This window comes from Brevibacterium samyangense (assembly GCF_039529845.1).
In the GTDB taxonomy this organism is placed as follows: Bacteria; Actinomycetota; Actinomycetes; order Actinomycetales; family Brevibacteriaceae; genus Brevibacterium; species Brevibacterium samyangense.
The window spans coordinates 231,956-285,554 of sequence record NZ_BAAANO010000005.1 but is presented as its reverse complement, the minus strand read 5'-3'; the positions used below and the strand labels follow the sequence as shown (position 1 = coordinate 285,554).

The window sequence follows — 53,599 nt, the reverse complement described above, 5'->3', positions numbered from 1 at the left end:
CTCGGCGGCGGGAGGGGGAAGGAGGAGTGCGCGTCAGCGCAGCTCGTCCTTGTACGTCTCCTTCATGAAGAGGATGACGAGGAAGGTGACGATGCCGGCGACCGTCGGCAGGAGCGCGGTGAGGACCGGGACGCCGGTGGCGTTCACGATCGCGGTGCCGACCATGGGGGCGGTGCCGCCGAAGGCCATGACGGCGAAGTTGTAGCCGATGCCGAGGGCCGAGTAGCGGACGTTCGTCGGGAACTGCTCGGACAGGGCCGCGATACCGGCGCCGGAGAACGCCGCGAGGATGAGGGCGATGATCACCTGGCCGAGGACGATGAGGACCGCGTTGTTCGTCGTGAGCATGAAGAGGACGGGGAAGCTGAGGAACACGAACCCGCCGGACCCGATGAGGAGGAGAGGTTTACGGCCGATCCGGTCGGAGAGCCAGCCCATCGGCGCGATGAGGATCGTGAAGAACACGAGGACAGCGAGGTTCGAGCTGCGGGTGAAGCGTTCGTCGGCACCGACGACCTCGACGAGGAAGGTCGGCAGGTAGGTGAGGAAGAAGAAGTAGGCGACGGTCCACACGACGGTGAAGCCGAATCCGCGGAGCATCGCGCGCCACTGCTGGGTGAAGGCGACGACGAGCGGGGCCTTGACGGTGTGGCCGGCCTCCTCCTCCGCGCGGTAGGCGGGGGTGTCCTCCATGCCCCAGCGGAGCACGATCGCGGCGAGGCCGGTGAGGGCACCGATGAGGAACGGGATGCGCCATCCGAAGGCGGCCATCTGATCGGCGTCGAAGACGAAGGTGACGGTGGTGACGACGCCGGAGGCGAGGACGTAGCCGCCGGCGGTGGACACCTGGTTCCACGAGCCGAAGAAGCCGCGCTTGCTCTTGGGTGCGTACTCGACGAGGAGGGAGGCGGAGCCCGCCCATTCGCCGGCCATCGCCGCACCCTGGCACAGCCGCAGGAAGACGAGGAGGACGGCGGCGAGCATGCCGATCGAGTGGTACGTCGGGAGCAGACCGATCAACGTGGTGACGATCGCCATGCCGACGACGGAGATGAGGAGCGCGGCCTTGCGTCCGTACCGGTCGCCGATGTGGCCGAAGATCATCGTGCCGATCGGGCGGGCGATGAAGCCGACCGCGAAGGTCGCGAAGGAGGCGAGGAGGGACGTCGCCGGGTCGTCCGAGGGGTAGAAGTTCAGACCGATGTAGACGGCGAGGTAACCGTAGGCGAGGTTGTCGTACGCCTCCATGAGGTTGCCGAAGGCGCTCGCGAAGACGGCCTTGACGGCGCCCTTGGGCATTTCCTCGGTGTCGATGATGCGGGTGCCCGGGCTGCTGCCGTCCGGCACGTGGCCGGCCGAGGGTGCGGTCTGGGTCATGGTGGGGATCTCCTTGGACGGCGTGGGGTGCGCCGGGTACTCGGGCGGTTCGTCGAGGGGAGTCCTGGTGATTCTGGCGACATCGTGTGACCTGAAATTGCGTGCTCTCACCCAATGTTTGCGCCGGTCGTATAACGAAATGGTGACGTACGGACGTGAGCCTGGGTCTTCTGCCGAATCCCGGATGGTTTCCACGCGACAGCAACGCACCGAAGTGGGTGAAAACCCGCAGGCTCGCGCACCCTCGGCGCCCGTTCGACGATCAGTCACACAAATCGAACCGGTCCGCACACTCGGTCACGAAACGGACACGGTTGCCCGCAGTTGTCCACAATTTTCTAATTCCATCTGTGTCACACATCACGTGAAGGCTACTTTGGGACCACGTTTCACCCGAGGTTTTCGCAGGTTTTCACAGGATCGACAGGAGTTCTCCGTGGACGCAGCCACGATCGTCACCACCGAGGTCAAGGACGCTATTCGTACACGGGGCATCGATCCGCGCACCGAACCCGCCGTCACCCGCGATCTCATCGCCGAGGTGATCGCGGCCTACGACGAGCGCACCCTCTCCGGGTCCCTCCCCCTCCTCGCCGATCCCGATGGTCTTCTTCATCGGATCCTCGACGAGGTCTCCGGATTCGGTGCGCTGCAGCGGTACCTCGACGATCCCGATGTCGAGGAGATCTGGCTCAACGGTCCGCACGAGGTGTTCATCAGCCGCCGGGGCGTCAGTGAACTCACGACGACGGCGTTCACCGAGGCCGAGGTGGCCGATCTCATCGAGCGGATGCTCCGGTCGTCCGGCAGGAGGGTCGATCTGTCGTCCCCCTTCGTCGACGCGATGCTGCCGGACGGATCCCGGCTCCACGTCGTCCTGCCCGACATCACGCGCCGGCATCCGTCCGTGAACATCCGGAAGTTCATCACCCGCACCCGCGGCCTGCGGGACCTCGTCGCGAACGGAACGCTGCCGCCGACGGCCGCGCACTTCCTCCACGCCGCCGTGATCGCCGGCGCCAACGTCCTCGTGAGCGGTGCGACGCAGGCGGGAAAGACGACGATGCTCGGAGCGCTCACCGGTGAACTGCCGGCCCGGGAACGGGTCATCACGTGCGAGGAGGTGTTCGAGCTCTCCGTGAGCAGCCGCGACTGGGTGGCGATGCAGTGCCGTCAGCCCTCCCTCGAGGGCACCGGGCAGGTGACGCTGCGCCAGCTCGTGAAGGAGGCGCTCCGGATGCGCCCGGACCGCCTCATCATCGGCGAGGTCCGGGAAGCCGAGTGCTTCGATCTCCTCGTCGCGATGAATTCCGGCCTGCCCTCGATGGGCAGCATCCATGCGAACTCCGCCCGCGCCGCCGTGACGAAACTCTGTACCCTCCCCCTCCTCGCCGGCCCGAACATCGGTTCGGCGTTCGTCACCCCGACCGTCGCCGGTTGCGTCGACCTCGTCGTCCACATGCGCCGCGACTCCGGGGGCGCCCGGCGGGTGGAGGAGATCGTCGCCGTGCCCGGCGGCATCGAGGCCGGAGTGGTGGAACTCGAGACCGTCTTCCACTCGAACGCCGAGGGGCGCCTCGTGCGCGGGACCGGTTTCAGTCACCTCGCCGACCGGTTCGCCGCGGCCGGGCACGACATCCACGCGATCCTCGAGGCCGCATGAGCACCTCGCTCGCCGGTGCCCTGTGCGGGCTCGGCATCGGACTCGGCCTGTTCCTCGTATGGTGGTCGGCGTGGAACGACCCACCCCGCCGCAGGCAACCGGCGCGCTGGGTCGTCGACACGGCGGACATGCTCACGACCGCGGGCCTGCCGCGGATGCGCCCGCACCACCTCGTCCTCGTGTCCCTCGGAGTCGGGGCGCTCGTCCTCCTCCTCGGGTACTTCTTCACCTCGAGTCCCGTCATCAGCGCGTGTTTCGCACTCATCGCCGCCACTGCACCTCCGGTGTACGTCCGGCACCGGGCCCTGTCCCGGCAGGTCGAACGGCGGGCGCTGTGGCCGGAGGCGATCGACCACCTCGGTTCGGGGGTGCGTGCCGGTATGTCCCTGCCCGAGGCGATCGGCGGTCTCGCCGTCCGCGGCCCGGAGACCCTGCGACCGCTGTTCGCCGTCTTCGCCGCCGAGTACCGCGCCACCGGCAGCTTCCGGATGTCCCTCGAACGGTTCAAGGCCGCCTGTGCCGACCCCGTCGCCGACCGGATCGTCGCCGCGCTCGTCGTCACCCGGGAGGTCGGCGGCACGGACCTCGGGACGATGCTCGGCACCCTCAGCACGTTCCTGCGGGAGGACGCACGGACCCGGTCGGAGCTCCGGGCGCGGCAGAGCTGGACGGTGACGGGAGCGCGACTCGCGGTCGCGGCACCGTGGATCGTGCTCGCACTGCTGTCGACCCGTCCGGAGACCGCGGCCGCGTACAACACCGCGCAGGGAGCCTCGCTCCTCCTCGTGGGTCTTGTCGTCTCCGTCGTCGCGTATGCGGTGATGAAACGCATCGGCCGGCTTCCCGCCGAACCACGGGTGCTGCGATGAATCCGGCGCTCGTCGTGCTCCTCGGTCTGTCCATCGGGCTCTCGCTCGCCTTCACCGTCTCCCGCCTGCCCGTGTTCCGGCGGCCGACGCTCGCCGACCGGATCGCTCCGTACCTGCGCGACCAACCGCAGATCGCCGCGCGGTTCGTTCCGGCGGAACCGACCGACGGCGGTGTGCGGGGAATCCTCGCTTCCACGCTCGGCACCTGGGGATCGTGGCTGGCTGCCCGCCTCACGACGGATGCCGGGCTCGTCGGTCGGATCGCCCGCTCGGGCGGGGCGGAGACCGTCGAACGGTTCCGCGCCGGTCAGATCCTGTGGATCTCGTGCGGCGTCGTCGCGGGGGCGCTGTTCGGGACCGCGTCCGGGATCTCCCGGGGATTCAACCCGGTCCTGCTGGTCCTCCTCATCGTTCTCGGTGGCGTGAGCGGGCACCTGTACAACGACTGGGCGTTGTCGGCCCGGATCCGCCGCCGGGAGGAACGGATCCTCGCGGAGTTCCCGACCGTCGCCGAACTGCTCGCGCTCTCCATCACCGCGGGTGAGGGCACCGTCGACGCGCTCGAACGGGTCTGCCGCACGACGTCGGGAGCGCTCAGCGACGAACTCGGGATCGCGCTCGCCGAGGCGCGGACCGGGGTCCCTCTCGTCGAGGCACTCGACAACGTCGGCCGCCGGACCGGGATCCGCAGCATCGTGCAGTTCGTCGACGGGGTCGCGGTCGCGATCTCCCGTGGCACGCCGCTCGCCGAGGTCCTCCGTGCCCAGGCCTCCGACGTCCGGGACGACAGCAAACGGCGGCTCATGGAGATGAGCGGTCGCAAGGAGGTCGGGATGCTCGTCCCCGTCGTCGCCTTCGTCCTCCCCATCACGGTGCTCTTCGCGGTGTACCCGTCCCTCACCGTCCTCGAGATCTCGCCCTGACCGTTCCTGTTGCCGACGTCCACCCGTCCGACTCTTCAGCATCCGACTGCACATCACCGAGAGGAATCCCGTCATGTTCACCCGTTTCGCCTCGAAGTTCCGCCTCGCTCTCGCCCTCGTCCCGCTCCTCCTCGTGTCCCCGTTCTCCCGCGCCGCATCGTTCGCGAAGCCCCGCCGAGGCGCCCGGACCCTGCGTTCGGACCGCGGCGATGTGCCCGGGTGGGTGCTCATCACGATGATGTCCGCCGGCCTCGTCGTGGTCCTCTGGACCCTCGCCGGGGACGCGCTCACGGATATGTTCTCGGACTCGATGAACAGCGTCCGCGCGAAGCAATGAGTGCGCAGGTGCGCCGGCGGGGATTCCGCACCCGGCTCCCGGACCGGCACAGGCGGCGTGACCGTGGTTCGACGGTCGCGGAGTTCGCGCTCATCGCCGGCCTGCTCTCGCTCGTGTTCGCGGGCGTGCTGCAGTTCGGACTCGCCCTCCACGTGCGGAACACCGTCATCGATGCGGCGATCGCCGGCGCGCGCCTGGGCGGAACTCTCGACCGCTCCCCCGCCGACGGAGTCGACCACACGCGCGAGGTCATCACCGCGGCGATCGGCGAGTCCTACGCCCGTGACGTGAGCGCAGTGGAGTCACGGATGGACGGTGTCCGGGTCGTCACCGTGTCCGTCGACGCACCGATCCCCGTGCTCGGCCTGCTCGGCTCCGTGGGCACATGGGAACTCCGGGGGCGGGTCGTCGCCGAGGACGTGTCGGGATGAGCGTGCTCGCGTCGTACCGACGGGCCCTCGCACGGTTCCTGTCCGCGCCCGACCGCGGATCCGGCACGGTCGAGTTCGTGTTCGTCACGGTCGTCCTCCTCGTGCCCGTCGTGTACCTCGTCGTCGCACTCGCCCAGATCCAGGGCGGGTCCTTCGCCACACACGCGGCGGCGGTGAACGCCGCCCGCGCCGCGGCCCGCTACCCGGATTCCGCCGAGGTGCGGGCGGATCTCATGACCCGCATGCACTTCGAGGACTTCGGGCTCGAGGAGGTCCACTGGTCGATCGACCTCGACTGTTCTGCGGACTGTCGCGCCGCCGGCACCTACGTGACGGCGACCGTCGAGGCCCGGATCCCCGTTCCGGGCACACCCCTGTTGTTCGGTGCGGACTCGGCACCCCATGTCACGGTGCGCGGCTCCCACAGCGATGTCGTGTCCCCGCACGTCGGGAGGGCACAGAGATGAGGAGGGCGATCATTGCAGCGCGGCGCCCGTCCCGCAGCGACGAGGGATCCGTCCTGCCCCTCGGGATCGGCTTCACGACGATCGCGCTCATGCTCGTGTTCCTCGCGGTGACGATCACGGACATCGCTCTCGCACAGAACCGCCTGAGATCACTCGCCGACTCCGCGGCACTCGCGGCGACGAACTCCTTCGTCCCCGCGGACAGCCCGATCCCCGGCATCCTCCTCACCGATGAGATCGTCGAGGACGGCGCCGGGGCCTACCTCGACGCGGTGGACGCCGCGGAGTCCTTCACCGATCTCGACCTCCGCACGAGGACCGACGACGGTATGAGCGTCTCCGTCGAGCTGCGTGCACGCCACTCCCCGGTGTTGTTGTCCCCGTTCGTGCCCTACGAGATGGAGATCGCCGCGACGGGTGAGGCCCGTGGTGCGCTCCGGTACGGGTGAAGGCGGCTCGTCACACCTCACAGGAACCACGAGAGCACGAACACGAGCCCCAGGCCGATGAGGCTGCCGACGCTCGTCGTGATGCTCACGGACTTCACGGCGCCCTTCGTCGTCTGTCCGAGCATCGTCTTCGTCATCCAGAAGAAGTTGCTGTGCACCGTCATGAAGAAGAGCGATCCGGCAGCGGCGGAGAGCGCGATGAGCACGGGGTCCACGCCCGTGGACGCGGCGACCGGGGCGAGGAAGCCGGCGGCGGTGATCGAGGCGACGGACACGGAGCCGATCGCGATGTGGAGGACGACCGCGAGCACCCACGCGAGAAGGATGGGTGAGGCCGCGTCCTCGGAGAACATCCCGCCGAGGATGTCCCCGAGGCCGATCGACTTCACCATCTCCGCGAGCGATCCGCCGAGGCCGGTGAGCGCGAGGATCTCCCCGCTCGCGGTGAACCCGCTCTTCATCGACTGTTTCACGCAGTCCTGGTCCCGGGAGATCCGCAGGAGCACGAAGGCGAGGAACGTGGCGAGGAACATCGCCACCGTCGGACTGCCGAGGAACGACATGACGGGGATGTCGACCCCGATGTTCGTGAGCACCGACTCCCCCGCGATGAGGACGAGCGCGAGGAACACGGGCGTGATCGTGAGCCACAACGGCAGCCGGCGCACCCCCTCGTCGTCCGGTGCCGGCTCGTCGAGCGCATCCGCGGTGTGGTCCTCGTCCGTCGCGGTGTCCCACATCCCGAACCGCAGGAAGAGGAGTTTCATCACGAGGATCGTGAGGACGATCCCGACGACGGCGACCGCAGTGCCGAAGAGGAGGAACCGTGGGATCGGTACCCCGACGAGCGAGCTGAGGGCGAGCGATCCGACACTCGGGATCATCATCGTGAGCCCGAAGAGGATGCCGGCGCTCAGCGACGCCGACACGATGCCGATCCCCGCTTTCCCGAGGCGCCGCGCCACCGACCGGCCGACCGGCGCCGTGATGACGAAGATGACGTCGGAGAAGATCGACTGGAGAACGGTCCCGGTCGTCGCGCCGAGGGCGTAGGGGGCGAAGCATCTCCCGGAGACCTTCATGAGCACCTCGACGAGTCCGTCGATCGCCCCGAGCCGGAAGAGGATCGCCCCGAGGAGTACCCCGAGCACGATGAGCAGGCCGATCTCCGCCATGATCGACCCGAACCCGGTCGTGATGATCTCGACCGTCCCCTCGGCCCCCTGACCGGTGGCGAGGCCGAGGTAGACGGTGCCGATGACGAGCGCGAAGAGCGGGTCGAGTTTCACCCCGACGATGAGCACGATGACACCCACCACCGTGATGAGGGTGTGCAGAACGGTGAGCCAATCGGCCATGGGGAACTCCTGATTCGTCGTTGAATCCGGTTCGTCGTCGAACCGCGGGTACCCACGTGCGGGCGGTCAGTCCTCCCGGGGTGTGAGGGACTCCAACCACCGCGTCGCCGCCGGCGTACTGCCGGGCAGCGCGTGGATGAGGGGGAAAGCGAAGCTGTCGTGTCCGTGCGCATCGAACGCGGCGTGCGCCCGGGCCACGTCGCCCGAGAGCACCTCGTCGCGCAGCAGTCGATGCCGTGCGACGTTGTCCGCGGGGGTCTCGATCGACTCCCGCTGCCGGAGGTTCATCGTCATGCACACCTTCACCTGGGTCGTGAGACCCGCATAACTGCCGATGAGGCGACTGTTGCCGCAGAGCGCGACGAGTGCGGTGTGGAACCGGTGACTGGCCTCGAGACGTTCGAAGTCGTCCTCCGTCCCGAACGCCTCGCCGAGTCCGGCGAGCGCCGCATCGAGTTCGGTCGTGTCCGCGTTCCCGACACCGACCCAGCGGTACAGGTGGTCGACCGCCATGTGCTCGAGGCTCGCGCGGAACGTGAGGATCTCGAACACGTCGTTCTGGTCGAGCAGCGCCACCGTGACCCCGGCGCGCGGACGGCGCACGACGAGGCCGTTCGCCTCGAGCAGGCGCAGTGCCTCCCGGACGGGTGCCCGGGAAACGCCGAGGCGCCTGCACAGGTCCTCCTCGACGAGCCGGGAGCCCGGGGCGAGATCGCCCCGGTACACGAGTGCGGAGATCCGGTCGGCTGCGAGTTCGGCGAGACTCCTGCTCTCGATGAGCATCGGGTCCTTCTCCCCTGCTGCCTCCCCTGCCACCACGTTCACTCCTCACTCGGTCGGTGTGCGTGGAATTTCTGCGTGCACACGCACCGCACATCGCATACTGTAGACAATCGACAGTGAAGTGCAACACAACGACCTGCAACACAACGAGGTGAAGCGTGTCCCCGGAGTCCTCTCAGTCCCCACAGAAAACCCGTCCACCCCTCCACGGCGTCACCGTCCTCGAGATCGGCGTCTTCATCGCCGGTCCCTTCGCGACGACGCAACTGGCCGACCTCGGCGCCCGCGTCATCAAGATCGAGACCCCCGGCGTCGGCGACACCGTCCGCTCCTCCGCACCGTTCATCGCCGGCGAGTCGAGCACGTTCATGCGGATGAACCGCAACAAGGAATCGATCGAGCTCGATCTCAAGTCCCCCGCGGGCCGCGCCGCGTTCCTCACCCTCCTGAAGTCCGCCGACGTCCTCGTCGAGAACCTCCGCCCGGGTTCCCTGCGGAAGATGGGCCTCGGGTACGAGGACCTCCGGGAGGAATTTCCAGCACTCGTGTACGCCTCGGTCTCCGGTTGGGGCCAGGACGGTCCCCTGGCCCCGCAGCCCGGGCTCGACATCATGGCACAGGCCCGCTCGGGCCTCATGAGCATCACCGGGTTCCCGGACGCGCCCCCGGCGAAGGTCGGCGTCCCCATCTGCGACCTCACGACCGCGCTCTACACCGCGATGGCGATCCTCGCCGCGCTCTACGAACGTCGCGACTCCGGCCTCGGCCAGTACCTCGACGTCTCCCTCTTCGAATCCGCGGTGTCGCTCGGCGTGTGGGAGGTCGGCAGCTGGTTCGCCACCGGCGCCGTCGGCAGGCCGAACGGGTCCGCCCACCAGGCCCTCGCGCCCTACCAGGCGGTCCGCGCCGCAGACGGGTACGTCACCATCGGCGCGAACACCGACTCCACGTGGAAACGCTTCTGCAGCGCGTTCGACCTCGCCGACCTCGCGGGCGACCCCCGGTTCGCGACCTCGCCTCTCCGCATGGAGAACCGGCCGGAACTCATCGCCCTCATCGAGGAGCGCTTCGCCGCACACACGATCGCGGACGTCGTCGCCGAACTCGAACGCGTCGGTGTGCCCGTCGCCCCCATCAACGACTACTCCCAGGTCTTCACCGACGAGCACCTCCACGCCCGCGGGTTCTTCTGGAACTCCGAGCACCCGACGGCCGGCACCGTCGAACAGGTCGGCAACCCCATGCGCTTCTCCCGGTCCGAGGTCGTCCGCAGCCACCCGGCTCCCCCGCTGGGCGCGGACACGGAGCGAGTGCTCGCGGAGGTATCAGGCGCCCGGGTGGACGGCGACACACAGGAAGGACAGCAGTCATGACGGATCCTCACGCCACCGAGGCGCCCCTCCTCGTCGAGCGCCACGGGCCGGCGCTCCATGTCACCTTCAACCGGCCCGAGGCCCGGAACGCAATGACCTTCGAGATGTACGCGGGCCTCGCCGAGGCGGTCCGGACTCTCGATGCCGACCCGGCTCTCCGGGTCCTCGTCCTCCGCGGAGCCGGCGGCCGGGCGTTCATCGCCGGGACCGACATCGCGCAGTTCCGGGGGTTCACCGGGGAGGACGGGGTCGCCTACGAGGCCCGGATCGACGAGGTCCTCGGGGTCGTCGAGAACGCGCAGAAGCCCGTCCTCGCCATCATCGACGGTCACTGCGTGGGCGGCGGACTCGGGATCGCTGCGTGTGCGGACGTGCGGATCGCCGCACCGAACGCCTCCTTCTCCGTGCCGATCGCCCGGACGCTCGGGAACACGCTGTCCGCGAGCACTCTCGCGCGCCTCGTCGGCGTCCTCGGCCGGGCCCGGGTCGCCTCGATGCTCCTCACCGCCCGTGCGGTGAAGGCCGAGGAGGCGCTCACGAGCGGATTCCTCACCGAGGTCGCGGAATCCGCCGAGGCCCTCGACGAGCGGGCCGCGTACTGGACCGACCGCCTCGCCTCGGGGGCGCCGCTCACGCAGTGGTCGATCAAGGAGAACCTGCGCCGGATCGCCGCCCGTGCCGCGGGCGACCCGGTCGACGACTCCGATGTCGTGTCCCGGGTCTACGGCAGCGCGGACTTCGCGGGTGCCGTCGAGGCGTTCCTCGGCAAGACGGACATGACCTGGACGGGGAAGTAGGCAGGACTCGCGGCTACTCCCCGCCGTCACACCCCGTCGGTGCTCACGAGGACGACCGTCGCGTCCGCGTCGAGGCCGAGGACCTCGCGGCCGCCGGGCACCTCGAGCGCGGCCGTCACCGCCGCCGCGGTCGCCGACCCGCACGGTCCCGCTGGCACTCCTGCGTCCTGCAGGATCTGCTGGGCGGCAGCGGATTCCGCGTCGGTGACCGCGATCGCGGCGTCGAGCCCGGCCCGGATCACCGGCCAGGCGGCGGCGGAGATCGTGCCGCAGTTGAGCCCTGCCATCGTCGTCGCCTCCGTCGCCGAGGCGCTCACCGGCTCCCCCGCCGCGACCGAGGCGACGACACACGCCGCACCGACAGGCTCGGCGGACAGGAGGACCGGCAGATCGGACCGCTGCGCGGACCGGAAGTGCTGCACCCCGGCCTGGAGGAGCGAGCCGACACCGGCGGGCACGACGACGAGCGAGCGCCCTCGTTCTGCAGTCGCATCATCACCCTTCGCGTCCTGTCCGTCCTCCCCGCGTTGCTCGTCGATCTCCGCGAAGAGCGTCGAGTACCCCTCGACGATCGCCCGCGGCACGTCCTCGTACCCGTCCCACGACATGTCCTGGACGAGGAGATCGTCGGGACCGGTGCAACTCGCCGCGGCCTGCGCGACGGCGTCGTCGTAGGTGGACTCCGAATCGGTGACGGTCGCACCCTCGCCGGCGATCGCCTCGGCGACGGAGGCCGGCAGGCCCCCGGCGAGCACGATGCGCGCCCGCACCCCGAGGAGCTTCGCCATCCGGGCGAGCGCCCGGCCGTGGTTGCCGTCCGTCGCGGTGACGAGGGTGATCTCCCGGCCCGAGGCGCCCAGCCCCTCCGCGAGGGCCCGCAACTCCGCGAGCGAGGACACCGGCGGCACCCCGGCGGCGGCACTGAGCGCACACGCGGCACCCCAGGACGCTCCGAGGATCTTGAACGCCGGGAGCCCCATGCGGTTCGACTCGTCCTTGACGAGCACCTGCCGCACACCCCAGGCGTCCACGAGGGCGGGCACCGGAGTGAGAGCGCTGCGGGCGTAGCCGGGCATCGTGCGGTGGAAGGCGAGCGCGGGCGGGGCGTCGGTCGGTTCTCCGGAGGGGCCGGGCTCCGCGGTTCCCGCAGGCGCGGCCGAGCGCCAGGTCCGGTCCCGGTCGTTGACGGCCCACGGGCGAGCTGTGCCGGGAGAGATTCCTGCGCCGCTCATGGTGTTCATGCCACTCATGCTGTTCATGCCGCTCATTCTGCAAGTCCCAGGATCGTCTCGGCGAGGACGCGGACGCCGGCGGCGCAGTCCTCGGGCGTCGAGTACTCGCGCGGATTGTGGCTGATCCCGTCGTACTGTCCGCGCACGAAGACCATGGCGGACGGCGCGATCGCCGCCATCTCCTGCGCGTCGTGTCCGGCACCCGACATGAGCCGCATCGTCGTGAACCCGAGTTCGTACGCGGACTTCTCGATGTGGTTCTGCACGTCCTCGTCGAAGGGGACGACGGGGGTCTTCGCGGTCTGTTCGGTCTCGATGCGCAGCCCCGGGGTCTCCGTCTGCAGTTGTGCGAGGAACGCGGCGAGGTCCGCCTCGGCCCGGGCCATGAGCCCGTCGTCGGGATTTCGGAGGTCGACGGTGATCTCGGCGAGCTCGGGGACGACGTTCGGCAGGCTCGGTTCGGTGCGGAAGTGCCCGACGGTCGCCCGCAACTGCCCGTACTCCCCCGAGTCGACCATCTGCCGCACGTGGACGACGATGCGGGCTGCGGCGAGGCCGGCATCGACCCGCAGTTCCGTCGGGGTGGTCCCGGCGTGGGCGGCGCGGCCGTGGACGGTGATGCGCTGCCAGGAGATCGCCTGGACGCCGGTGACGACGCCGACGGGGTGCCCTTCGGCGGCGAGGATCGGGCCCTGTTCGATGTGGCACTCGACGTAGGCGTGCGGCGCCTCGATGTGCGCGGAGGCGTCCCCGCGGAAGCCGATGCGTGCGAGTTCGTCGCCGAACCGCAGCCCGGCCCCGTCGCGCAGGTCGTACGCCTGCTCGAGCGGGATGCGCCCGGTCGCGACGGCGGACCCGAGCATGTCGGTGCCGAACCGGACACCTTCCTCCTCGGTCCACGAGGCGACGATCACCGGGCGGCGTGTCGTCACGCCGGCGTCATTCATCGCCCGGACGACCTCGAGCGCGCCGAGGACTCCGAGGCATCCGTCGAACGCTCCGGCCGTCCCCACCGAGTCGATGTGCGAGCCGGCGACGACCGGCAGTGCGTCCGGGTCGGTGCCCTCGCGTCGGCCGAACACGTTGCCCATCGCGTCGATCGTCACCGTGAGCCCGGCGTCCTCCATCCAGCCGATGAGGAGCCGGCGCCCGGCCGCGTCCTCGTCGGTGAGTGCCTGCCGGTTCACGCCCATGAGCCCGGTGGCCGCGTCCGGGTACTCCCCGATCCGGGCGAGCGCCATGAGCGAGGACCACAGACGATCGGAGTCGACGGGGAGGGTGGCAGGTGGCGCAGAAACGGTCATGGAGGCTCCTGGGTTTCGGGCGGGTGGGGGGCAGGGGAACGGAGGACGGGAACGGCCCGGACCGGGTGGATCGGGGATCGGCCCGGGCCGTGGGCGGAGCCGGGGATGCTCCGTCGGTGACACCGAGGGGTGCTCCTGCCACGGTATGCGCACGGATTCACGGCATCCATAGCATCATTGCCATGTGTACTCATGAACTTCGGACATGAGAAGGAGTTTCCACCGTGTACGACCTCACCCGTCTGCGCATCCTCCGCGAGGTCCACCTGCGCGGCACCCTCGCCGCCGCAGCCGAGGCGCTCGCCCTCGACCCCTCGACCGTCTCCCACCAGCTGCGCCGCCTCGAACGGGAGACCGGCGTCCGGCTCACGGAACCCGTCGGCCGCGGGGTCCGCCTCACGCCGGAGTCCCTCGTCCTCGTCCGGCACACCGAGTCGATCCTCGAGCACCTCGCCCGCGCCGAGGCGGAGATCGCCGCCGGCCGCGACACCGTCCGCGGGCACGTGAGGCTTGCGACCTTCCAGACCGCCGCCCACACGATCGTCCCCGAAGCGCTCGCCGCGCTCCGGACCGCACACCCGGACCTCACGGTGTCGTTCCGCCACCTCGAGGTCGAGGAGGCCCTTCCGGCCCTCCTCGCCCACGACTTCGACCTCGTCCTCCAGGAGGAGTACCCCGACCGCCCGAGGCGCCGCGCCACGGGCGCCGTCATCTCACCGATCGGCGCGGACCGTCTGTGGCTGGTGGGACCGGTGACGGACGAGGAGGACGGCAGGACCCGGCCGGCCGATCTCGCCGCACTCGACGACCACGACTGGGTCATGGAACCCCTCGGCACCCACGCCCGCGCCTGGGCGCGCGCCGAGTGCCACCGCGCAGGATTCGAACCCCGCGTCACCTTCGAGACCTCGGACATGCTGCTCCACCTCCGCCTCGCGAGCAGTGCCGCACGGACGGTCGCCTTCGTCCCGGCGCTCGCGCTCGAGGCCGGGGAGAACGCAACCGGGAACAACGTCGCAGGCGGCGGAGCGTCCGGCGGCGACACTGCCGGAAGCCCGTGGCGCCTCGGGCGTCTTCCCGGTGATCCGCACCGGACGGTGTCCGTCGCGTTCCGGCGCGGCAGCGACGACTCCCCCGCACTGACCGCGGTCCGGGAGGCGCTCACCGCGGCGATGGTGCGCCGAGGGCTCGGGTGAACACTGCGTCTGGTGAGGACCACCTCGGGACAGCACTGAAAACTTCCCGAACGATCGTTCACATTCGAGACTGTCCCATGCGAGACTGCCGAGTGTGGCCACCACGACGAGGTGGAGGCCGGAACGATCACGAGGAGCGCACGTGAACTACGACGATGTGGTGGTGGGACGCCGGAGCATCCGCGGATACCAGGACCGCCCGGTCCCCCGCGAGGTCATCGAGGAGGTCGTATCGCTCGCGATGCGCGCGCCCTCGTCGATGAACACCCAGCCCTGGCACCTGTACGTCATCACCGGTGAGGTACTCGATCGGATCCGCGCCGGGAACACCGAACGCAACCTCGCGGGCGTCCCGCACTCCCGCGAATTCCGCACGCACGACGCCTACGAGGGCGAGCACCGCATGCGTCAGGTCGGGATCGCGAAACAGCTCTTCGGGGCGATGGGCATCGCACGCGAGGACAAGGAGGGGCGCCTCGACTGGGTGCTGCGCGGATTCCGGCAGTTCGACGCGCCGGTGTCGGTGATCATCACGTACGACAAGGAGCTCGCCGGCAACGACATCGCGCCGTTCGACTGCGGGGCGATCGCGAACGCCCTCGTGAATGCCGCGTGGTCACGCGGTCTCGGGTGCGTCATCAACTCGCAGGGCATCATGCAGTCACCGGTCGTCCGGGAACACGCGGGCATCGCCGACGACGAGGTCATCCAGATGGCGGTCGCCATGGGATACCCCGACGAGACCTTCCCCGCGAACGCCGTCGTCTCCGAGCGCAAACCGCTCGAGGAGGCTGTCGTGTGGGTGGGGTTCGAGGACTGAACGGTTCGGGGACTGACCGGTTCGACGGGTGCGGGTTCAGTCGAGTGCGAGCGTCACGTACTCGTACAGCACCGAGGCCTGACCGGACTCGAGCAGACCGTCGACGAGTTCGGTGACGACCGGCATCTCGCTCGTGACCTCGACGACGACGGGCGTCTCGAGGGACAGCGAGGCGAGGAGAACGGCGGCGTCACCGAGGGCCTTCTGGAACTCCGGGGACTCACGGTCGATCGCGCCGGCCCCGGCGGCGCCTGGGCGGCGGGCGTCGAAGAGCGAGGCGAGGGTGAGTTCGGTGGCCGGGTACTCGTCCTCCTCGGACGGAGCGCTCTCCTCGTCCACCGTGTACGGCTCGGCGTAGGAGACCGCGAAGCCGGCGGGTACCCCGTCGCGGCGCAGGATCGCCGCTCCGTGCGCGCCGGTCTGTTCGGAGAGGAAGCGGCGGTTCACGGCACCGACGGACATCTCCGCCGCCGGGTCGACCCGGTTCACGCCCGCGTACCACTCGCCGAAGAGCTGGGTGAGGACGACCGAGCCGGTCGCGGTGACGGTGAAATCGGCCTCGCGACCGGCGCCGAGGCCGGCGAGTGTGCCGGGCTCCACCCGGACCACACGGGTGCGGAAGAGGTCGTGGAATCCGGCCGCACGGGCAGCCGCTTGGCCGTCCGAGCCGGGGCTCACCCGGGCCCGCAGCGGAAGCCCCTCGAGCGAGGTGCCGGCCACGCGCTCACGGACGGCGTCGAGGAGGGCCCGGCCCACGCCTCGGCGGCGGTCCTCCGTGGCGACCTCGACATGGACCCAGGCACGGTGCGGATGCGCCGGGGACTCGGCGATCGCGGCGGCTCCGACGACGACCTCCGTGTTGTCGATCGTCGCGACGACGGCGCGGGTGAGCGGCTGTTCGCCGTCGGGCCGGAAGAGGTTGCGGGCGACGTGTTCGGCGGGCGTCGCCGCGTCGTGGAGGATCTCACCGAGCGCCAGATCGTCTCCCTCGGAAAAAGGCCGGATCGACAAACTCGGCATACGGTGCCCACCTCCACGGGTTTGGATTACTGTCGGGATCATGACGACTTCGGAACTCCCCGATCCTATCGCCCTGGCGTCCGACGCGGCCACGGTTCTCAACACTGCCGCGGGTGTCGAACGCCACGACATCGCCCTCGTCCTCGGCTCCGGGTGGGGCGGGGCCGCCGACCTCATCGGTGAGACGGTGAATGAGATTCCGGCAAGCGAGGTTCCCGGATTCCATGCCTCCGCCGTCGCAGGTCACCCCGGCACGCTCCGCACGATCCGGATCACGGGGACCGACAGGCACGCCCTCGTGCTCGGCGCCCGCACCCACTTCTACGAGGGGAAGGGCGTGCGGGCCGTCGCGCACGGCGTCCGCACCGCTGCCGAGGCGGGCTGCACGTCCGTCGTCCTCACGAACGGGTGCGGCGGACTGAATCCGGAGTGGGGGCCGGGCACTCCCGTCCTCATCTCCGACCACATCAATCTCACCGCGGCCTCACCGCTCGAGGGCGCGACCTTCGTCGACCTCACGGACCTGTACTCGGCCCGCCTCCGCGGGCTCGCGAAGGAGATCGATCCCACACTCGCCGAAGGCGTGTACGCCCAGTTCCGCGGGCCGCACTACGAGACCCCGGCCGAGGTGCGGATGGCGGGGGTCCTCGGCGCCGACCTCGTCGGCATGTCCACAGCCCTCGAGGCCATCGCCGCCCGCCATATGGGGATGGAGATCCTCGGGATCTCGCTCGTCACCAACCTCGCCGCCGGAGTGTCCGCCGAACCCCTCGACCACGCCGAGGTGCTCGAGGCCGGCCGCGCCGCCGGCCCCCGGATCTCCGAACTCCTCGCTCGGATCGTCGCGCGGATGGCGGAGGGCGCCCGATGACCGTCCCGAGCAGGCGGGGCCTCGACGTCCAGGCCGTTCTCGACTGGATCGCGGACGATCCGGACCCGCTCACACGGGCGGAACTGCAGGAGCTCCTGGAGCGCGCGGAGACCGGGGACACGCTCGCCCGGGACGAACTCGAGGACCGGTTCTCCGGGCAACTCGAGTTCGGCACCGCCGGGCTGCGCGGGGCGATCGCCGCAGGCCCGAACCGGATGAACCGCGCGGTCGTCATCCGTGCCGCGGCGGGACTCTCGGCGTTCCTCGACGAGGCGGTCGGCCGGGGGTTCTCCGTCGTCATCGGGTGCGATGCGCGCTACGGTTCCGTCGACTTCGCGAAGGACACGGCAGCGGTCGTCACGGCGGCCGGTGGTCGCGCGATGCTCCTGCCGCCCCACCTTCCGACGCCGGTCACCGCGTTCGCGCTCCTCGCCTTCGGTGCCGACGCCGCGGTCATGGTGACCGCGAGCCACAACCCTCCGCAGGACAACGGCTACAAGGTCTACCTCGGAGAGGCACCGCAGCGGGCGGTCCTCGAACGGCTCGGTGAGGACCCTGCACGGGCGGCCGAGGGCGCCGGCGCCCAGATCGTGCCGCCCTTCGACGCGATGATCGCCGAGCGGATCGCCGCCGTCCCGTCCGTCGCCGCGACTCCGCGCGCCGACGAGGGATGGGAGACTCTCGGGCCCGAGGTCGTGGAGTCCTATCTCCAGTCCCTCGAGGCGCTCGGCGACCGCCTCGGTGCGCGCGCCTCGGGTGACCTGCGGATCGTCCTCACGTCCCTCCACGGCGTCGGTGGCCCCACCGCAGTCGCTGCGCTCGAACGCGCCGGGTTCTCCGATGTCCACGTCGTCGACTCCCAGGCGCAACCGGACCCCGATTTCCCCACGGTCGCCTTCCCGAACCCCGAGGAACACGGCGCGCTCGACGCCGCATACGCCCTCGCGCGGGAGATCGACGCCGATCTCGTCGTGGCGAACGACCCCGATGCCGACCGGTTCTCGGCGGCGATCCCGGTCGCGCGGGGCGGTGCCGGGCCGGAGCGCGGTGCCGGGCCGGAGCGCGGTGCCGGGCCGGAGGGTGAGTGGTACCAGCTCACTGGCGACGAGGTCGGGCTGCTGCTGGGAGAGGCGATCGCCTCGGCGGTGGCCGGTGGAGTGGTGGCCGGTGGAGTGGTGGCCGGTGGAGCGGTCGCCGGTGCCGCGGCGCCCGCCGCCGGAGTCCTCGCGTCGTCGATCGTGTCCTCGCGGTCTCTTGCGGCGGTGGCACGGGCGTACGGTCTTTCGCACACCCCGACGCTCACCGGTTTCAAGTGGATCACCCGTGCTCCGGGGATCGTGTTCGGGTACGAGGAGGCACTCGGGTACAGCGTCGACCCGGCCGTCGTCCGGGACAAGGACGGCATCAGTGCGGCGGTGCTCTTCTGCGCTCTCGCGAGCCGACTCGCCTCGGAGGGCCGCACGATCGCCGACGAGCTCACGCGGATCCGCGCCCGGGACGGGGTGTACGCCACGGCGCCGCTCACGTTCCGACTCGAGGACCTCACGCTCATCCCGGCGACGATGAACCTGTTGCGGACGACTCCCCCGGCCGAGCTCGGTGGGGCCGCGGTCACGCGCGTCGTCGACCTCGCCCGCGGCACGGACCTGCTCCCGCCGACCGAGGGCATTGCGCTGTTCACCGAGACCGGTGACCGCGTCGTCGTCCGACCCTCCGGCACCGAACCCAAGCTCAAGTGCTATCTCGAGGCCGTCGAAGGCGTGAGCGTTCTCGGTGACATGGTTGCGGAGGCCGGCGTCGGCCCCGGGGATGCCGGATTTGCGGATGCCGAGGAGGTTGCCGCAGCGCTCTCGGCGGCCGGGCGCCGCCTCGGACGGATGCGCGAGGACCTGGCGGCGCACCTCGGGTTGTAATTCCCGCGGGTGGTAACTCCCTCGGGTTGTCGTTCCCTCGGGTTGTCGTCCCTCTGCTCCGGAGCCGCCGTCGCGTGAGCCGCCGCCGCGTGCGGGACCTGCGGGTCGTCCCGGGTCCTCACCGGCGATTCCCATCCTGTTCACGATCCGGCCCGGAAGAATCTGTTCGAGGCACGTCACCGTCGAGGAAGACCTCACTGGCGAAGGAGCAGCGCATGCAGATCACGGTTCTCGGGGCGACAGGGTTGTTCGGCGGGCACCTCGTGCCCGAGCTGCGCGCCCGTGGGCACGTCGTCGTCCCCGCGTCGCGGGCGACCGGTGTCAACGCGTACACGGGCGAGGGGCTCCACGAGGCGATCGCGGGTTCGGACGTCGTCGTCGACTGCCTCAACAAGGAAACGCTCAGCAAGGGCGCGTCGATCGACTTCTTCGCGACGGCGGCGGAGCACGTGGCCCGGGAGGTTCTCGAGGTGCCGAACGTCCGCCTCGTGTGCGTGTCGATCGTGGGGGCCGCGGATCCGGCGACGCATCGACGCATCGGGTACTACGCGGGGAAAGCCGTGCAGGAGAGGATCTACGAGGAGCAGATTGCGCCGGGACGGCTCCTCATGTTCCGCAGTACGCAGTGGTTCGAGCTCGCGCGGTCGATGACGGCACGAATGTCGCTCGGTCCGCTGGGCGCCGTACCGCATTTCCGTTCGCAACCACTCGCGGCCGTGGACGCCGCACGGTTGCTCGCGGACACGATCGACGCCGGCGAGTCCGGTGCCGTCGAGGTCGCGGGGCTCGACGTCCTCGACCTGGCGCAGGTCGCGAGGATCGTCCACGACGCCTCGGGCGCACGCGGCAGAGTGTTCACACTGCCGTTCTCGATGGGCACGGACGCACTCCTGCCGGGGCCGCACGCACGCATCGGGAAGCGGGACCTCGCGGCCTGGATCCGTGAGAATGTCCAGCGGGAAGGGACCTGAGCGCCGCTAGGTGCGTTGCCAGGACCGCCTCGGGCCGCCCGGAGCGAACCGATCGAGCTGGTCCCTTTCCTCATGCCTGTGTGGCTTCCGCGCGTCATTCGTCCCGGAGCGGGTCATTCTTTCCGGAGCGCAGCGATGAGTGAGTCTTCCCGGTCCGAGCTCAAACCATAGCGTGGCGCTGCGTTCAGGCGCTCCGCGTCGGCCCATTCCAGTAGTGCTCGAATGGTGTCCGCCGGCGTCCGCGTCACGAGCCCGCGCGCTCTCGCCGCACCGGCATCGATATCGAAGAAGGCTCGTTTCGTCGTGTCCGACGGCGGAAGCCACATGGGGATCTGTACCCAGTGCGTGACCCCGTGATTCTTCATGGCCGATTCCGATAGTGGAATGCGCTCCACCGAACTCCCGCTGACCCGCTCGATCTCGGTGAGGAACTCGGACAGTGTTGTGCGTGGTGCGACAGCGTTGTAGGTTCCGCTGACCGGATCCGAGCCCAACGCGACGAGCCACTCGGCCAGATCCCTCACGTCGATGAACTGGAGAGAAGCGCTCTGCGGCTCCGGCACGATATGAGGACCGGACTGCGCGAACCGGGTGGCCCAGTACGTCACCCGATCGCTCGGGTCGCCCGGTCCGCAGATCACTCCGGGTCGCACGACGTGGTGCTGCGGGAAATGCGCTCTGACCGCCGCTTCGGCCAGCGCCTTCAGCTTCCCGTAGGCGTCCATCGACTCGGGGTCGACTTCGTCGACAGGGGTGGTGAAGGCAGAGGATTCCTCGGTGATCGGATCAGGGCCGGAGGTGTCCGCGTACACGTTGATCGTCGAGACGAAGACGTATCTCGCATCGTCGTTGACGTGGTGCGCCACCTTTTCGACGTGCTTCGGCTCATGGCCGGACAGGTCGTAGACGAGGTCCCATGTCGTTCCTGCGAGGCACGCCATGTCGGAGTCCCGGTCGCCCACGAGCGTCTTCAGATACGGAAACGCTCCGGGGTCGGTCACCCCGCGATTGCTGAGCGTGACGTCGTATCCGGCATCGAGGAGTCGTTCGACGACGTGGACTCCGAGGAATTGCGTGCCACCCATAGTGCTCTTCGCATGTCTTCACCTCATCATGACTCGCCACACATTCAGTGGGCTCGTCACACATGTGTTGGGAGTGCCCCCGGTTTGCCGGCGGCAGGGTCTGACGGGTCTGACGGATCTGAAGGGCCTGGAGAGTCTGCAGGGTCTGCAGGGTCTCAAGAGGCTGTACGACGAGGGGCACCGATCTCAGAAAGGTGGCGGGTCGTCGTCGAATTCGCCGGAGTGCCACACGGGTGCTGACTTCCCGGCTCGGTCGACGTACGTTCCCGCGACACCCACACCGGGCCCGACGATCGGACCACCGTCACCGGGGCCAGGACCGCCATCGCCACCGTCGTATCCCGAACCGTCCTCTCCCCCATCCTCATCACCGTCCCCCTCGGCGATCCTTCGGAACTGCTCCGCGTGCATCACTTCCACCGGATCCCCCGGAGGAAACACCGTCACCTCGTTCCCGTAGGGCAGCACCCACCGCACACCCCCATCAGGGGTCTTGAATACGCGGAGTCTCCTGTCGGTCTTCGCCTGATGATGACGTTTACACAGCGGGTGCAGGTTCTCGAGCACGGTCAACCCACCCGCATCAGGGTTCTCGTGGTTGTACTCCCGTATGTGGTCCATCTCCGATTTCGCAGCCTGCCTCGTGCATCCCGGCGCGGTGCAGTACCTCCACTGCTGGATGAGCGTGGCTCTCACATCCGGTGGAATCGCGTACCGTTTCGCTCTCGCATCGATCGGGGTACCGGTTGCCGGGTCCGTGAGCACCCGGACCAGGGTTCTCGAGTGACCGGCGAGGGTCCTGGCGACTTCCGCGGGGACCGGGGACCCGTCGGGGAAAGTTCCCGGCAGGTGTCCGCCGCCGGTACCGTATTGGGCGCCGTTCCCGCGACCGGTGCCGTCGCCGTGCCCGGCACCGTGCTCGTCGCCATTGCCATTCGCGTTGCCGTTGAGGTTTCCGAACACGGACAGGTACGGCACCGTCACCACCACCTGCGCCTGATTCCGCAGATAATCCCCCGCATCCGGAAGCTCGAGGACGAGTTCCTCCGCCCCCTCACCCGTAGCCAGGTCCGTCGTCTCGGACCCGTACCGAGTGGCCGGCATCCGCCGCGTCGTCACCTGCGGACGCGACAAGGACAGGATGTCGAACATGAGCTGCGCGATGTTCCGATGCTCGATCAGCTCGAGCCGCTCACCCGCAACCCCACCAACCCCGGCGCCGTCTGCTCCACCAGCCCCGGCACCCTGACCCGGCAGAGGCTTACGGTAGAACACACTCCGCGCGAGCGCTTCGACTCGCCGATAGCACGCCTCGATCAACAAAGCCGGCCCGGTGAGGATCAACGCTGCGGTGCCATTGCCGTAATGCTCCACATCCACCCGACGTTCCTCGAACGCACGAGCGTCCCGCACCGCCGGTGGCACCAAGGCCCGAACAAGCTTGCCCAGCGTGTTCCGGAACGTCTCCGGAGTGACATCAGCCCGCCGGGTCGACAAATACCGGTCGACCTTCGACAACAACGCCACCGGGACCCGGCCTGCGATCCGGGCGGCCGTGCGGACGTGATCGATCCCGAACTCCCCTGCTCTGGCCCGCGCGAAGAACCCGGGCAGTCCGTGGACGACGGTGAGGGCGTCCTTGCAGAACCCGAACGCCTGTGCCGCCGACTTCCGCAACAGTGCCGAGAGATTCACGAGGTGCTCCGGGGTGAGGTGCTCACTCACCCAGTCCCCGAGCGCCTTCGTCGGTTTAAGCGCAGGCAACGGCACCAGCACCCGCCCCTCGATCCCCTCCGCCTTACCGGGCTCCTCGCGCCGACGCACCTCGCCGCGATGCTCCGCGTCGGTGCCCGCTCCAGCCGCGTCGGCGGACGCATCCGCGTCCGGTTCACTGCCCGGGTCCCGGCCCCACGCAAGAGCTGCCTCCAGCGCTGCTCGTTCGGCAGCGATCTCGGCCTCCCGCTGCCGAACCTCCACACCCCACCGGCGCACCGTCGCTGCGATCGACTCGTACTCGCCGTGCAGGAACTCCGGCAACGACGCCGGCGGGACAGCGTTCGCCAGCGCGTCCTCGTCGTGGGCGGTGGTCTCGATGATGACCTCGGACACCACGTACCCGGTGACGGCCTCGAGCATGGTGTAGAACGCGTGTGCTTCGGCCTGCTGGGCCTGGGCGACCGCGGCCAGACGTGCCGGACCGGAGGCATCGAATGCCTCGAGCCGACCGTCAGCGGTGTCGGGGAACCCGGTGAACGGCGCCGGAGTCGGCACCGACGAGGATGCGGGCGAAGGTGCAGTGCCGCCGGAGCTGCCTGCGTCACCGGCACGGCTCACGTCACCGGGCGGGTGCGGCGCGTCGCGGTCGGGCTCCTGCGGGGTGTCCTCGGATTCGGTGGCCATGACCGATACCTCCCTCGGAACAGGTCATGAGAGCAGAACGAAACGAAACGAAGGGGAGGGAAGAAGTGAGAGGGAATCCGTGAAGACCGTGGGGGCACTGCCCGGCGATCGGCGTGGGGAAGAGAGGCTCGACGCCCCCAATCGAATTAGTAAGTAAATCGAGTCTAGTGGTCGAAGAGTCACACGAACAGTCCTTGGGCCATATTTGACCGAGATTGTGGATAAGTATTTTCTGTCCACACGATCCGGCACCGAGGACGCCTATTCACCGGCGAGCCCCGGCCCTGAACGACCCTTATGACCATGGCCCCAGGACGCACGGACACGAACTCGGAGGCAGCTCGCCGACCAATCGCGCCGGGCCGGCAACCTGCCCGCCTGCCCCATTCGACCCAAGCGATTCACAGCCCCCGGACCTGCCCCGAGCAAAGCGCTCATCCGCGACAACTGTCATCTCGCAGAGGGCTGGATTCGTTACCGCTGTGCTGATGCAGAACTGTTACCGATGTCCTGCGACATCACCGTCGAGAGAACTGCGTCAGTGATTCCGACGGCCTCGGCCCGCTTCTCCGCCCGGAAACGAGGCTGCGCGGGCCTCTCCGGCGAACGGCCAGAACCCGATGCGGGCAGCGGTTTGCGCTGAAGGCTCGAAATCACGCCCGTGCCCGCAGATCGAAGTGCTGGATCAGAGAAACGCTCCGCTAGCGGCCACGCGCCGGCAGCGGTTTGCGCTGCGAGCCGAGAAGCGCACTACTGCCGGCAGGCCGACGTGCTGGATCGGCCGCCGCACACTCCGATCCCCGGCTCATCCGCCACGACACACATCGCCTGCGCCATGCACTACATACGACGCGCGTAGTACCAGTTCGCGATCGACCACACCGCCGAGAGAACAAGGGCCTCGGCCGCGAGGACGCGTGCGACACCGCCCGACTGCGCCGTCAGAGCGATGACGAGAATCCCACCGAAGTTCACGACGAGCGCCGCAACCCCCACCACGGCGAACGCATGGACGGCGATACCGCGGTCCCGCTCATCGTGGAGCTCCAACGCATTCACCCGGGTGAGGTCGCCCGCACGCCCGGTGCGCGCATAGATCACCGAGACCGCGAACCCGATGACGGAAACGCCGACGAGCGCACCCGGGAACCACAGCCCCCGCAGGAGGAACACCACGGCCACGGCACGCTTGACAGGCCTCTGACAGGGCAGCGAACGCCTCGCACCACCCCCGCCGAGGCGCCCGCACCTCGCCCAGATGCGTCACCGCCACCTCGCCGCCGTCCCGGCACCGGAGCCCCGGCACCGGAGTCCCGGCACCGTCGGCCTCGACGCCGCAACCCACCTCCCCCAGAACACGAGGAGCACCATGTTCGAGTCGCTCGCCACCTTCACCGCCTCCCTCCCGGACTGGCTCCAGTGGGTGGGCATCATCGCGATCTCCGCGATCCCCTTCGTCGAGTCGTACTTCGGCTCCGCGATCGGCGTGCTCGTGGGCATCTCGCCGGTGATCGCCGTGGTCGCGGCCGTCATCGGCAACGTCATCACGATGCTTCTCGTCGTTCTCGGCGCCCACGCCGCCCGCACGAAGCTCACCGCCTCGTCCGAACCGAAAGAACCGTCCCGCCGTCGTGCGCGGATCACACGACTCTTCGACCGTTACGGCGTCGCCGGCGTGAGCCTGCTCGGTCAGGCCTTTCTCCCGAGCCAGATCACCTCCGGAATGATGGTGTCGTTCGGCGCCTCGAAGAACGCCGTCATCGCCTGGCAGGTCGTGTCGATCATCCTGTGGGGCGTCCTCTTCGGCACGCTCGCCGCACTCGGCGTGAACGTCCTCGACCCGCAGGGCTGAGGATCGCCACGGCCGCCCGGCGCCACTTCCCGTCCGGTGCTACTTCCCGCCCGGCGCCACTTCCCGCCCGGCGCATTCCGTCCGGCGTGCCTCTCGGCGCCCCTCTCGAGGTGGCCCTCCCCCGAGGCGCCCGCCCGACCCGATCCCGTCCCACCACCCGCGCGCACGCCGTGAGATGGGCAAACACCGTTAGGATGATGCACGGAGTGATCCCCATCACTCCGCACCGTACGCCCCATCCCCGCGAGAACACCCATCCCCGCCGAACGCCACCGTGCGAAGCACGCCCACGGCGACGTCCCACGAACGGCGTCGTCCGTGCCCGCCGGCCGGGCGCCTCGGCGTCTTCCGGAAGGACTCCCCATCCCCATGAGCGCCCCTGCAGGCACCACTCCCATCGACAACACCGCAGCCACCCGCGCCACTCCCACCACCGCCCGCACCGTCGAGTACCAGGCCCCGTGGATCATCGCGTTCCAGGACGGCGGCCACCGACTCCTCCGGGACGGGGCCGTCGTCGTCGCAGGAACCGAGATCGTGCACGTCGGAGCGCGTGACACCTTCGGCGCCGACGAGGTCGTCCGGACGCGGAACATCATCGCGCCGGGTTTCATCTCCATGCACGCCCACATGCAGGAATCGCCGGCCGACAAGAACGTCGCCGAGGACTTCCCCAAGCGCTCGTTCTACTCGAGCAACCTCTTCGAGATCCTCCCCGCCCGCTCGAAGGCCCTCACGATCGACGACGCCCACACCTGCGCGCGCGTCTCCGTGGCCGAACACCTCCGGACCGGCACGACGACCGTCATGCAGATGGGCAACGAGGCCGCGTACATCGCGGAGCTCTGCGAGGAGGTGGGAATGCGTGCCTACGTCTCCCAGTCCTACCGCACCGGCCCCTGGTACACGGACAACGGCCGCACGGTCGAGTACGACTTCTCCGGCGACGGCGGCGCGGCCGCGTTCGAACAGGCGGTGTCCTTCGCGCTCGACCACGTGAACGCGGACAACTCCGCGCTCGTCACCGGTTTCCTCAACCCGTCGCAGGTCGACACGGTGACGGAAGAGCTCTTCCGCGAGTCCCGCGCGGTCGCCGACGCCCACGGCCTCATGCTCCAGACCCACGCCGCCCAGTCGATGAACGAGTTCCTCGAGATGACCCGCCGCCACGGCCGCACCCCGATCGAGTGGCTCGCGGACATCGGGTACCTCGGCGAGCGCGCGATCATCGGCCACGGCCTCTTCGTCACCGGGTCGAGCTGGACGAACTACGCCGGTGACGACATCGGGCTCCTCGCGGACTCCGGCACCTCGGTCGCGTACAACCCGTGGGTGTTCGCCCGCAACGGCATCGTCATGGAGACCTTCGACCGCTACCGCGAGCGCGGCGTCCCGGTCACCCTCGGTACCGACACGACGACCCAGTCGATGCTCCACTCGACCCGCTGGTGCTCCGTCATCACGAAGGTCCTCGAGCACAATGCGAACGCCGGGAACGCCTCGGCTACCTTCGACGCCGCGACGATCGTCGCCGCGGACGTCCTCGGCCGCCCCGACCTCGGCCGGATCGCGGCGGGAGCGAAGGCGGATCTCTGCTTCTGGCGCAGCGACTCCCACTTCATGACCCCGTTGCGCGATCCGATCCGCGCGATCGTCTACTACGCGGAGGCCGAGGACCTCGAGAAGGTCATGGTGAACGGACGGTTCGTCATGGAGGACGGCGCAGTGGCCGGCCTCGACACCGTGAAGGACCTCGAACTCCTCCAGACGGCCGCGGAGACGATGTGGGCGAATTGGCAGGACGTCGACTGGGCCGGTGCCCCGATCGACGAACGCGTCCCGATGTCCTTCCCCGCCTTCACCCTCTGACGCCCCTCCCTCTCACACGCCACTCACCCGCCGAAGCGCCACGCCGCACCCAGCAGTGCGGCGCCTCGGCCGCCCGTACCCTCCCCACACCTCCACTCCCGACAGGAAGAAGACCACCACCCTCATGGAAACCCTCGATCTCCTCCTCATCGGCGGCCGGGCCATCGACCCGGAGACCGGACTCGACGGCACCCGCAACATCGGCATCCGCGCCGGCACGATCGTCCACATCGGCACCGACACCCCCGAGGCGACCCGCACTCTCGACATCACCGGCCGGGTCATCACGCCCGGTTTCATCGACCTGCACAGCCACTCGCAGAGCATCAACGGGCTGCGGATCCAGGCCTGCGACGGGGTGACGACCTCCCTCGAGCTCGAGGCCGGCGCCGCTCCCATCGCCCCGGTGTACGCCGCCGCCGAGGCCGAGGGCCGCCCCATCAACTTCGGGTACTCCGTCGACTGGCGGAAGATCCGGATGAGCGTTCTCGACGGGATCGACATCGACGGCGAGGACGCGCTCGGTGAGCGTGCCGCCTCGCTCGGGGCCGGGATCGAGGACCCGAAGTGGCTCGAACTCGCGGAGTCCGATGCGCTCGTCGACGCCGTCGTCGCCCGGGTCGAGGAGGAGATCCGGGCCGGAGGAATCGGGATCGGTGCGCCGGTCGGGTATTCACCCCGCTCGGACCGCAAGGAGATGCTCAAGATGGGGCGTCTCGCCGCGGACCTCGACGTGCCTCTCTTCGTCCACGGCCGCTTCGCCCAGTACGCGGAGCCCGGGTCCTCGGTCGAGGGAGCGCTCGAACTCATCGGTGTCGCCGCCGGCACCGGTGCGAACGTCCACCTGTGCCACATCAACTCGTCCTACGGCCGCGACATCCACCTCGTCGCGGACGCCGTCGCGACCGCCCAGGCGCAGGGCGTGCGGGTGACGACGGAGGCGTACCCGTACTACGCGTTCTCCACCGCGATCGGCGCCCCGTTCCTCGCCCCGGAGGAACTCCCGCGGATGCCGTTGAAGGTGGAGTCGTTCTTCCACCTCCCGACCGGCGAGTACCTCACGAGCATCGAGCAGCTCGCCGAACTGCGGGAGAAGGACCCGAGCGCCACCGTCATCGTCGAGTTCCTCGACCCGCAGAACCCCGAGGAGATGGCGCTCCTGTACACGGCGGTCACCTTCCCGGACGCCGCAATTGCCTCCGACGCGATGTGGCTGCAGATCGGCGATCGCCGCACCGGCGACGACGTCGAGAAGCAGTGGCCCCTCGCGCCCGAGGTGTTCGCCCACCCCCGCACCGCCGGCACCTTCTCCCGGGCGATCGGGCACATCGGCCGCGAACTCGGCCTGTGGTCACTCAATGAGGCGATCCGCCGGTGCACACTCCTGCCGGCGCAGATCCTCGAGGACTGCGTCCCCGCGATGGAACTCAAGGGCCGCCTGCAGATCGGGTGCGACGCCGACCTCACGGTCTTCGACCCGGACACGATCCTCGACGCCGCGACGTTCACCGAGATCAAGCCGTCGGTCGGGATCGACCACGTCCTCGTCGGCGGCGAGTTCGTCCTCGAGAACGGCGCACTCCTCCCCGAGGCGCACCCGGGGAAGGCCCTGCGGTCCGAGGTGGTGTGACCGGTCCGAGGTGGCGTGAGGACCGGCCCGGGTGTCAGAACCCGGCGAGCACCGCGGCGGAGCCGGACAGGCCGAGGCGCGAGGCACCGGCCGCGATCATCTCCGCGGCCGCCTCGGGCGTCCGGATCCCACCGGAGGCCTTGACACCGAGGCGGTCGCCGACCGTCTGCCGCATGAGCGCCACCGCATGGGCCGAGGCGCCGCCTGCCGGGTGGAACCCGGTCGAGGTCTTGACGAAGTGGGCACCGGCGGCCTCCGCACGCCCGCACGCATGGACGATCTCCTCGTCCGTGAGCGCCGCGGACTCGATGATGACCTTGACGAGCGCCCCGGCGGCGGCGTCGACGACCCCGCGGATATCGGCCTCGACGGCGTCCCACTGCCCGGTCTTCACGAGCGCGAGGTTCACGACCATGTCGACCTCGGCGGCCCCGTTCCGGGCGGCCTGCGCGGCCTCGGCGGCCTTCACCTCGGGCTGGTGGGCGCCCGAGGGGAACCCGCACACGGTGGCGACGACGAGGTCACCGGTGTTCTGCAGCGGCAGCATGTTCGGGGACACGCACACCGCGAGCACCCCGAGGCCCTTCGCCTCCTCGACGAGGTTCACGACGTCCGCCGCGGTGCTCTCGGGCTTGAGGAGGGTGTGATCGATCATTGCGGCGACTTCGGCACGCGTGGTCATGAGAACTCCTGGGGGTTCGGTGGCGGGAGGAACGGCTGGTCGGGTTTCGGATCCCGGTGGTCGGGGACCGGGGTCGTGGTCTCCGTGGATCAGGACATGCTCTCGAGCACGATCGAGCCCGTGCCCGCACTCGCGCCGCTCGCATCGGCGCCCTCTGCGGCCGGCTCGATCCCCACGGCCCCGTCGAGTGCCTCGCGGGCCCGTGCGAAGCGGGCCTCGTCGTCCGAGTGGAGGGTGAGGAGCGGCTGGCCGGCCCGGACCGCCTCGCCGGGCTTGGCGTGGAGTTCCACACCGGCACCGGCCTGCACCGGGTCGCCCTGTTTCGCGCGTCCGGCGCCGAGGCGCCACGCGGCGATCCCCACCGCGTAGGCGTCCAGCGAGTCGAGGACCCCGTCCGCATCCGCCGTGACGACGTCCGTGTGGCGGGCGGTCGGCAGGGGCGCGTCAGGGTCGCCGCCCTGGGCGGCGATCATCCGTCGCCACACGTCCATGGCCCGGCCGTCCGCGAGTGCCGCTCGCGGATCCGCGTCGGGGCGTCCGGCGAGGCGGAGCATCTCCTCGGCGAGGGCGACGGTGAGGTCGACGACGTCCTGCGGTCCACCCCCGGCGAGGACCTCGACGGATTCCCGCACCTCGAGTGCGTTCCCGGCCGTGAGGCCGAGCGGGGTCGACATGTCGGTGAGCAGAGCGGAGGTGCGCACCCCGGCATCGGTCCCGAGGTCGACCATGGTGCGGGCGAGTTCCCGGGCGTCGTCGAGGGTCTTCATGAACGCACCGGATCCGACTTTGACGTCGAGGACGAGGGACCCGGTGCCCTCCGCGATCTTCTTCGACATGATCGACGAGGCGATGAGCGGGATGCTCTCGACCGTGCCGGTCGTGTCCCGCAGCGCGTACAGGCGTTTGTCGGCCGGTGCGAGCCCGGCACCGGCGGCGCAGATGACCGCGCCGAGGTCCTCGAGCTGTGCGAGCATCTCCGCGTTGCTCAGGTCGGCCCGCCATCCGGGGATCGACTCGAGCTTGTCGAGCGTGCCCCCGGTGTGGCCGAGTCCGCGGCCGGAGAGCTGTGGGACGGCGACGTCGAACACCGCGACGAGCGGGGCGAGCGGCAGGGTGATCTTGTCGCCCACTCCCCCGGTCGAGTGCTTGTCCGCGGTCGGCTTCGACAGCGAGGAGAAATCCATACGTTCACCGGAGGCGATCATCGCCTGCGTCCACCGGGCGATCTCCGGGCGCTCCATCCCGTTGAGCCAGATCGCCATCGCGAGCGCGGACATCTGTTCATGGGCGACGACGCCACGGGTGTAGGCGTCGATCACCCAGTCGATCTGCGCGTCCGACAGCACGAGTCCGTCACGCTTGGTGCGGATGACGTCGACGGCGTCGAAGGGTTCCACTGCGATTCCTGCAGGACGAGCGCTCATGCGTGTTCCTCCTGGTACTCGGTGAGATGGTCGGGACCGAAGGCCTCCGGCAGCACCTCCGTCATCGGTGCGAAACCGCCGGGCATGTCGAGGACGAGGTCGGGGCCGCCGAATTCGTACAGCAACTGCCGGCACCGGCCGCAGGGTACGAGTTTCCGCCCCTCGCCGTCGACGCACGCGAATGCGACGAGGCGTCCGCCACCGGTCCGCGCGAGGTCCGAGACGAGGCCGCACTCGGCGCACAGGCCCACGCCGTACGCGGCGTTCTCGACGTTCGAACCGACGACGGTCCGGCCGTCGTCGACGAGCGCGGCCGCCCCGACCGGGTACTTCGAGTACGGCGCGTAGGACCGGGACATCGCCTCACGGGCGGCGGCCCGTAGGCCCTCCCACACCTCGGGGTCGAAGGTCTTCACAGCAGATCACCCTTCTGTTTCGTACGAGGTTTCCGGCACCAGCATCTCACTGCGTGCGGTACGGCGTCCCCTCCGCCGCGGGGGCCCGGACCCGGCCGACGAAACCGGCGACGGCGAAGACCGTGACGATGTACGGGAGCATGAGGAGGAGGTCGTCCGGCAGTGGCGAACCGGTCGCCTTGAGGACGTTCCCGAGGTTCTTCGTGAACCCGAAGAGGAGTGCCGCGAAGAGCGCACCGATGGGGTTCCAGCGGCCGAGGATCATCGCCGCGAGAGCGATGTAGCCCTGCCCGGCGGACATGTCCTTGCCGAACGCGAGCCCCTCTCCGACGGTGAGGAACGCACCGCCGAGGCCCGCGATACCGCCGGCGAGGATCGTGTTCGCGACGCGCAGCCGGTTGACCCCGATGCCGACGGTGTCCGCCGCCCGCGGGTGCTCACCGATCGCCCGGGTCCGAAGGCCCCAGCGCGAACGGAAGAGGAACAGGTGGAGGCCGGCGACGACGAGGTACATGAGGTACACGAGGATCGTCTGGTCGAAGAACACCGGTCCGAGGACGGGGATGTCGGACAACAACGGGATCGGCAGGTTCGGCAGCGCCTGGGAGGTGTTGAGCAGCTGCGGGTTCTGGGTGAGCACCGTCGAGTACAGGAAACTCGTGAGCCCGACGACGAGGACGTTGAGAACGACGCCGATGATGATCTGGTCGACCCAGTACCGCACTGCGAAGAAGGTGAGCACGACGGCGACGAGGGCCCCGGCGAGGATCGCAGCGAGCAGGCCGATGTACGGATTCGTGAGTGCCGAACCGACGACCGCGGCGAGGAACGCCCCGGCGAGGAGCTGGCCCTCGATCGCGATATTCACGATGCCCGAACGCTCGCCGACGAGGCCCGCCATCGCACCGAACACGAGCGGGACCGACAACGCGAGGCCGCCGGCGAGCAGCGGGGTCACCGTCATGAGACCGCGCCCGGCTCCTGCCCACACGAGGAACGCGAGGACGAAGAGGACACCGAACACGACGGCGAGCCAGCGCCGACTCGCCCGCCGCGCGAGTGCGTCCCACAAGGACAGTGCGGCGAGCCCGCAGAGGACGACGCCGAGGACGGTGCCGGTGACGCGGGACGGGACGACCGCCTCGGGAACGGTGAAGAAATCACCGCTGCTCGAGAAGGTGAACGTCGTGTGCACTCCGCCGGGTGCGAGGAGGCCGAAGAACACGAGCGCGGCGATCCCGAGGACACCGAGGACAACGGGGAGCTTCCAGGCGACGGGGGCCAGCGCCACCGTCGAGGCGTGAGGTTCGACAGGAGCCTGCGAAGGAGTGAGCGGGGACGGCGTGAGCGGGGCCTGGCTCATGCGGAAACCTCCTCGGTCTGCGTGGCGGCCTGCGGGCCGGCGTCCCGTGCGGAGCCGAACCTCCGGTTCCGGCCCAACCGTGCGGGCCACGTGTAGAGGGCCCGGACGAACGGCGGTGCCGCGATGAGGAGCACGATGATCGACTGGACGACGAGCACGATGTCGATCGGCGTGCCCGTCTGGGACTGCATGAGATAACCGCCGGCCTTGAACCCGCCGAACAGCAGGCCCGCGAAGAACGTACCCCAGGGTGTCGAGCGTCCGAGCAGCGCGACGGTGATTGCGTCGAACCCGATGGTGCCGGCGACACCGGCGGTCATCCTGCCCTCGGTGCCGAGGACCGCCGAGGCGCCCCCGAGTCCCGAGAGAGCGCCGGCGACGAGCATGACGAGAACGGTCGCCCGGCCCACCGAGATGCCCGCGGTCCGGGCTGCGTGCGGATTCTCACCGACGGCGCGGAATTCGAACCCGAGGGTCGAGCGTTCGAGGATCCACCACACGAGGACGGTCGCGGCGATCGCCACGAGGAAGCCGAGGTGGAGGCGGAAGGGGTCCGGCAGCAGGCCGGGGAGCATCGCGGCCTCGTTCACGGGCCGGGAGGCGGGTTCACCGGACGAGGTGTGCGTGTACCAGCCCTGTTTGAGCAGATAGCCGATGAGGTAACCGGCGATCGAGTTGAGCATGATCGTGACGATGACCTCGTTGGCGCCCGTGCGGGCCTTGAGGACACCGGCGATCCCGGCCCAGATCGCGCCACCGAGCGCACCCATGAGGAGGGCGAACACGAAGGCGAGAACGGGCGGCAGGGCGAAGGCGTACCCGAAGAACGCGCCGGTCGCGGCGCCGATGACCACCTGGCCCTGACCGCCGATGTTGAACAGGCCCGACCGGAACGCGAGCGCGATCCCGAGGCCCGTGAGGATGAGCGGGGTGGCCGCCACGAGGGTCTCCGTGAACGGCCGGACCATGCGGACGAAGGTCGTCGCCTGCCAGTCGAACACGGCGCCGCGCACGAGCGCCCCGTAGGCCTCCACCACGGTGCTGAAGGTCGTGACGAAGAAGTCGGAGGGCCGGGCGAAGAAGTAGCCGAGCGTCGCCCGGACGTCCGGGTCCGCCGCCGCGATGAGGAACCCGCCGATGAGGACCGCGACGACCATCGCGCCGATCGGCACCCACACGGACTGCGAGAGGAGGGCCCTCGCGAAGGTCGCGCCGAAGGACCGCTCGTCGCCCGGCCGGTACGGGTCCGCCTCGTGCGCACCCGGGACGTGGGTGTCCTCGTGCACCTGGTCACTGTCCAACCGGTCACTCATGCGAGCTCCCCTCTCCTGCTTCCGAGACCTCGGTGACCGCGCTGCCGTCGGCCACGCGCGCGAGAGCCTCCTCGGCGGGCACACCCGCCATCATGAGGCCGAGGGCGTCGCGCGGGGTGTCGCCGGGCACGATGCCGACGATCCGGCCGCGGTACATCACCGCGATCCGGTCGGCGAGGTTGATGACCTCGTCGAGCTCGGTCGAGACGATGAGGCACGGGGTGCCTCCGTCGCGCTCGGCGATGATCCGGGCATGGATGAATTCGATCGAGCCGACGTCGACACCGCGTGTCGGTTGGCTCGCGATGAAGAGCTCGAGCGGACGGCTGAGCTCCCGCGCGAGGACGACCTTCTGCTGATTACCGCCCGAGAGCGTGGAGATCGGATCATCGATCGACGTGAGACGCACGTCGAACTCCTCGACCTTCTGCGCGGTGTGCGCGCGGACGACACCGGGTCGGATCGCAAGGCCACCGGAGAACGGTTCCCGGTCGTACAGGTCGAGGATCATGTTCTCCCGGGTGGAGAACGTCGCCACGAGCCCGTCCTCGGACCGGTCCTCCGGCACGAAGCCGATACCCGCCCGCAGACGTTCCTTCACCGAGGTGCCGACGAGGTTCCGGCCACCGAGCACGATGGATCCGGCGCGGGGCTCGTGGAGCCCGATGATCGCCTCGGCGAGTTCCGTCTGGCCGTTGCCCTGGACACCGGCGACCGCGAGGATCTCGCCCCGCCGGATGCCGAAGGAGAGATCGTCGACGACGACGGTACCGGCGGGGTCGAGCACCGTGAGACCGTCGACGCGGAACGTCTCGTCCCCGGGAGCGGCGGCGCGTTTCTCGGTCTGCAGGCTCACGGCCCGGCCCACCATGAGGCCGGCGAGTTCCGATTCGGTCGAGGAGGGATCGGCCTTGCCGACGACCTTCCCGCGACGGATCACCGTGATCTCGTCGGCGATGGCCCGGACCTCGCGGAGTTTGTGGGTGATGAAGACGATCGAGGTGCCCCCGGCCTTGAGCTCGCGCATGATCCCGATGAGCTCATCGGTCTCCTGCGGGGTGAGTACGGCAGTGGGTTCGTCGAGGATGAGGACCTCGGCATCGCGCGCGAGGGCCTTGATGATCTCGACGCGCTGCTGGGCGCCGACCGGGAGGTCCTCGATCCGGGCGTCCGGATCGATGTCGAATCCGAAGCGGGCGGAGATCTCCCGGACGTCCGCCCGGGCACGCTCGAGGTCGAGGAGGCCGAGGCGCTGCGACAGTGACCCGAGTCCGACGGCACCGAGGATCCTGTCCGCCCAGCGAACCCCGGCCGCCGGTTCGTAGCCGAGCGCGACGGACTCGGCCACCGTGAACACGGGGACGAGCATGAAGTGCTGGTGCACCATGCCGATCCCGGCGGCGACCGCATCACCGGGGCCGGAGAAGGACACCGGCCGGTCGTCGACGAGGATCTGCCCGCCGTCCGGCGCGTAGAGACCGTAGAGGACATTCATGAGGGTCGACTTGCCGGCCCCGTTCTCCCCGAGGAGGGCGTGGATCTCCCCCGGCTGGACGACGACGTCGATCGCGTCGTTGGCCACGAGCGGGCCGAACCGCTTCGTGATCCCTCTGAGCTCGAGCTTCACGCTCATCTCCTGTTCGTCAGCGCCTTCGCGCACACGGGCGGGTGGCCCCGCAGGAAGAATCTACCTGCGCCGTACACAACACCGGGCCGACCTCCGACGGGGAGGACGGCCCGGGCCCGGGCTCCGGTCAGGGAGCGTTCGGGGTGTCGATGGTGATGTCACCATCGATGATCTGCTGCTTGAGTGCCTCGATCTCGGAGTTGAGCTCCTCCGGGACCTCTCCGGCGAAGTCGTGGTACTCGGAGAGCCCGACGCCGCCGTTCTCGAGGGTGCCGACGTAGGGCTCGGCCGACCAGTTGCCCTCGACGGACTCCGTGACGGTGGTCTCCACCGCGGTGGCGATCTCCTTGAGCACCGAGGTGAGGATGAGCGAGCCGTACTCGGTCGTGTTGTAGCCGTCCGAGTCGACCCAGATGATCTTCGTGCCGTCGTGCTCGGACGCGGCGGCAGCGGCACCGAGGCCGACCGGACCGGCGACCGGCATGATGATGTCCGCGCCCTGGGCGATGAACTGTTCGGTGAGGGTCTTGCCCTGTCCCTGGTTCTCGAAGTCGCCGGAGAAGGAACCCGACTGGGCTTCCTTGTCCCAGCCGAGGAGCTTCACGTCGGCGCCCTTGTCCTCGTTGTACTTCGCGACACCGTCGGCGAAGCCGTCCATGAAGATCGCGACGGACGGGATCTGGATTCCGCCGAAGGTCGCGACGGTTCCGGTCTCCGTCATGCCGGCCGCGAGGTACCCGGCGAGATACGAGGCCTCGGCGGTGTTGAAGAGGAGCGGCTTGCCGTTCTCGAGTTCGACGGGTGCACCCTCGGCGTCCGAGAACGCGGAGTCGACGAGGCCGAAGTGGAGATCCGGGTTCGCCTCGGCCGCGGTCTGCAGCGCGTCCTCGAGGAGGAAGCCCGCACCGATCGTGAGGTTGCAGCCCTGCTGGACCATCGCGTCGACGTTCGGACCGAAGTCCGAATCGCTCTGCGACTGGGCCTCGGCGTGCTCGATGCCGTGGGCCTCGATCGCGGCCTGGAGCCCGTCGTAGGTCGACTGGTTGAAGGACTGGTCGTCCCAACCACCGGCGTCGGAGACGATGCAGGCCTTGAAGTCCGAGCCCTCTCCGGACGCGCTCTCCTCGGGAGCCGCGCCACAGGCGGACAGTCCGAGGGCGGCGACGGCCAGCATCGAGGGCAGGACGAGAGATGTCTTCTTCACTGGGAGCTCCCATGGGGCGGGGATCGGCGGGAAACGCCGGATCACGGATGTACGGGTGTGCGAGCGACTGCCGGATCCGAAGCCCTGCCCCGGTCACCGGCTGCTCATCAGCATAGACACGAGCAAGAGTCCGGATCGAGATATTCTTTCGGGAAACTCCCACCGATATGAAACCGCAATCCCAGGTTCCCGGTCCGCCCCGCGGGACGGCGCATCCCGACCGTCCATCTGAGAGACACCTCACATTCACGTCCCCTTCCGTCTCCGCTCGTGTGCGACCACCCGACCGCCCCCGGTCCCCGTCCCACGACCGATCGCTCGGCCGCGCACAATTTCCGGAATCGGACTAGCATGGCGGCATGCTGCCCGATCCACTCATCGAGCTCTTCGAATCGCGGCTGCCCGACCTCACCGGCGAGAGCGGGACACCGAACGTCGAACGCAGCGAACAGACATCCCTCTTCGTCCATGCCGCACAGGTCGAGGCGATGGTGATGCGCACCGCGATGGCGCGGTACGCGCGGGCCCACGACCTCAACCTCATCGACTTCCAGGTCGTGCAGAGCGTCGTCTCCCTCGGGGAGGTCGGTCGCACCGCCACGCCCGGGTACATCAGCACCCTGCTGTCGATGTCGGCCTCGACCCTCACCTCGATCCTCGAGCGGCTCGTGAACCGCGGATACCTCACCCGCGAACGCGACTCCGCGGACCGCAGACGCATCTCCGTGTACTACACGGAGTCCTCCGCGGACCTCATCCGGGAGTTCTACACGATGCTCGAGGACGCGTACACGCCGATGTTCACGCACCTGAGCACCGAGGACATCGCCGCGCGCACCGACTTCGTCCGTCTCATGACCGAGGCGACGCAGACGATGATCGAGAAACTCTCCGACGGCCCGGCTCCCACATTCGAGGGCTGACGCCGCTGAGGGCTCCCACATTCGAGGGCTGACGCCGCTGAGGGCTCCCACATTCGAGGGCTGACGCCGCTGAGGGCTCCCACATTCGAGGGCTGAGCCGCTTCTCAGCCCTCGAGCTCCTCGCTCAGGGTGAGCCACTCGAGTTCGAGCTCGTCCTTCTCGTCGAGGAGTTCCCGGCGCTTCCCGGAGATCTCCGCGAGGCCGGTGAAATCGCTCTGGTCGTGCGAGGCGAGTTCGGCGTCGAGCGTCGAGATCCGCCCGTCGAGCTTCTCGATCCGGCGGCCCACCGCCTGGATCTGCTTGTTCAGCTGCCGCTGCTCTGCGGCACTGAGCGCCGGGGCGCCCGCGGCACCGTCCGGGCCCGAGGTGCCGCCCGCTCCCGAGGTGCCGGTGCCTCCTGCGGTGCCCCGCGCCTCGGCGGCCCCACCGCCGGACGACCCGCCCGCGCGGTCCTCCGCCGTGAGACGGAGGTACTCGTCGACGCCGCCGGGCAGGTGCCGCACGCGGTGCTGCCGGAGCGCGTACTGGTGGTCCGTGACGCGCTCCATGAAGTAGCGGTCGTGGGAGATGACGAGGAGCGTGCCGGGCCAGGAGTCGAGGAGGTCCTCCATCGCCGCGAGCATGTCGGTGTCCATGTCGTTCGTCGGCTCGTCGAGGATGAGGACGTTCGGTTCGTCGAGGAGGACGAGGAGCAGCTGGAGCCGGCGCGCCTGACCACCCGAGAGGTCCTTGACCCGCGACTGGAGCACGTCCCCGAGCCCGAGTTTCTCGAGCAGCTGCGAGGGCGTGAGGTCCCCGGACGCGGTCGAGTACTCGGTGCGCCTGTTCGCGAGGAGTTCGCGCACCCGGTCGTCCTGGAGGCCGTCGAGTTCGCGCAGCTGCTGGTCGAGCAGCGCGATCCGCACCGTCTTCCCCGTCTTCACCCGGCCCGCGCTCGGCTCGATCGCCCCGGTGAGTACGCCGACGAGAGTGGACTTGCCGGCGCCGTTCGCACCGAGGATGCCGAAGCGGTCACCGGGACCGATGATCCAGTCGACCTCCTCGACGACGGGTTCGGGAGCACCCGGATAGGTGACGGAGACGTGCTCGAGCTCGAACACGTCCTTGCCGAGGCGACTCGTCGCCGTCTGCACGAGTTCGACGGTGTTGCGCACGGGCGGTTCGCCGGCGATGAGGGCGTTCGCCGCATCGATCCGGAACTTCGGCTTCGAGGTGCGGGCCGGCGCGCCGCGGCGCAGCCAGGCGAGTTCCTTCCGCATGAGGTTCTGGCGCTTCTGTTCGACCGCCTGCGCCTGCCGATCGCGTTCGACGCGCTGGAGGACGTACGCGGCGTACCCGCCCTCGAAGGCGTCGACCGTGGCGTCGTGGACCTCCCACGTCGTCGTCGAGACCTCGTCGAGGAACCACCGGTCGTGAGTGACGACGAGGAGGGCACCCTGCCCGGCCGGCCAGCGCTTCTTCACGTGCTGGGCGAGCCACTGGACCCCGTCGATGTCGAGGTGGTTCGTCGGCTCGTCGAGCATGACGACGTCCCACTCCCCCGCGAGCAGCTGGGCGAGGGCGACGCGGCGGCGCTGACCACCGGAGAGGTCACCGACCCGGGCGGAGAGGTCGAGATCACCGAGGAGGCCGTGCATGACGTCGCGGATCTCCGCACGGGACGCCCACTCGTGCTCGGGCACGTCCCCGACGACGGTCCGGCGGACGTCGAGGTCCGGGTCGAGCGAATCGACCTGTTCGAGGTATCCGATCCGTGTGCCGCCGCGGCTCGTCACCCGACCGGAGTCCGGTTCGAGGACCCCGGCAAGGATCTTCATGAGCGTCGACTTGCCGTCGCCGTTGCGGCCGACCATGCCGATCCGGTCGCCCGCACCGATCCCCACCGTCACGTCCTCGAGGATCGTGCGGTTCGGGTAGGACAGGGAGATCGTCTCGGCTCCGAGCAGGTGCACGGCGGTGTCCTTTCGGCAGGGGTGAAGTGCGACCGTCCGAGTCTAGTGGTGCGCGGTTCTCGCGATGCTCAGGACCTTCTGTACCCGGGCCCGGCCGTGCCCGCTCAGTCCCCGGAGGGCTCCCACGGCCGGGCTGCCAGGATCTCCGCACCCGAGGCGGGCCCGTGCGTGCGCACGACGTGCCGTACCCCGCGGCTCGCCGAGAGCAGCACCGCGATGTCGAGGGCATGGCGGTCGTCGGCGACGAGGAAGCCGACGGTGGGCCCGGAGCCGGAGACGAGGGCGCGCAGCGCACCGGCCCGGATCCCCGTACCCATGACGTGGGCGACGTCCGGGAGGAGGGCGACGGCCGCGTCGGTCATGTCGTTGTGGACCGCCTCGGCGAGGGCCGCGGGATCGCCGTGGGCCAGCGCCGCGAGGACGGGTGCGGCGTCGGCGGGTTCCGCCGCCGAGGCGCGGGGCGCCTCGGAAGTCCCGTGCACCTCGGGAGTCCCGTCCACCGCGGGGTCGAAGCCCTCCGACCGTGCCGCCCGGAGCTCGTCGAGCTTCCGGTAGACGGCCGGGGTGGAGAGCATGCCGGTGCTCGTCGCGAGCACCCAGTGGTAGGTGCCGCGGGTGAGGACCGGGGTGAGGTCGTCGCCGTGCCCGGTGCCGAGCATCGTGCCGCCGTGGAGGGCGAAGGGCACGTCCGCGCCGAGGGCGGAGGCGACCTCGGCCAGGAGGTCCTCGTCGACCCCGCCGATGAGGTGGGAGTACGCGAGGAGTGCGGCAGCGGCGTCCGCGGACCCGCCGCCCATGCCGCCGGCGACGGGCACGTGCTTGTCGATCGTCACGGCCACCGGGATGTGGACGCCGGTCGCCTCGGAGAGCCGCAGGACCGCGGCGAGCGCGAGGTTCGAGGCGTCGCGCGGGATGTCCTCGTCCGCGTAGGGGCCCGTGATGTCGACGGTGTACTCGCTGCCGTCGGAGAGCACGGTGAGGGTGACGGTCTCCGCGACCGCGAGGGACTGGAACACCGTGACGAGGTCGTGGTAGCCGTCCTCCATGAGGTCCCCGACCTCGAGGTACGGATTGATCTTGCCGTGGGCGCGGGCGGTGACGGACGCGAAGCGGGCGCTCATGCGGGACCTCCGTTCTCCGCAGCCGCGCGATCCCGTGCTGCCTGCGCGATCCGCATGAAGTCGAAGACGTCGAGGGTCTCACCGCGCGCCTGCGGGTCGACATCCGCCCGGACGAGGATCTCCTCGGCGGCGGCCGCACCACCGGCCCAGTCCTTGAGCGCGGAGCGGAGCATCTTGCGGCGCTGGGCGAACGCGGCGTCGACGAGCGCGAAGACCTGCGCGCGCAGCTCCTCGGAGCCGAGGGGCGTCTCGCGGCGGACGATCCGGACGAGTCCGGAGTCGATGTTCGGGGCCGGCCAGAACACGTTCTTGCCGATCGTCGCGGCGCGGGAGACCTGGCCGTACCACTGGGCCTTCACACTCGGCACGCCGTAGATCCGCGAATCGGGTGCGGCGGAGAGCCTGTCGGCGACCTCGGCCTGCACCATGACGAGCACCTGCTCGATCGACCCGAAGGTGTGGAGGAAGTGGAGGAGGACGGGCACCGCGACGTTGTACGGCAGGTTCGCCACGAGGGCATTCGGTGTCACCGGGAGGTCCGTGACCCGCAGTGCGTCCTCGTTCACGAGGTCGAACTCCGCGTCGCCGTGGAACTCCGCGACGGTACGCGGGAGGCGGGAGGCGAGCACCGGGTCGATCTCGACCGCGACGACCCGGTGACCGGCCTCGAGCAGACCGAGGGTGAGGGATCCGAGCCCCGGCCCGATCTCCGCGACGACGCGTGCGGGCTCGAGTTCGGCCGCCTGCACGATCATGCGGACGGTGTTGGGATCGATCACGAAGTTCTGCCCGCGCTGTTTCGTGGGGCGCAGGTCGAGTTCCTCGGCGAGGGCCCGGACATCACGGGCCGAGAGCAGGGTGGTCACGGTTTCACCCTATAGGGAGAAGGGAGCGGTTTCGCGGAAGGGCGGGTTCCGCAGGACCCGCACCGCGATCGCTCCCGGGTCGATCGCCTAGCCTGGTGGGATGACCCCGGAGACCCTCGCACAGCTTCTCGATGCCCACGTCCTGGCCCGGATCGCGGAGATCGAGTGGTCCCCGGCCACGGAACTCCAGGTCGCCACCGCGCTGCGCAAGGAGGGCCATCCGCCCGAGGTGGCTGCCGCGATGCTCCTCCAGGCCCAGCTGCGTCGCGAGGCCGGTGCGAAGTTCGGGCCCTTCGCCGAGGACATGCTCTTCACCCGTGACGGACTCGCCCAGGCCACCCGGCTGCCCGTCGCCGCCCACCACGCACGCCGGATGCTGAGCGCGGTACCGGGACGAATCGCGGACCTCGGCTGCGGCCTCGGCGCGGACGCCCTCGCGTTCGCCGGGATGGACGGGGACGTCGAGGCGGTCGACGCCGACGAGGTCACCGCGGCCCTCGCCGCGTGGAACCTCCGGCACCTGCCGAACGTCTCCGTCACCCACGGCTCCGCCGAGGACTACGACCTCTCCCGTGCGCAGGCCGTGTGGATGGACCCGGCGCGGCGCCGTGGCACCACCGGTCGCGGAGAAGCACACCGACTGAGCGACCCCGAGGCGTTCTCCCCTCCCCTGTCCTGGGCCTTCTCCGTCGCCGAGGAGGTCGATGCCGTCGGTATCAAACTCGGCCCCGCGCTCGACCACGGTCTCGTCCCGGAGGGCTGGGAGGCTCAGTGGGTCTCCCACGCCGGCGACGTCGTCGAGGCGTGCCTCTATGCGGGTGCCGCGATCGAGGAGCCGGGACGCAATGCGCTCGTGCTCGGCGCCTCGGGGGCGGTGCGGATCCACGAGTCCCGGTTGCCGGACGGGGACGAGGACGGGATCGGCGACCTCGGTGAATTCCTCTTCGAACCCGACGGTGCGATCGTGCGCGCCGGACTCGTCACCGCGCTGTGCGAGCCCCTCGATGCCCGGCGGATCTCCGCACCGATCGCGTACCTCACGGGCGACCGCCTGCCCGTCGGCGCGGCGGAGACCGCGGTGCGGACGTGGAAGGTGCGGGAGGTCCTGCCGGCCGGTCTCAAACCGTTGCGCACCGCACTCGTGAAGCGCGGGATCGGGCAAGTCGTCATCAAGAAACGTGGGTCCGACATCGTTCCCGAGACGGTTCGTCGCAAACTCAGACTGCCTGCGGGCGAGCGGGCTACGCTGTTCTTCACACGCCTCGGCGAGGACCACGTCGTGATCCTCGCGGACGAGATCCCGAAGGAGTCATGATGCCCACTCGTGTCCGCGAGGACGTCCTCGTCACCGCACCCGAACTCGCCCGTCTGCTCAAGGCGGGTCTCGCTCCCGTGCTGCTCGACGTCCGGTGGTCGCTCTCGGTCCCGGGATCGCAGCCGCAGAATCGCGCGGACTACGCGGCCGGGCACATCCCCGGGGCGATCTACGTCGACCTCGACTCCGACCTGTCGGACCACGCGAATCCCGACCCGCTCGCCGGACGGCACCCGCTGCCCTCGGCGTCGGCGTTCGAGGCGACCGTCCGCGGCTGGGGCATCTCCGAGAACACTCCCGTCGTCGTGTACGACGACAACGCCTCCCAGGGAGCCGCCCGCGCGTGGTGGCTGCTCAAGTGGGCGGGCCTGCACAACGTCCGGGTCCTCGACGGCGGCTGGAGCGCGTGGAACCGTCACGGATTCCCCGTTTCCACCGAGGAACCCGAGGTGACCCCCTCCGAGGTCACCATCACCCCCGGATCCATGCCGGTACTGAGCGCCGACGAGATCGCTTCGCTCGCGTCCTCGGAGTCCGGCGTCGTCCTCGACGCGCGTGCCGGCGAGCGCTACCGCGGGGAGACCGAACCGCTCGATGCGAAGGCCGGGCACATCCCGGGAGCGAAGAACGCTCCGTCGACCGGCAACATGAACGGCCAGGAGTTCCTCTCGACGGAGGAGCTCGAGGAGCGGTTCTCCACGCTCGGTGCCCTGTGGGGCGAGGTCGGCGTGTACTGCGGTTCCGGGGTCACGGCGTGCCATGACGTCCTCTCGCTCTACCTCGTCGGGGTGGACGCGGCGCTCTACCCCGCCTCGTGGTCGGGATGGTCGAGCGATCCCGAACGCCCGGTGGCCGTCGGCGAGGAGTGAGGCGCCGAGGCGTGAGCGCGGTCGGGGCGTGAGCACGGGTACCCGGGGCCTACCCGCCCCTAGAATGGACCCCATGATCTCTGTCTCTCCCCTCGTCACCCTTCCCGGCACCGATCTCTCCGTCCACCGCCTCAACCTCGGCGGCAACCCCTTCGGCTGGGGTGCGGACAAGGACACCTCCTACGCCGTGCTCGACGCGTACGTCGCCGCCGGCGGCAACTTCGTCGACACCGCGGACATGTACACCTGCTGGGTCCCCGGCTGCGTCGGCGGTGAGTCGGAGACGATCATCGGCCAGTGGATGAAGGACCGCGGCAATCGCGACTCCACGGTGATCGCGACGAAGGTCGGCATGCTCGACGGCAAGGACAACCTCGACCCCGCGAACATCCGCGCGTGCGTCGAGGACTCCCTCACGCGCCTGCAGACCGACTACATCGACCTCTACTACGCGCACCAGGACGACCCGAACGCGGACCAGCTCGCGGTCGCACAGACCTTCGACGCACTCGTGCAGGAGGGCAAGGTCCGTCACCTCGCCGCCTCGAACTTCACGCTCGAGCGCCTCACCTCCGCCCGCCGCATCCAGCAGGAGAACGGCCTCGCGACCTACGCGGTCATCCAGAACCGCTTCAACCTCCTCGCCCGCGAGGACTACTCGCTCGCCCTCGAGGAGTACATCCGCGCCGAGGGCATGGGCGAACTGCCCTTCGCCTCGCTCGCCGCCGGGTTCCTCACCGGCAAGCACCTCGACGAGGGTGGCGCCGAGGGCTCGGCCCGCACAGGGGTCGTCGCGAAGTTCCTCGAGGACCCGACAGCGGTGAAGGCCGTCGAACTCCTCCGCGCGATCGCCGCCGCCCACGGCACCTCCCCGACGGCCGTGGCCCTCGCGTGGCAGCTGTCGCACGACACGATCCCCTCGACGATCGCCTCGGCCCGCGTCGCCGAGCAGGTGCCGGACCTCATGGCCGGTGCCGCCCTCGAGCTCACGGCCGACGAGGTCGCAGCCCTCACGGCGGTCGCACCGCGATGATCACCGCGTCCGTCGTCACCTGGGAGAACGGCACCGACCTCGTCCTCGACGCGGCGGTAACCGCCGATGTGGAGACCGTGTGGACCGTCATGACGGACCCGGAAGCGGTCGCCGAGTGGTTCGCGCCGTTCACCGTGGAGGAATCCGCGGGCGAGGGTTCCGGAGGATCCGATTCCGAGGACTCCTCCGGTGATGGCCCCGCTGACGGCGGACGCACGCTCCTCTTCCGGATGGACGAGAACCCGGACGAGGAACCCCTGCGCGCCGAGCTCGTCGACATCGAGGACCACGGTCACGTGCTCGTCGAGTTCGGGGCGCTCGGGAAGGTCGGCATCGGCATCACCCCGACCGACGATCCCGGCGCCGGTGGCACCCGGATCGTCGTCACCCACACCTTCGAGTCCCTCGCGGAGGCCGCCACGGTCATCGCGGACATCGGGCCGGTGTGGGAGACACACCTGCGCTACCTCCTCGAGATGCTCGGGGTCCCGGACACGACGGTCGAGGAGCAGGAGCTCTACACGCGGTACGCGCAGCTCGCGGACGAGGTCGCGGCCGAGGCGGATACGGATGCCACGGAGGAGGATCGATGAGCGAGGAGCGCGCACCGCTCGTCCTCGGGATCGAATCGTCCTGTGACGAGACCGGGGTCGGGATCGCCCGCGGCACGACCCTCCTCACGAACACCGTCGCGTCCTCGATGGACGAGCACGTGCGGTTCGGAGGGGTCGTCCCGGAGGTCGCGTCGCGCGCCCACGTCCAGGCGATCGGCCCGGCCATCCGCGCCGCCCTCGCCGAGGCGCAGGTGACGCTCGACGACCTCGACGCGATCGCGGTCACCGCCGGCCCCGGCCTCTCGGGTGCGCTCATGGTGGGGGTGAGTGCCGCGAAGGGCCTCGCCGCGGCGACCGGGCTGCCGCTGTACGGCGTCAACCACCTCGCTGCGCACGTCGCGGTCGACCTCGTCGCCCCCGACTCCCCCGGCCTCCACACGCCGACGATCGCGCTCCTCGTGTCCGGTGGGCACACGGAGATCCTCCGGATCGGGGACATCGTCGACGACATCGAACTCCTCGGCGCGACGATCGACGATGCCGCCGGTGAGGCCTTCGACAAGACCGCGCGCCTCCTCGGGCTCTCGTACCCCGGCGGGCCGAACATCTCGAAGGCCGCAGCCGGGATCCTCGACGGCACCGGTGTCCCCGGTGATCCGACCGCAGTGAGATTCCCGCGGGGCCTCAACACCGCGAAGGACCTCCGGGATCCCGCGCGTCGTTATTCCTTCTCCTTCTCCGGGCTCAAGACCGCGGCCCTGCGATTCATCACCGCCGCCGAGGCACGAGGTGCTTCCGCGGACGCCGTCCGCCTCGCCGACGTCGCCGCGAGCTTCGAGGAGGCCGTCGTCGACGTGCTCGTGCGCAAGACGCTCCTCGCGTGCGAGGACACCGGGATCGACCACGTGCTCCTCGGCGGCGGGGTCGCCGCGAACGGCCGGCTGCGCGAACGCCTCGCCGAACGCTGCGAGGCTGCCGGCGTCACACTGCGCGTGCCACCGCTCTCGCTGTGCACCGACAACGGCGCGATGGTCGCCGCACTCGGCGCGGAGATCGTGCGTCGTGGGCTCGCCCCCTCCGACCCCGCGTTCGGGGTCACCTCGTCGCTGGAGGTCGACCATGTCCTCGTCGCCTGAGGAATCGAACGCCGGGGGTGCCAACTCTTCGGGGGCCGGCGCTGAGGACTCCGCTCCCAGGAAGCCGCTCCTCGCAGACCTCGCCGGGGACGACACCGTGCCCGGACTCGACATGACCCGGGACGAACTCCTCACGCACCTGCGGGGCAAACGCCGCTCGGGTGACGGCTGGGTGGAGACTCCCGAGGGCCGGTTCTGGGGGAAGTTCGGGGCCGCCGGGCTCCTCCTCCACGATCCCGACCGCGGTGTTCTCCTGCAGCACCGCGCGCTGTGGTCCGCCCAGGGCGGCACCTGGGGAATCCCCGGTGGTGCGATCGACGAGGGCGAAACCCCGTTGCAGGGCGCGATCCGCGAATGCCACGAGGAGGCCGGTTGCCCGCCGGTCGACGGCAGCGGCATCGAGATCCTCCACACCCACGTCCTCGAGCGGACCGGGTGGAGCTACACGACCGTCGTCGCCCGGGCGCTCGAACACTTCGAGGCGCACATCAACGACGTCGAGAGCCTCGCCCTCGAATGGGTGCCGCTCGCGGAGGTCGAGACGTACCGGCTCCACGACGCCTTCGCCGCCGCCTGGCCCCACCTGAGGCCCCACCTCGAGGGGTGAGTCTCGCCCCCGTCCCCGGACGGGTCTCCTCGTGCACGCCTTCCCCGCAGACGGCACACACTCCCCGGACGGTTGCACGCAACTCGACCGCAGCAGGTGTCAGACCGCCGGGCTGAGCGGCTCGACCGAGGGCACTCCGAGGCTGGTCTCGGCCGCGAGGTCGTACGCGGTCTGCATCGCGAGCCAGGCACGGGCAGTGCTGACTCCTGCCGCTTCCAGTCGCACCGCAAGATTCGGGGTGATACGAGCATGGCAGTGAAGGACACGACTGAGGGCAACGCGTGAGATGCCGAGACGGTCAGCGGCTTCGCCGACACCGAGGCCGAGCTCTGAGAGGACGTCCTCGCGGAGCACCTCACCGGGGTGAACCGGATCATGGATCATGTCGCCACTCCTTTCAGTGGTAGTCCTCGTAATCAACCAACTCGATGTCGCTCTTGATGAAGCGGAATGTCACGCGCCAGTTGCCGTTGACCCAGATCGACCAGCGTTCCGACTCGTCACCCTTCAACGGATGAGTCCGGAACGACGGGATCGCCAGGTCAACTTCTGATTCCGCTACATCGAGCACCGAGAGGATACGCCGCAGTTCCGGCACATGATCGGCGCGAACGCCCTTCTTGGAGCCGGTCCGGTACAGGGCCTCCAGGCCCTTGTGCTGGAAACTCACGATCACCGGTTCATTGCATCGCGTATCGTTACGCGATACAACGAATCGGGGTGTCGACCAGAATCACAATGCTTCGGTCAGAACCGTGACTTCTCCGTCAGGAGCGCACTTCGGCACGTTACTTCGGCACGATGTCGTGCCGAAGTGCACTGCTGATGCACCAATTGCACTGCTGATACCCCGACTGGCTCGCTCTCTCGGACGGCGCTTCACCGACGCGCGCTTCCGCGGCCCGCACCACCTCGAACAGCTCAGTCCCGGGAGCCGAACGCTTCGCAGGGGCTGTCGGTCTCGAGTTCCTCGACGAGCGAGCGGGCGACCTCGATGAGGGAACCCGTGGACTCGAGGACCGCGCGCTGGCGCTGGTACCCGGCTCCCGCCTCGGCGATCCGGAGGACGTCCTCGAGTTCCGCGACGCAGCCGAGGCGTTCGGCGGTCGGGCGGAGCCGCTCGACCTCGTCGGCGAGGACCTCGGTGACGAGGCGTTCGCGCGCCTCGGCGTTCTCGATGATGATCGCGTCCATGCCGTACCGGGCGGTGCGCCACTTGTTCTCGCGGTGGAACCAGTCGGGCATCGTCGGCAGGGTCTCCCCCGCATCGAGCCGACCGGACATGTCGTCCACGAGGCACTGGACGAGCGCGGTGAGCGCCCCGATCTCCCCGAGGTTCGACATGCCGTCGCACACCCGCACCTCGAGCGTGCCGTTGTTCGGCGAGGGGCGCATGTCCCAGCGCACCTCGTTGATGACGTCGATGACCCCGGTCGTGAGCATGTCGTCGAGGTACTTCTCGTACCCCGCCCAGTCCTCGAGCTGGAAGGGAATGCCCGCGGTCGGCAACTGCTGGAACATCATCGCGCGGTTCGAGGCGTACCCGGTGTCCGAACCGTCCCAGAACGGCGAGGAGGCACTGAGCGCCTGGAGGTGCGGGATGTACGCGAGCATCGCGTTCATGATCGGCATGACCTTGCGGACGTCGTCGACACCCACGTGCATGTGCACCCCGTAGATGAGCATGTTCCGGCCCCACCACTGGGTGCGGTTCACGAGCTCCGCGTAGCGTTCCTTGTCCGTGATCTGCTGCTGCCACCACCGGGAGAACGGGTGCGTGCCGGCGCTCAACAGCTTGACGCCGAGCTTCTCACCGAGCCCGCGCAGATCACCGACCGCCACCCGCAGATCGTCCATCGCACCACCGACGGTGTCGTGCACGCCGGTGACGAGTTCGACCGTGTTCGTGAGCATCTCGCCCACCGCCTTCGTCGACAGACCGGGAACGTCCGCGGCGAGCCCGAGGAGTTCCGGGGCACGCGGGACGAGTTCCATCGAACGCGCATCGACGAGTGCGAGTTCCCATTCCACCCCGAGTGTCGACCGGGCCGAGCGAGCGAATTCCACCATGCCTGCCATCCTAGTTCCGGGCACGAGACCTCCCTCACACGGGGGAACGACCGTCTTCCCGGGCGGGGCGCGGACCGGCCTGTAGCGTGGGGACCATGGTCCGACTCCAGGCTCGCCGCACTTCCCGCCTTCTCGCGCTCGGCACCGCCGCCGTCCTCGTCACCGGGTGTGGCGCCCTCTCCCCCGCCGAGGCGCCCGCCGGTTCCGACACCACGGCACCTCCGGCGGACTCGGCTTCCGGAACCGTCCCGCCCACCGGGGCAGCGGCCGGCGCGGATTCCGGGCCGGGAACACCCGCCGACTTCGCCGACGAAGCAGCGGAGATCGTCGCCGGGTACTCCGACGAGGAACTCACCGGCGCGGTCGTCATGGCGACGTACCCGGGCACCGACGGCACCGTGGCCGCTCAGCTCGCGGCCGACCTCCACCTCGCCGGGGTCATCGTCATGGGTGACAACCTGCCCGAGGGCGCCGGTCCCGAGGAGGTCCGGGAGGTGACCGCGGCGATCACGGATTCCGAGGAGGAGTCCCTCCCGCTCCTCGTGGGAGTGGACGAGGAGGGCGGTCCGGTGGCGCGCCTCGACGGGGCCGGGCCGGACGTCCCGCCCCTCATGGCCCACGGCGCGGCCGACGATCCCGCGCTCACCGAGGCGGTGACGGAGGCGCAGGCCCACGAACTGCGGTCGCTCGGGTTCACCCTCGACTTCGCGCCCGTCGCGGACGTCACCGTCGGTGCCGCGGACCCCGCAATCAACGTCCGGTCGGCAGGCTCGGACCCCGAACGGGTCGCGGACATCGTGTCCGCCGCGAGCACCGGGTACTCGACCGGGGGCATCCTCTCCTCCGCCAAGCACTTCCCCGGACACGGCGCGCTCACGACGGATTCGCACGAGGGCCTGCCGGTGTCCGAGGAGTCGATCGAGGAGATGGCGGACCGGGACCGGGTGCCCTTCGAGGCGGCGGTCGAGGCCGGGACACCGACGGTGATGATGGGCCACATCGGCCTGCCCGGCGCCGAGGAGGTCCCCGCGACCCTCAACCCGGAGGCGTACGAGGCTCTGCGCGACACCCTCGACTACGACGGCCTCGTCGTCACGGATGCGCTCAACATGGGTGCGATCACCCCGGAGACACCCGGCGACGAGACGGTCGACGCGATCGCGGCCGGAGCCGACCTCGCCCTCATGCCACCGGACACCGAGGCGGCGGTGAGCGCGCTCGGTGCGGCGCTCGAATCCGGTGAACTGCCGCGTGATCGGCTCGTCGAGGCGGCCGAACGGGTCGTCGCCGCGCGATTGTGGCAGGAGGCGGCTGTCGGTGGCGACGACGCTGCCGATGCCTCCGGCGACGAGGCCGAAGGCACCGATGTCGATGACGCGACACAGGATCTCGCCGACGCGTCGCTCACGGTCCTCGCCGGCGAATGCACGTTCGCGGACGCCGGGTCCGAGGGAGAAGGTACCTCCGAGGTCACGGTGGCAAGCGCCTCGGAGGAGGTACTGGCCGTGTTCACCGACGCCGCCGCGGACGCGGGCCTCACGATCACGGACGACGCCGAGGTCTCCGTCGCCCTCGACGCGACGAACACCGGGGCCGATGTCGTCATCGGCACGGACGCACCCTGGGATCTCGCCGAGGCGGCCGCGAACGCCGGGGACGGGGACACCGTGCTCGCGCTCTACGACGACTACGCGGCCGGACTGCGCGCCGCGGCCGAGTACCTCGCCGGCGACCTCGAGGCGTCCGGGGAACTGCCGGTCGAATTCGACGGGGTCGAACCGCCCGACTGCGGCTGAGTGCCGGCTGCGGCGAGCAGTGTCCCGACCGGCATCCGGTCGGCCTCGCCGGGCCCCGACCGCGCGGAGGGTCCCCGCATTTCCCCTGGTCACCGGGCCTGAATCGGGTTAGGTTCGTCCTGTGAAGCCTGCACCGCGCCCTGCACCGAATGCCCACCGTGCTGCGGCGTCGACGTCCGCCTCCGGTGAGACCCGTGCGGTGTTCGACGTCCTCAGCGTGTTCGGGCGGCTCCACGCCCGTGTCGTCCCCGCACCGCTGTTCCCGATCGTGCTCGCCAGGCAGGGCTACACGCCCTCGGCGGTGTCGAATCTGTTGTCGCGCCTCGCCGCCGGGCACGTGCTCCTCCCGGGCGCATGGGGCCGGACGACGGTGTACCGCCGCGCACCCGACTATGACACCGATTTCACCCGGCTCGCCGCGGCCGGCACTCCCCCGGCGTACACGGGCGCGTTCCCGGCGTTCCTCGTTCCGGTGCCGGGAGCAGACGGAGCAGCCTCTCCGGACCCCGGCGACGCCTCCGACCCGACCGCCGAGGCGCACGAAGCCTTCCGCCGAGCCGGGTACCGCCCACTGCGGCCGGGTGTGCTCATCGCTTTCGCGGATGCCGTGCCGCAGGTGCAACCCGCCCTCGACGCGCTGCCGCCGTCCCTGCAGTCGGGGTTCGAACCGTGCACGCTCACGCCCCGCGACCTCGGGACCGCACGGGACTGGGTGCGGGTGGCATGGCGCCTCGGGGATCTCGGGGAGGAGATCTCCCGGGCCGAGGCGTCGGTGAGCGAAGCACTCGACGACCCGGACCTCACGGAGCCGCGGTTCCACGACCTCTTCCACGCCGTCGCGATGCTCCTCGTGCACGTGCCGAACGTCCCGTCGATTCTCGTGACCGGCACGGGCCTGCGCGAACGCCTCGTCGATCTCATGGACCGGCTCGCCGCCACGTGGGACGAGCGGTTCGCGGAGTCGCTGCGCTCGACGGTGCTCGCCCATCCGAGTGCCCAGTTCCTCGAGTTCGAGTGAGCCCCACCGCGCCGAGCGCATTCACCCGGCGACGCCGAGCGTGCGGTCGAAGGCCTCGAGCGCGAGGTCGAGCGCGGCCGACCGTGAAGCGCCCGTACCCGTCGCGTACAGGTGGGCGGACCCGAGCGTGAAGTAGACGAACATCGCCGCCCATGCGACCGGCACGTCGCGGATCGACCCGTCTCCGCGCCCACGGAGGACGACCGCGGCGATGAGATCGTTGTCGGTCTCGAGCATCTCGGCGGGGATCGCGTGCGGATTCGCCTTCTCCCCGCTGTCGGCGATCACCCGGCCGTACGCGGCCTCGAGAACCGGGTCGGTGAGGAGCGGGGTGTCCGCGAAGAGCAGGGTGAGGACGTCCGGGAGGTCGAAGAGTGCCCGAGCGATCCGCGCGAGTGCGTCGAAACCTCGCCCTCGACCGGGATCCGCGGCGACGACCGCCCGGACGAAGTCGGCCCCGGCCTGCGCCGCCACCTCCCGCGTCATCGCCTCGCGGTCGGAGAACCGACGGTACAGCGTCGTCCTGCCGATGCCGAGGGAGCGGGCCACTTCGGCCATCGAGGCCGTGGGGTGTGCGGCGAGGACGGAAGCGATGCGCCGGAGGAGGTCGTCGTTCATCGTTCCATTCTCGCACAGGCGGTACTCCCCTGTTCCAGAGTGGAACATGCATGTACCATTGTGGGACAGAGTTGTTCCACGCCCGACCGCACCCCTCCTGCGAAAGGACAGCGGCCATGACACACCGTCATTCCGACTCCGCCACCACCCCTTCCCTCACCGGATCGACCGGGCACGGGGAATCCTCGACCGGTGGCGCCCGGTTCGCACTCACCCGCACGGACATCACCGTGCTCGCCGGCGGCTTCGCGATCGCAGGTGGAGCACTGGGGTGGTTCCTCCCCGTTCTCGTCACCTGGGTCGGCAGGATCCCGTTCCTCGACCTCCCGCAGGTCGTCACCTGGGCCGCAGCCCTCGAGAGCCCGGCGATGGCCGTGGTCCGACCCGGTGCAGGGGTCCTCCTCGGCCTCCTCGTCACCGCCCTCGTCGCGTTCACGACAACAAATCTCGAGATCCACGACGACCGGATCGTCATCGACGGTCACGACGGCCGACGGGAGATCAGACGTACGTCGTGCGCGGGCGTGTGGTTCGAGGACGGCAACCTCGTCGTCCTCGGAACCGGCGGAGGCACGCTCTTCCGTGGTTCCGTCGAGGGCAACAGAACACGGATCGAGCGTGCCTTCCGGGCACACGGCTACCCCTTCGGCACCGTCTGAGCACAGTTCTTCTGCAGTTCCCGAGGACCACGAGCCCCGACGA

50 protein-coding genes are annotated in these 53,599 nt (G+C 69.7%); 27 read left to right on the top strand and 23 right to left on the bottom strand.

All coding sequences use genetic code 11. From position 1 onward, the window contains the following. Positions 1 to 33: 33 nt before the first annotated feature. Positions 34 to 1,377: an MFS transporter gene (locus tag ABD172_RS03550; RefSeq protein WP_344306993.1), complete on the bottom strand. Its 1,344-nt coding sequence runs from the start codon at positions 1,375 to 1,377 to the stop codon at positions 34 to 36. Between the two features lie 436 nt (positions 1,378 to 1,813). On the opposite strand from ABD172_RS03550, the gene ABD172_RS03545 reads away from it, so the two are divergent. From ABD172_RS03545 to ABD172_RS03515, 7 genes are all read left to right on the top strand, one after another. Further along, positions 1,814 to 3,040, top strand: a complete 1,227-nt coding sequence (locus ABD172_RS03545; RefSeq protein ID WP_344306991.1) for a TadA family conjugal transfer-associated ATPase — start codon at positions 1,814 to 1,816, stop codon at positions 3,038 to 3,040. Next, positions 3,037 to 3,909 (top strand): type II secretion system F family protein, encoded by an 873-nt coding sequence (locus ABD172_RS03540; protein ID WP_344306990.1) that lies wholly within the window; start codon positions 3,037 to 3,039, stop codon positions 3,907 to 3,909. The genes ABD172_RS03545 and ABD172_RS03540 overlap by 4 nt, the downstream gene beginning before the upstream one ends. Beyond that, positions 3,906 to 4,832, top strand: a complete 927-nt coding sequence (locus ABD172_RS03535; RefSeq protein WP_344306988.1) for a type II secretion system F family protein — start codon at positions 3,906 to 3,908, stop codon at positions 4,830 to 4,832. Before ABD172_RS03540 ends, ABD172_RS03535 begins: the two co-directional genes overlap by 4 nt. Before the next feature lie 73 nt (positions 4,833 to 4,905). Then, positions 4,906 to 5,169 (top strand): hypothetical protein, encoded by a 264-nt coding sequence (locus tag ABD172_RS03530; protein WP_344307060.1) that lies wholly within the window; start codon positions 4,906 to 4,908, stop codon positions 5,167 to 5,169. Further along, on the top strand, positions 5,166 to 5,600 hold the full coding sequence (locus tag ABD172_RS03525; RefSeq protein WP_344306986.1) for a TadE/TadG family type IV pilus assembly protein: 435 nt from the start codon (positions 5,166 to 5,168) through the stop codon (positions 5,598 to 5,600). Before ABD172_RS03530 ends, ABD172_RS03525 begins: the two co-directional genes overlap by 4 nt. Continuing rightward, positions 5,597 to 6,067, top strand: coding sequence for a hypothetical protein (locus ABD172_RS03520; RefSeq protein WP_344306984.1), 471 nt, complete (start codon positions 5,597 to 5,599; stop codon positions 6,065 to 6,067). The genes ABD172_RS03525 and ABD172_RS03520 overlap by 4 nt, the downstream gene beginning before the upstream one ends. After that, the gene (locus tag ABD172_RS03515; protein WP_344306982.1) at positions 6,064 to 6,516 is read left to right on the top strand and encodes a pilus assembly protein TadG-related protein; all 453 of its coding nucleotides are present in this window, start codon (positions 6,064 to 6,066) and stop codon (positions 6,514 to 6,516) included. The genes ABD172_RS03520 and ABD172_RS03515 overlap by 4 nt, the downstream gene beginning before the upstream one ends. A 17-nt stretch (positions 6,517 to 6,533) precedes the next feature. Here ABD172_RS03515 and ABD172_RS03510 read toward each other — a convergent pair whose 3' ends face one another. Together ABD172_RS03510 and ABD172_RS03505 are read right to left on the bottom strand one after the other, a co-directional pair. After that, positions 6,534 to 7,874, bottom strand: a complete 1,341-nt coding sequence (locus ABD172_RS03510) for a GntP family permease (RefSeq protein ID WP_344306981.1) — start codon at positions 7,872 to 7,874, stop codon at positions 6,534 to 6,536. Between the two features lie 66 nt (positions 7,875 to 7,940). Next, the gene (locus ABD172_RS03505) at positions 7,941 to 8,693 is read right to left on the bottom strand and encodes a GntR family transcriptional regulator (RefSeq protein ID WP_344306980.1); all 753 of its coding nucleotides are present in this window, start codon (positions 8,691 to 8,693) and stop codon (positions 7,941 to 7,943) included. A gap of 122 nt (positions 8,694 to 8,815) precedes the next feature. Here ABD172_RS03505 and ABD172_RS03500 point away from each other — a divergent pair, with 122 nt between their 5' ends. After that, the gene (locus ABD172_RS03500; RefSeq protein ID WP_344306978.1) at positions 8,816 to 10,030 is read left to right on the top strand and encodes a CaiB/BaiF CoA transferase family protein; all 1,215 of its coding nucleotides are present in this window, start codon (positions 8,816 to 8,818) and stop codon (positions 10,028 to 10,030) included. Next, entirely contained in the window at positions 10,027 to 10,827 is an 801-nt protein-coding gene (locus ABD172_RS03495) for an enoyl-CoA hydratase (RefSeq protein ID WP_344306976.1), read from the top strand. Before ABD172_RS03500 ends, ABD172_RS03495 begins: the two co-directional genes overlap by 4 nt. A 26-nt stretch (positions 10,828 to 10,853) precedes the next feature. Here the strand turns inward: ABD172_RS03495 and ABD172_RS03490 are convergent, their stop codons facing one another. Beyond that, a complete protein-coding gene (locus tag ABD172_RS03490) occupies positions 10,854 to 12,086 on the bottom strand; it encodes a pyridoxal-phosphate dependent enzyme (protein WP_344306974.1) in 1,233 nt (410 codons plus the stop codon). 5 nt (positions 12,087 to 12,091) lie between these two features. Beyond that, complete coding sequence (locus tag ABD172_RS03485) at positions 12,092 to 13,363, bottom strand: M20 family metallo-hydrolase (protein WP_344306972.1); 1,272 nt, start codon at positions 13,361 to 13,363, stop codon at positions 12,092 to 12,094. Between the two features lie 224 nt (positions 13,364 to 13,587). Between ABD172_RS03485 and ABD172_RS03480 the strand changes: the two genes are divergently transcribed. Then, on the top strand, positions 13,588 to 14,559 hold the full coding sequence (locus ABD172_RS03480) for a LysR substrate-binding domain-containing protein (protein ID WP_344306971.1): 972 nt from the start codon (positions 13,588 to 13,590) through the stop codon (positions 14,557 to 14,559). A gap of 142 nt (positions 14,560 to 14,701) precedes the next feature. Next, positions 14,702 to 15,379, top strand: a complete 678-nt coding sequence (locus ABD172_RS03475) for a nitroreductase (RefSeq protein WP_344306969.1) — start codon at positions 14,702 to 14,704, stop codon at positions 15,377 to 15,379. Positions 15,380 to 15,415: 36 nt separating this feature from the next. Here the strand turns inward: ABD172_RS03475 and ABD172_RS03470 are convergent, their stop codons facing one another. After that, entirely contained in the window at positions 15,416 to 16,399 is a 984-nt protein-coding gene (locus ABD172_RS03470) for a GNAT family N-acetyltransferase (protein ID WP_344306967.1), read from the bottom strand. A gap of 40 nt (positions 16,400 to 16,439) precedes the next feature. Here ABD172_RS03470 and ABD172_RS03465 point away from each other — a divergent pair, with 40 nt between their 5' ends. The 3 genes from ABD172_RS03465 to ABD172_RS03455 all read left to right on the top strand — a co-directional run bounded on the left by ABD172_RS03465 (position 16,440) and on the right by ABD172_RS03455 (position 20,154). Then, the gene (locus ABD172_RS03465; RefSeq protein ID WP_344306965.1) at positions 16,440 to 17,270 is read left to right on the top strand and encodes a purine-nucleoside phosphorylase; all 831 of its coding nucleotides are present in this window, start codon (positions 16,440 to 16,442) and stop codon (positions 17,268 to 17,270) included. Further along, the gene (locus tag ABD172_RS03460; protein WP_344306964.1) at positions 17,267 to 19,183 is read left to right on the top strand and encodes a phospho-sugar mutase; all 1,917 of its coding nucleotides are present in this window, start codon (positions 17,267 to 17,269) and stop codon (positions 19,181 to 19,183) included. Before ABD172_RS03465 ends, ABD172_RS03460 begins: the two co-directional genes overlap by 4 nt. Positions 19,184 to 19,398: 215 nt before the next feature. Further along, complete coding sequence (locus ABD172_RS03455; RefSeq protein ID WP_344306962.1) at positions 19,399 to 20,154, top strand: SDR family oxidoreductase; 756 nt, start codon at positions 19,399 to 19,401, stop codon at positions 20,152 to 20,154. A 113-nt stretch (positions 20,155 to 20,267) separates the two neighbouring features. Here the strand turns inward: ABD172_RS03455 and ABD172_RS03450 are convergent, their stop codons facing one another. The 3 genes from ABD172_RS03450 to ABD172_RS03440 form a co-directional block, all read right to left on the bottom strand. Further along, positions 20,268 to 21,239, bottom strand: coding sequence for an NAD-dependent epimerase/dehydratase family protein (locus tag ABD172_RS03450; RefSeq protein WP_344306961.1), 972 nt, complete (start codon positions 21,237 to 21,239; stop codon positions 20,268 to 20,270). 186 nt (positions 21,240 to 21,425) lie between these two features. After that, entirely contained in the window at positions 21,426 to 23,639 is a 2,214-nt protein-coding gene (locus tag ABD172_RS03445; protein WP_344306959.1) for an HNH endonuclease signature motif containing protein, read from the bottom strand. An 840-nt stretch (positions 23,640 to 24,479) separates the two neighbouring features. Next, a complete protein-coding gene (locus ABD172_RS03440) occupies positions 24,480 to 24,821 on the bottom strand; it encodes a hypothetical protein (RefSeq protein WP_344306957.1) in 342 nt (113 codons plus the stop codon). A 187-nt stretch (positions 24,822 to 25,008) separates the two neighbouring features. Here ABD172_RS03440 and ABD172_RS03435 point away from each other — a divergent pair, with 187 nt between their 5' ends. From ABD172_RS03435 to ABD172_RS03425, 3 genes are all read left to right on the top strand, one after another. Further along, positions 25,009 to 25,491, top strand: a complete 483-nt coding sequence (locus ABD172_RS03435) for a hypothetical protein (RefSeq protein WP_344306956.1) — start codon at positions 25,009 to 25,011, stop codon at positions 25,489 to 25,491. 369 nt (positions 25,492 to 25,860) lie between these two features. Further along, positions 25,861 to 27,360 carry an amidohydrolase family protein gene (locus tag ABD172_RS03430; protein ID WP_344306954.1) on the top strand — a complete coding sequence of 500 codons (1,500 nt, stop codon included), beginning with the start codon at positions 25,861 to 25,863 and terminating at the stop codon, positions 27,358 to 27,360. Between the two features lie 124 nt (positions 27,361 to 27,484). After that, positions 27,485 to 28,990 carry an amidohydrolase family protein gene (locus ABD172_RS03425; RefSeq protein WP_344306952.1) on the top strand — a complete coding sequence of 502 codons (1,506 nt, stop codon included), beginning with the start codon at positions 27,485 to 27,487 and terminating at the stop codon, positions 28,988 to 28,990. Positions 28,991 to 29,024: 34 nt separating this feature from the next. On the opposite strand, the gene deoC is transcribed toward ABD172_RS03425, so the two are convergent. From deoC to ABD172_RS03390, 7 genes are all read right to left on the bottom strand, one after another. After that, positions 29,025 to 29,672, bottom strand: a complete 648-nt coding sequence (gene deoC, locus ABD172_RS03420) for a deoxyribose-phosphate aldolase (protein ID WP_344306950.1) — start codon at positions 29,670 to 29,672, stop codon at positions 29,025 to 29,027. 89 nt (positions 29,673 to 29,761) lie between these two features. Further along, positions 29,762 to 31,096 carry a thymidine phosphorylase gene (locus tag ABD172_RS03415; RefSeq protein WP_344306948.1) on the bottom strand — a complete coding sequence of 445 codons (1,335 nt, stop codon included), beginning with the start codon at positions 31,094 to 31,096 and terminating at the stop codon, positions 29,762 to 29,764. Continuing rightward, complete coding sequence (locus ABD172_RS03410; RefSeq protein ID WP_344306946.1) at positions 31,093 to 31,512, bottom strand: cytidine deaminase; 420 nt, start codon at positions 31,510 to 31,512, stop codon at positions 31,093 to 31,095. Before ABD172_RS03410 ends, ABD172_RS03415 begins: the two co-directional genes overlap by 4 nt. A gap of 46 nt (positions 31,513 to 31,558) precedes the next feature. Then, complete coding sequence (locus tag ABD172_RS03405) at positions 31,559 to 32,875, bottom strand: ABC transporter permease (RefSeq protein ID WP_344306944.1); 1,317 nt, start codon at positions 32,873 to 32,875, stop codon at positions 31,559 to 31,561. Continuing rightward, positions 32,872 to 34,188 (bottom strand): ABC transporter permease, encoded by a 1,317-nt coding sequence (locus ABD172_RS03400; RefSeq protein WP_344306942.1) that lies wholly within the window; start codon positions 34,186 to 34,188, stop codon positions 32,872 to 32,874. Before ABD172_RS03400 ends, ABD172_RS03405 begins: the two co-directional genes overlap by 4 nt. Then, entirely contained in the window at positions 34,181 to 35,815 is a 1,635-nt protein-coding gene (locus ABD172_RS03395; RefSeq protein ID WP_344306940.1) for an ABC transporter ATP-binding protein, read from the bottom strand. The genes ABD172_RS03400 and ABD172_RS03395 overlap by 8 nt, the downstream gene beginning before the upstream one ends. A 127-nt stretch (positions 35,816 to 35,942) precedes the next feature. Further along, positions 35,943 to 37,019, bottom strand: a complete 1,077-nt coding sequence (locus ABD172_RS03390; RefSeq protein WP_344306938.1) for a BMP family lipoprotein — start codon at positions 37,017 to 37,019, stop codon at positions 35,943 to 35,945. 359 nt (positions 37,020 to 37,378) lie between these two features. On the opposite strand from ABD172_RS03390, the gene ABD172_RS03385 reads away from it, so the two are divergent. Further along, positions 37,379 to 37,942 carry a MarR family winged helix-turn-helix transcriptional regulator gene (locus tag ABD172_RS03385; protein WP_344306936.1) on the top strand — a complete coding sequence of 188 codons (564 nt, stop codon included), beginning with the start codon at positions 37,379 to 37,381 and terminating at the stop codon, positions 37,940 to 37,942. A 104-nt stretch (positions 37,943 to 38,046) separates the two neighbouring features. Here the strand turns inward: ABD172_RS03385 and ABD172_RS03380 are convergent, their stop codons facing one another. The 3 genes from ABD172_RS03380 to rsmA all read right to left on the bottom strand — a co-directional run bounded on the left by ABD172_RS03380 (position 38,047) and on the right by rsmA (position 41,881). Further along, a complete protein-coding gene (locus ABD172_RS03380; protein ID WP_344306934.1) occupies positions 38,047 to 39,894 on the bottom strand; it encodes an ABC-F family ATP-binding cassette domain-containing protein in 1,848 nt (615 codons plus the stop codon). A 104-nt stretch (positions 39,895 to 39,998) separates the two neighbouring features. Further along, entirely contained in the window at positions 39,999 to 41,015 is a 1,017-nt protein-coding gene (locus ABD172_RS03375; RefSeq protein WP_344306933.1) for a 4-(cytidine 5'-diphospho)-2-C-methyl-D-erythritol kinase, read from the bottom strand. Next, on the bottom strand, positions 41,012 to 41,881 hold the full coding sequence (gene rsmA / locus ABD172_RS03370; protein WP_344306931.1) for a 16S rRNA (adenine(1518)-N(6)/adenine(1519)-N(6))-dimethyltransferase RsmA: 870 nt from the start codon (positions 41,879 to 41,881) through the stop codon (positions 41,012 to 41,014). The genes ABD172_RS03375 and rsmA overlap by 4 nt, the downstream gene beginning before the upstream one ends. 100 nt (positions 41,882 to 41,981) lie before the next feature. On the opposite strand from rsmA, the gene ABD172_RS03365 reads away from it, so the two are divergent. The 6 genes from ABD172_RS03365 to ABD172_RS03340 all read left to right on the top strand — a co-directional run bounded on the left by ABD172_RS03365 (position 41,982) and on the right by ABD172_RS03340 (position 47,395). Beyond that, positions 41,982 to 43,196: a class I SAM-dependent methyltransferase gene (locus ABD172_RS03365; protein ID WP_344306929.1), complete on the top strand. Its 1,215-nt coding sequence runs from the start codon at positions 41,982 to 41,984 to the stop codon at positions 43,194 to 43,196. Continuing rightward, positions 43,193 to 44,065, top strand: coding sequence for a sulfurtransferase (locus tag ABD172_RS03360; RefSeq protein ID WP_344306927.1), 873 nt, complete (start codon positions 43,193 to 43,195; stop codon positions 44,063 to 44,065). The genes ABD172_RS03365 and ABD172_RS03360 overlap by 4 nt, the downstream gene beginning before the upstream one ends. Positions 44,066 to 44,138: 73 nt before the next feature. Beyond that, the gene (locus tag ABD172_RS03355) at positions 44,139 to 45,098 is read left to right on the top strand and encodes an aldo/keto reductase (RefSeq protein WP_344306926.1); all 960 of its coding nucleotides are present in this window, start codon (positions 44,139 to 44,141) and stop codon (positions 45,096 to 45,098) included. After that, a complete protein-coding gene (locus ABD172_RS03350; protein WP_344306925.1) occupies positions 45,095 to 45,691 on the top strand; it encodes an SRPBCC family protein in 597 nt (198 codons plus the stop codon). Before ABD172_RS03355 ends, ABD172_RS03350 begins: the two co-directional genes overlap by 4 nt. Beyond that, entirely contained in the window at positions 45,688 to 46,788 is a 1,101-nt protein-coding gene (gene tsaD / locus ABD172_RS03345; RefSeq protein WP_344306924.1) for a tRNA (adenosine(37)-N6)-threonylcarbamoyltransferase complex transferase subunit TsaD, read from the top strand. The genes ABD172_RS03350 and tsaD overlap by 4 nt, the downstream gene beginning before the upstream one ends. Then, positions 46,772 to 47,395, top strand: coding sequence for an NUDIX domain-containing protein (locus ABD172_RS03340; protein ID WP_344306922.1), 624 nt, complete (start codon positions 46,772 to 46,774; stop codon positions 47,393 to 47,395). Before tsaD ends, ABD172_RS03340 begins: the two co-directional genes overlap by 17 nt. Before the next feature lie 99 nt (positions 47,396 to 47,494). On the opposite strand, the gene ABD172_RS03335 is transcribed toward ABD172_RS03340, so the two are convergent. The 3 genes from ABD172_RS03335 to ABD172_RS03325 all read right to left on the bottom strand — a co-directional run bounded on the left by ABD172_RS03335 (position 47,495) and on the right by ABD172_RS03325 (position 49,465). Continuing rightward, complete coding sequence (locus ABD172_RS03335) at positions 47,495 to 47,779, bottom strand: HigA family addiction module antitoxin (RefSeq protein ID WP_344306920.1); 285 nt, start codon at positions 47,777 to 47,779, stop codon at positions 47,495 to 47,497. A 13-nt stretch (positions 47,780 to 47,792) separates the two neighbouring features. Then, on the bottom strand, positions 47,793 to 48,065 hold the full coding sequence (locus tag ABD172_RS03330) for a type II toxin-antitoxin system RelE/ParE family toxin (RefSeq protein WP_344306918.1): 273 nt from the start codon (positions 48,063 to 48,065) through the stop codon (positions 47,793 to 47,795). Positions 48,066 to 48,316: 251 nt separating this feature from the next. Beyond that, positions 48,317 to 49,465 (bottom strand): glutamate--cysteine ligase, encoded by a 1,149-nt coding sequence (locus ABD172_RS03325; protein ID WP_344306916.1) that lies wholly within the window; start codon positions 49,463 to 49,465, stop codon positions 48,317 to 48,319. 95 nt (positions 49,466 to 49,560) lie between these two features. Here ABD172_RS03325 and ABD172_RS03320 point away from each other — a divergent pair, with 95 nt between their 5' ends. Both ABD172_RS03320 and ABD172_RS03315 read left to right on the top strand, forming a co-directional pair. Further along, positions 49,561 to 51,261, top strand: a complete 1,701-nt coding sequence (locus tag ABD172_RS03320) for a glycoside hydrolase family 3 protein (protein ID WP_344306915.1) — start codon at positions 49,561 to 49,563, stop codon at positions 51,259 to 51,261. A 121-nt stretch (positions 51,262 to 51,382) separates the two neighbouring features. Next, positions 51,383 to 52,279 (top strand): hypothetical protein, encoded by an 897-nt coding sequence (locus ABD172_RS03315; RefSeq protein ID WP_344306913.1) that lies wholly within the window; start codon positions 51,383 to 51,385, stop codon positions 52,277 to 52,279. Positions 52,280 to 52,300: 21 nt separating this feature from the next. Here the strand turns inward: ABD172_RS03315 and ABD172_RS03310 are convergent, their stop codons facing one another. Further along, positions 52,301 to 52,897, bottom strand: a complete 597-nt coding sequence (locus ABD172_RS03310; RefSeq protein WP_344306911.1) for a TetR/AcrR family transcriptional regulator — start codon at positions 52,895 to 52,897, stop codon at positions 52,301 to 52,303. A 116-nt stretch (positions 52,898 to 53,013) separates the two neighbouring features. Between ABD172_RS03310 and ABD172_RS03305 the strand changes: the two genes are divergently transcribed. Then, positions 53,014 to 53,556, top strand: coding sequence for a YqeB family protein (locus ABD172_RS03305; RefSeq protein WP_344306909.1), 543 nt, complete (start codon positions 53,014 to 53,016; stop codon positions 53,554 to 53,556). Positions 53,557 to 53,599 lie beyond the last annotated feature (43 nt).

What these genes read in the sequence shown, in the direction of transcription:
- ABD172_RS03550 (WP_344306993.1), bottom strand. Translation starts at nt 1,377, where the DNA reads ATGACCCAGACCGCACCCTCGGCCGGCCACGTGCCGGACGGCAGCAGC.
- ABD172_RS03540 (WP_344306990.1), top strand. Translation starts at nt 3,037, where the DNA reads ATGAGCACCTCGCTCGCCGGTGCCCTGTGCGGGCTCGGCATCGGACTC.
- ABD172_RS03535 (WP_344306988.1), top strand. Translation starts at nt 3,906, where the DNA reads ATGAATCCGGCGCTCGTCGTGCTCCTCGGTCTGTCCATCGGGCTCTCG.
- ABD172_RS03530 (WP_344307060.1), top strand. Translation starts at nt 4,906, where the DNA reads ATGTTCACCCGTTTCGCCTCGAAGTTCCGCCTCGCTCTCGCCCTCGTC.
- ABD172_RS03525 (WP_344306986.1), top strand. Translation starts at nt 5,166, where the DNA reads ATGAGTGCGCAGGTGCGCCGGCGGGGATTCCGCACCCGGCTCCCGGAC.
- ABD172_RS03520 (WP_344306984.1), top strand. Translation starts at nt 5,597, where the DNA reads ATGAGCGTGCTCGCGTCGTACCGACGGGCCCTCGCACGGTTCCTGTCC.
- ABD172_RS03515 (WP_344306982.1), top strand. Translation starts at nt 6,064, where the DNA reads ATGAGGAGGGCGATCATTGCAGCGCGGCGCCCGTCCCGCAGCGACGAG.
- ABD172_RS03510 (WP_344306981.1), bottom strand. Translation starts at nt 7,874, where the DNA reads ATGGCCGATTGGCTCACCGTTCTGCACACCCTCATCACGGTGGTGGGT.
- ABD172_RS03495 (WP_344306976.1), top strand. Translation starts at nt 10,027, where the DNA reads ATGACGGATCCTCACGCCACCGAGGCGCCCCTCCTCGTCGAGCGCCAC.
- ABD172_RS03490 (WP_344306974.1), bottom strand. Translation starts at nt 12,086, where the DNA reads ATGAACAGCATGAGTGGCATGAACACCATGAGCGGCGCAGGAATCTCT.
- ABD172_RS03485 (WP_344306972.1), bottom strand. Translation starts at nt 13,363, where the DNA reads ATGACCGTTTCTGCGCCACCTGCCACCCTCCCCGTCGACTCCGATCGT.
- ABD172_RS03470 (WP_344306967.1), bottom strand. Translation starts at nt 16,399, where the DNA reads ATGCCGAGTTTGTCGATCCGGCCTTTTTCCGAGGGAGACGATCTGGCG.
- ABD172_RS03465 (WP_344306965.1), top strand. Translation starts at nt 16,440, where the DNA reads ATGACGACTTCGGAACTCCCCGATCCTATCGCCCTGGCGTCCGACGCG.
- ABD172_RS03460 (WP_344306964.1), top strand. Translation starts at nt 17,267, where the DNA reads ATGACCGTCCCGAGCAGGCGGGGCCTCGACGTCCAGGCCGTTCTCGAC.
- ABD172_RS03455 (WP_344306962.1), top strand. Translation starts at nt 19,399, where the DNA reads ATGCAGATCACGGTTCTCGGGGCGACAGGGTTGTTCGGCGGGCACCTC.
- ABD172_RS03450 (WP_344306961.1), bottom strand. Translation starts at nt 21,239, where the DNA reads ATGGGTGGCACGCAATTCCTCGGAGTCCACGTCGTCGAACGACTCCTC.
- ABD172_RS03445 (WP_344306959.1), bottom strand. Translation starts at nt 23,639, where the DNA reads ATGGCCACCGAATCCGAGGACACCCCGCAGGAGCCCGACCGCGACGCG.
- ABD172_RS03435 (WP_344306956.1), top strand. Translation starts at nt 25,009, where the DNA reads ATGTTCGAGTCGCTCGCCACCTTCACCGCCTCCCTCCCGGACTGGCTC.
- ABD172_RS03430 (WP_344306954.1), top strand. Translation starts at nt 25,861, where the DNA reads ATGAGCGCCCCTGCAGGCACCACTCCCATCGACAACACCGCAGCCACC.
- ABD172_RS03425 (WP_344306952.1), top strand. Translation starts at nt 27,485, where the DNA reads ATGGAAACCCTCGATCTCCTCCTCATCGGCGGCCGGGCCATCGACCCG.
- deoC (WP_344306950.1), bottom strand. Translation starts at nt 29,672, where the DNA reads ATGACCACGCGTGCCGAAGTCGCCGCAATGATCGATCACACCCTCCTC.
- ABD172_RS03415 (WP_344306948.1), bottom strand. Translation starts at nt 31,096, where the DNA reads ATGAGCGCTCGTCCTGCAGGAATCGCAGTGGAACCCTTCGACGCCGTC.
- ABD172_RS03405 (WP_344306944.1), bottom strand. Translation starts at nt 32,875, where the DNA reads ATGAGCCAGGCCCCGCTCACGCCGTCCCCGCTCACTCCTTCGCAGGCT.
- ABD172_RS03400 (WP_344306942.1), bottom strand. Translation starts at nt 34,188, where the DNA reads ATGAGTGACCGGTTGGACAGTGACCAGGTGCACGAGGACACCCACGTC.
- ABD172_RS03385 (WP_344306936.1), top strand. Translation starts at nt 37,379, where the DNA reads ATGCTGCCCGATCCACTCATCGAGCTCTTCGAATCGCGGCTGCCCGAC.
- ABD172_RS03375 (WP_344306933.1), bottom strand. Translation starts at nt 41,015, where the DNA reads ATGAGCGCCCGCTTCGCGTCCGTCACCGCCCGCGCCCACGGCAAGATC.
- ABD172_RS03365 (WP_344306929.1), top strand. Translation starts at nt 41,982, where the DNA reads ATGACCCCGGAGACCCTCGCACAGCTTCTCGATGCCCACGTCCTGGCC.
- ABD172_RS03360 (WP_344306927.1), top strand. Translation starts at nt 43,193, where the DNA reads ATGATGCCCACTCGTGTCCGCGAGGACGTCCTCGTCACCGCACCCGAA.
- ABD172_RS03355 (WP_344306926.1), top strand. Translation starts at nt 44,139, where the DNA reads ATGATCTCTGTCTCTCCCCTCGTCACCCTTCCCGGCACCGATCTCTCC.
- ABD172_RS03350 (WP_344306925.1), top strand. Translation starts at nt 45,095, where the DNA reads ATGATCACCGCGTCCGTCGTCACCTGGGAGAACGGCACCGACCTCGTC.
- tsaD (WP_344306924.1), top strand. Translation starts at nt 45,688, where the DNA reads ATGAGCGAGGAGCGCGCACCGCTCGTCCTCGGGATCGAATCGTCCTGT.
- ABD172_RS03340 (WP_344306922.1), top strand. Translation starts at nt 46,772, where the DNA reads ATGTCCTCGTCGCCTGAGGAATCGAACGCCGGGGGTGCCAACTCTTCG.
- ABD172_RS03335 (WP_344306920.1), bottom strand. Translation starts at nt 47,779, where the DNA reads ATGATCCATGATCCGGTTCACCCCGGTGAGGTGCTCCGCGAGGACGTC.
- ABD172_RS03325 (WP_344306916.1), bottom strand. Translation starts at nt 49,465, where the DNA reads ATGGTGGAATTCGCTCGCTCGGCCCGGTCGACACTCGGGGTGGAATGG.
- ABD172_RS03320 (WP_344306915.1), top strand. Translation starts at nt 49,561, where the DNA reads ATGGTCCGACTCCAGGCTCGCCGCACTTCCCGCCTTCTCGCGCTCGGC.
- ABD172_RS03310 (WP_344306911.1), bottom strand. Translation starts at nt 52,897, where the DNA reads ATGAACGACGACCTCCTCCGGCGCATCGCTTCCGTCCTCGCCGCACAC.
- ABD172_RS03305 (WP_344306909.1), top strand. Translation starts at nt 53,014, where the DNA reads ATGACACACCGTCATTCCGACTCCGCCACCACCCCTTCCCTCACCGGA.